Here is a 56,301-nt window from a genome sequence, read left to right as displayed (position 1 = left end):
GCGCGCGTCTTGCCGCGGGCGTTCTTCCCCGGCCCCGACCTGACATGGCGCGCGCTCAAACGCGGCGTCGCCAATGGCTCGCTGCTGTCCGATACGCTGACCACGCTGCGCCGCATGGCGCTGGGGTGGGCGCTGGCCTCGCTGATCGGCGTGGCGCTGGGGGCCTTCGTCGGCACCTCGGCCTGGGCGCGGGTCTGGATCGCGCCGATGTTCGAGGCGCTGCGCCCGCTTCCAGCCTCGGCCATCGCGCCAGTGGCGATGCTGTTTCTGGGTCTGACCGACACGATGATCCTGACGCTGATCGCCTTTGGCGCGCTATGGCCGATGCTGCTGACCACGGTGCACGGATTCTCCAACATCCACATCCGTCGCCGCGAGGTCGCCACATCGCTGGGCCTGAGCCGCAGCGCCTTCATCACCAAGATCGCGCTGCCGGGCGCGCTGCCCGACATCATGGGCGGGCTGCGACTGGGTCTGACGATTGCGCTGATTCTGGTGGTGGTGGGCGAGATGGTCACGGTGCAGGGCGGACTGGGCGCGCGCATCCTGTTGGCCGCGCGGGCCTTCAACGCGCCCGAAATCTTTGCCGGGATCGCCGTCTTGGGCGTGATCGGCCTGCTGACCAACGCTGTTCTGTCGCTGGTCGAAACCTATGCGCTGCGCTGGCAGCGTCGCTGAACGCAACCCAATGTCGGGAGGACATGGAATGAAACGCAGAACCCTTATGCTGGCCAGCGCGGCCGTCGCGCTCATGGCGCTACCGCTGCAGGCGCAAGAGCGCACGCATGTCACGCTGCTCTACACCGCAACCACGGGCTTCATGACCGCCTGGGTTGCCACCGATCAGGGCTTTTTCGCCAACCACGGCGTCGATGTCGATCTGCAGATGGCGCAGAACGGCTCGGTGATCGTGGCGGGTGTGGTGTCGGGTTCGGCCGAAGTCGGTCTGCCTACGCCGACGGTGGCCTTTCAGGCCATCGAGAACGGGCTTGATCTGCGCGCCTTCGCTTCGACCAACATCTTCCCCGAAACCGCGAACGCGGGCGTCGTCGTCGGTGCGGACAGCGGCATCGAAACCGCGGCGGATCTGGTCGGCAAGACGGTCGGCGTGCCGGGTGTCGGTGGATTGCTGGACGTCACGATGCGCCAGTGGCTCAGCACGAATGGCGTCGACCTGTCGCAGGTGAATATCGTCGAAATCGCCCTGCCGCAAACCGGCGACGCGATCCGTGCCGGGCAGGTTGACGCCGTGGCCAGCGTCGATCCCTTCTCCAGCCGGGCGGTGGATTCGGGTGTCGGGCGTCTGATCGGCAACTATTTCGACGTGATCCCCGACGGCTCTGCCGCCGGTATCTTTGTCACTACCGCCGACTGGGCTGCCGAAAACGCCGAGGCCATCGAAGGCATGCAACGGGCGCTGATCGAGGCTGCCGACTTCATCCGCGAGCACGAGGCCGAAGCCCGCGAAAGCATCGCCCGCTACACCACCCTGCCGCCGCCCGTCGTGGCGAATGTGCCGCTGCCCAACCTTGGCGGCGCGCTGGACCCGCAGGTCAGCCTTGGTTTCTGGAACGACCTCGCGGTGCGTCAGGGCCTGATCTACGAGCCCATCGATCTTGAGACCTTCGTTATCCCCTTCCCGGCTGAGTAAACCGGCGACATAACCACCTCACGATATCGGCGGGGCCTTGCCCCGCCGATTTGCGACACCGGGAGAGAACCATGAAATTCGCCACCCTTGCCAATGGCACGCCCGACGGGCGCCTTCATCTTGTCAGCCGCGACCTGACGCGCGCCGTCCCCGCCGAGGCAGCGGCGACGCTTCAGGCGCTGATCGAAGACTGGGACAATCTGGCCCCTTCGCTTCAAGCCCAATACGACGCGCTGAACACTGGCGGCGGCATGGCGTTTGATCCGGCAAGCGCGCTGGCGCCGCTGCCGCGCGCGTGGCAATGGCTGGATGGGTCGGCCTATGCAAGCCACGGCGAGTTGATGGCCAAGGTGTTTGGCATCGACAACCACGCCGACAAGACCCGGCCGCTGATGTATCAGGGCCTGTCGGACCAGTTTCTGGCCCCGACGGCGGATGTCGCGCTGCCCACGGAAGATGACGGCATTGATTTCGAAGGTGAATTCGGTGTGATCTGTGATGCGGTGCCGATGGGCACTGATACGGCTCAGGCCGCTGGCCATATCCGACTGGTCGTGCAGATCAACGACTGGTCGCTGCGCACCGTCGCGCCGATCGAGATGCGCACCGGCTTTGGCTGGGTTCAGGCCAAGCCTGCGTGCTCGATGGCCCCCGTTGCCGTGACCCCGGATGAGCTGGGCGCAAGCTGGCGCGATGCGCGTGTGGATCTGCCGCTGATCGTCGACTGGAACGGTGAGCGTTTTGGCGCGGCGGGCGGGTACGACATGGCCTTCGGCTTTGACCAACTGGTCGCCCATGCCGCGCGGACCCGCCGTCTGGTGGCAGGGACCGTGATCGGCTCGGGCACCGTGTCGAACGACAATTACCGCGAGGTCGGCTCGTCGTGCATCGCCGAACGCCGGGGAATCGAGATGCTGGACCACGGCGCCGCCAAGACCGCGTTCATGGCCTTTGGCGAGACGGTGCGCATGGAATGCCGCGCCGCCGATGGCACGCCGATGTTCGGCGCCATCGACCAGCGCGTGGTCAAAGGTTGAACAGGGCGGCCGCGGTGCCGCCCATCACCGCCGCGCGCGCCGAAAGCGGCAGCGCGGCGGCCACCTGATCGGGGCGGCAATCGGCCATGTCGAACGGATAGTCGGTGCCGAACATGACCCGGTCCGCCCCCATCCGCTGCACAAGATCGGACAGCTGCGTCCGGTCGAACACCACCGTATCCACCCAGATCCGCGACAGGTATTCCGACGGCAACGCAGCACACCCCCGCGCCTCGGGCCGTACGCACCATGTGTGATCCGCGCGCCCGATATAGGCGGGCAGATAACCGCCGCCATGCGCACCCACCAGTTTCAGGCGGGGATGACGGTCCAGCACGCCGGACAGGATGAGGCCGGTCAGGGCGATGGTCGTCTCGACCGGTTGACCGATGGTGTTGGACAGATAGAACCGGTCCAGTCGCGCACCCAGTGAGGTGCCCAGCGGGTGGATGAACACCGGCAGGCCCGTCTCTTCTGCAGCGGCCCAGACCGGGGTGAACACCGGGTCCGACAGCTCGCGCTCACCGACCGAGGCCGAGATCTCGATCCCCTTCAGCCCCGCCGCCTTGGCCGCATGGATCTGCTGCGCGGCCAGATCAGGGTACTGCATCGACACCATGCCCATCCCGGCCAGCCGCTCGGGCGCGCGCGCCACCAGCGCCACCGCTGCGGCATTCACCACGGCGACAAGCTCACCCGCCAGCCCCTCATCAGCCCAGTAGGCATAGAGATGCGGCGAGGGCGCGACGAGCTGAACGTCGACGCCCATCAGGTCCAGATCGGCCAGCCGCTTCTCCAGCGACGCCATGCGCGCCCCGGCGGCGGGCAGCATGACCGTGCGGTTGTGCTGGCTGGACGCCGCGCCGGTGCTGCGGGCCTGCGCGCCCATTTCGGCGGCGCGTTCGGGGCGCGAGGCCAGCAAGGCCTCGGCCTCGGGCGCACCGCAATGGCCGTGCATGTCGATGACGCAAGGCACGTCCGGGCGGGTCAATTGGCCGGTCGGCAAGGGATTGTCAAAACCGCTCATCAGATCAGCTGTCAAAAATGGCGACGGCGCGCACCCAGCCCGCCGAGCCGCCGGCGACCTTTACCGGAAAGGCGCAGACGGTGTAGCCGGTCGCGGGCAGGGATTCGAGGTTCGACAGCTTTTCCATATGGCAATAGGCCGACTCGGCCCCGGCCTTGTGGCCTTCCCAGCACAGCGCCGCGTTGCCGGTGCGGGCAATCTCGGCCTTCTGGTGGATCAGCGGCGTGTCCCAGCTCCAGGCGTCGATGCCGCAGACCTTCATGCCGCGTTCGGTCAGATACAGCGTCGCCTCGCGCCCCATGCCGCAGCCTTTGGCGAGGTAGTCGTCCTCACCATAGCGCAGCCCGGCGGCCGTATTCACCAGCACGATATCGCCCGGTGACAGCGTATGACCGATGCGCGCCAGTTCGGCCTCAACCTCGGCGGCGGTGACGACATGGCCGTCGGGCAAGTGGCGGAAGTCCAGTTTGACGCCGGGCCCCATGCACCAGTCCAGCGGCACCTCGTCAATGGTAATGGCGCGCTCGCCCCGGTTCATGGTCGGGTGGTAATGCCAGGGCGCATCCATATGCGTGCCGACATGGGTGGTGATTTCCATTTCTTCCGAGGCCGGGCCCTTGCCCTCGAGCATCTGCTCGGGGCGCAGCCCCAGCATCGGCGCGAAATCCTTGGCACCATGGTCGTGGTCGAAATAGCGGATCTTGGGCAGCAGCGGTGGCGGGTCCGAAGCGATCCCGGCCTTAAGACTTACCGAAAGATCGACGATGCGACGTGCCATATTCCCCCCGAGAGTGCCTTGAATTGCGAATACCGTACGGGTGGGTTAAGCATATGTCGAATGAATAGGAAGTATGACTTCCATAAGGAACAGGCATCATGCGGTTGAACCGGCTGGACATGAATCTGATCATCGCGCTGGAAGCCATTCTGCGCCTGCGTTCAGTCTCGGCGGCGGCGTTTGAACTGCATTTGACGCAACCGGCGCTCAGTCAGGCGCTGCGTCGGTTGCGCGATCATTTCGAGGATCCCATCGTCGCGCAGGTTGGCCGCCAGATGCAGCCGACCGAATTTGGCCTGCAATTGCTCGAAGCGGCGACGCAGTTGATGAACGACACCCGGCACTTCAGCCAGATGCGCCCGGGCTTCGATCCGGCCACCGCGACACGGCGGTTCTCTATCATCGCCTCGGATTTCGTCCTCAAGGTCTTGTTCGCGCAGCTCTTGCCGCGCCTCGCCCAAGAAGCGCCCGGCGTGTCGCTGCAAATGGTGCCCATCGACGCGCCCTCGGACGCGCGGTTTCACCGGGGCGAGGTGGATTTCGCCGTGATCCCCGACCGGTTTCTGTACAAGGATCACCCGCACCGACACTTGTTTACCGATGACTTCATCTGCGTGATCTCAGCCGATCACCCGCAGATCGGCGAGTCCATGGACGCCGCGACCTACCTGTCGCAGCGCCATGTCGTCACCGAATTCGGCGGGACGTGGCGCGGCAGTCATTTTGAACAATGGATCGAAGATACCCGCGTTGAACTGGACGTCGCCTGTAGCGTGCCCAGTTTCTCATTGCTGGCAGATTGCCTGCGCGGCACCCCTTGGGTGGCCACGATGCACCGCAGCTTGTGGGCCAGCCTGCCCGCCGAGATGGGGTTGCGCGCCGTGCCGATGCCGCTGCCGGTGCCGCCGATTTCCGAGAACCTGCAGTGGCACGCGACGCGCGAGTTCGACACCTCGGTGCAGTGGTTCCGCGATCTGGTGATCGACTGTGCCCGCGACAATGCGCGGCGCTGGACGCGCTGACCCGCAGGCCAAGTCCAGCGCCACCATCGGGTGCGCTCAGATCGGCTGCGCCAGGGCACCAAGGGTCTGGCCCATCAGGCGCTGATGCTCTTCATGCGTGCCGTGTCCCTGCTCGATCTCGGCCAGACGGCCCGAGTTTTCCACAACCATGCGGCAGCGTTCAAAACGGCGGTCCTGAAAGGCGGGTAGTGCGGCGTCAATATCGGCACGGTTCAATTCCTCGGCCAGCACCAGCGCATCCTCCATGCCGATCATCGCTCCGGCCGCCATATGCGGCGTCGTCGCATGCACCGCATCGCCGATCAGCACCACGCGGTTTTCGAACCACGGACGCGGCATCAGCATCTGATCGAGCGGGCGGTAAACCACCTGACTCTCCGCGCTCAGCTCTTCGCCGATCTGGCGCAGCGTCGGCGAGGCAAAGCGCGACAGAAGATCCTTGAGCGTCGCCACATGGGTTTCGGGCGGGACACGGTCGTTGGTGGGCCGGTCTTCGGTCAGGAAGAGATAGGCTTGGGTGTCCGACACAGGCGTGATCCCGGCCTTCAGCGAAGGGCCCATCCACATCGCAACCGTCGGCAGATGCGCCAGGCGCGGCAGCACCGCGCGCCAGACGGCCTGACCGACATAACGCGGCTTGGGTGCATCGGGGAACAGGGCGCGGCGGGTGGCCGAGGACAGGCCGTCCGCACCGATCACCAGATCATAATCGCCCTCGGTCCCGTCGGTGAAGGCGACATGCGCGCCGGTCGGGCCGTTGTCGATGGTGGTAAAGGTGACGCCAAGCCGCACGTTGGTGCTGCCCGCCCGCACCCGGTCGGCCAGAAGCCGGGCCAGAACCGGCCGCATGATGCCACCGTTGCCCTGCGCCTTGGGATGCAGCGAGGGCGTCGGCAAATGCGCCAGAACCTGATCGGCCGGGCCGCGGATTTCCAGCCCGCCCACCGTCGCGCCAACCTTGAGAAATGCATCAAGGATGCCAAGCGTGTCGAACACGCGGAACATGCCGCCGTTCAGGCTGATGCCCGCGCCATAGCTGCGCCAGTCTTTGTCGATTTCGACAAGATCGACGGTATGCCCGGCGTCCGCCAACAGAATGGCGGCGCTCATTCCCGAGAAACCGCCGCCGATGATCAGAATATTTTTCGTGTCCGTCATGCCTTATCCTCCCTTGGCGCCCGGTCCAGGTGAACGCCGCCCTCCTCGTCGATCCGCAGCGGTACGCGGGTCAGACGCTTGCCCAGACACGCGCCCTGCACGCAGACCCCTGTTTCAATGTCGAACCACGCCCCATGCGCGTGGCACGCCAGATGGGTGCGCGCGCCGTTCAGATAGGCATCGCGCCGCCACGCCATGGATGTCCCGCCCGCGTAATGCGGACACAGGTCACGCCAGCCGAACACGCGCGCACCCTTGCGCACGATGATCACCTTGGCGCGCCAGCCCTCGACCTCGAACCCGCGCGAGTCGCCGTCGGGCAAGTCGGCCAACGTTGTGAGGGGAACGCCCGTCACCATCGCGCAGGCGTCAGCCCTTGGGCCCCGGCCCGCCGCCCGGCGCCCATTTCTTGCGCCACTGCATCAAGAAGGCCTGACTCGCCTCGGGGCCCATGGGTGCTTCGCGCGGGGCCCAGTCGTCGTCATGGGTGTCCATGTCGGCGTCGAACTCGACGTTGCAGCCCAGCGGGCTTTTGAAATACCAGAACCAGTTGGAGCCGAACTTGTGCCGCCCCGGTCCCCAGAAGCTTTCAAAGCCGTTTTCCATCATCCGGCTGCCCGCCAGCATCAGCTCGGTCGGGCCACCCATGTGGCAGGCCAGATGCTCGATCCCCTGCATGTATTCCGGCGTGCGGATAAAGAAATGCGTGTGGTGATCGGCATTCGCCTGCGGGCGCAGGAACGGCCCGGCACCGGTCAGCGTGTCGGTGATACGGAAACCCAGCCGGTCGCGGTAGAACCCGACCGCCACGTCGATGTCGGGCGTGAACAGCACGATATGCGACAGGGTGCGCGGCTTGGCGGGCATATCCTGCGTGACGCCGACCACGTTGACCGGACGACCCGGGTGATAGGGCGCATTGATCTTCTCGGCTTCCAGCTCAAGCGGGGTGCGCGTGGTGACGCGGAAAGCCAGTTCGAACCCCTGATCGTCCTGCGTGCGCAGGCTGCCATCGGCCAGATGCAACACCAGACGGTCGCGGCCCAGCTCGGCGGCGACGGCTTCCAGTGCAGCCTGATCGACCACACCCAGAACCTGAAGCCGCAGCATGCTGCCGGTCTTCAGCGCCGGCGGCAGCGAGGGATCGTCGCGGCGGCGGATTTCCAGACCGGTACCGTCAAGCGCCAGATACAGCCCACCCTTTTCTGGCGAGTATCCCTGCGGCTCAAGGCCATAGGCGGTCAGGAAGTCATGACAGGCGGGCACGTCGTCCACGCCAAAGACCAGAAGGTCGGGGCCGATGATCTGCATGGGATCTCCTGTCGTCACGCGGTACGGCCGCCGAGGCACTCGGCAGCGAAGTCGGAAATGGTGTCGAGCGGGCCGCCCGAGTTATCGACGCTGGAATGCATCACGCCGCCGGTACGCTCGTCAAAGATCACCAGCTCTTTGCGTGGGCTGTTGACCAGTTGCTCAAACGTGCGATGGGCCCATTTCAGCGGGATCTGGGTGTCATGTTTGCCATGCGTCACCAGATAGGGCACGCGGATGCGGTCCAGCACGCCGTCCAGATGCATGTTTTCGGCCTTGGCCATGAAGTCATCGATATCGGTCGCGCCAAAGACCCAGCAGGCGTGCGACCAGTAATGCGGCACCGGGAAGTCGCCCTCACGCTCAAGCCGACGCTTTTGCACGTCGCGCCAGTCGTGGTTGGCTCCCCATGAGATCCCGCAGGCAAAGCGCGGCTCGAAAGCAACGGCGCGCGGAGCGTAGTAGCCGCCAAGGCTGACACCCTCGATCCCGATGCGCGCAGCATCAACATCGGCGCGGGCGGCCAGCCATTCATAGACCGGCGTTGCCCAATGCTCGGAATCGTGGCGCGCGGTCAGCCCTTGCAGACGCAGCGCTTCCCCGGTGCCGGGCTGGTCCAGCACCAGCGAGGCGATGCCCTTGCGGGCCAGAACGCCGGGCAGCTGCGCCATGTAGCGCATCTCTTTGGTGCTGTCGAAGCCGTTGACCTGCACCAGCACGGGCTGCGGGCCCTCGACACCTTCGGCAGGCACAAAGATGCCCGACAGGTGCTTGCCTTCATACGGGATTTCGACCCGGAAAGCGCCGCTGCGGCCCATCGACAGGGCTTGGTAGAACGTCGTCAGATGGCGCGCGTACAGGGCCACCCGACCGTCCGAGCCATGCGCTTGCAGGCGCTCGGCGGTGATCTGGTAGTTGGCGGCGCGCATCATCTTGTTGGACGCCGACAATGAGCGCCCGCGCATCAGGTCTTCCTGCGCCAGTTCGATCAGCTTGTCGGCCATCGGAGTCCAGACCGCGCGGAACGCAGCGCTGCCTTCGGCGTCCCCGGTTTTGGCGGCCTCTTTGAGCGGTTCGCACATCTCGGCGATCTCACCCATGCGTGCGCCCATTTCGATCGAAAGATTGACCGAAAGATCCCACACATAATTCGTCGGAAAATACCGAAACACGCCCGCCTCCTCCATCATCGCGATTGAGGGAACCATATCGGCGCGGTTGCCATTTATGAAATTGTAAGTTTAAATCACAGGTATTCATGGAAATGTTGGATCATCATGCGCTTTCGCAACCTCGACCTGAACCTGCTCGCCGCGCTGGACAAGCTGATCCGCCTGCGCAGCGTCAGCCGCGCGGCGGAAGAGCTGTCGATCACGCAATCGGCTATGTCCAACGCCCTGAACCGCCTGCGCCAGTATTTTGATGACCCCTTGTTGGTGCAGGTCGGGCGGCAGATGGAGCTGACACCACGGGCCGAGGCCTTGGCCGGTCCGGTGCGCGACATCCTTGTGCGGATCGAGGCGGCGGTGACTGCACCGCCCGATTTCGATCCTGCGACCTCGGCCCGTCAGGTCGGGCTGATGGTGTCGGATTTTACCCTGCACACACTGATGCCCCCCTTCGTGCGCCGGGTTGCACGGGCCGCGCCTAATGTGCTGCTGGATATCAAGCCGCAGCAAAGCTATCCGGGCCAACAACTGGAGCGTGGCGAGGCCGACCTGCTGGTTGCGCCCGCAGTGTTCTGCTCACCGGATCATCCGTCCGAACTGCTGTTCACCGACCCCTTCGTCTGCGTCGTGGATGCACACAGCGATGCCGCCGGGCGGGGCATGCTGAGCGAAGCGGAGTTTCTGGCGGCCGATTTCGTCGCGATGAAGCCTCCGCAAGCGGGTGAAAATCAGGCTGGCGAGAACTATGCCAAACGCGCGTTGCGGACGCTGGGGATCGAGGTGCGCACGCCGGTTACGTGCTTCTCCTTCGCCGCCCTGCCCGATCTGGTGCAGGGCACCGACCGGATCGCGCTGGTTCAGGCGCGGCTGGCGCGGCGCTGGCTGAAGATGGGCGGCATCGCCATACTGGACGCGCCGGTGCCGATCGCGCCGATGGAGCAATGCGTGCAATGGCACCGGATGCGCAGTCATGACGCCGCTCTGGACTGGCTGCGCGCGCAACTGATCGCCGCTGTCGACGATATCTAGAACGTCCGGAGCATGGGCACAGGGGTCAACCGCCGCTGAGCAGCCGCCAGAAGAAAATCGCGCTCATGCCGAAACCCACGCTGGCAATCAGCGCGCGCACAACCGATTTGGGCAGCGACCGGGCAAGCGGCGCACCGGCATACCCGCCCACCGTGGCCGCAACCATCATCACCACCGCCTGTGGCCAGGCCACCAGCCCTGCCACGGCAAAGACCGCAACCGAGATTGCCGACAGCAGAAAGCTCAACCCCGATTTCAGCGCATTCATCCGGTTGAGATCCGTCATGCCCCACAGCGCGAACAGTGCCAGCAGCACGATGCCCAGCCCGCCGTTGAAATACCCGCCATACACGGACACCGCGAACAGCCCCAACGCCCCTTCCGGCGTCACCGAGCGGGCACTCGCCGCAGCCCACCGGCGCACGGCATCGCCGAACACAAACGCCAGCGTCGCCGCCAGCAGCAGGAACGGGACGACGACCGAAAAGGCGTCATTCGACGAGACCAGCAACAAGCCCGAGCCGACGAGCCCGCCTGCGAGCGTGATCGCGCTCAGCCGAACAAGGCGCTTGCGGTCGAACGCGCCCAACTCGGCGCGAAATCCCGCGACACCGCCCAGATAGCCAGGGAACACCGCAACCGTGCTGGTCGCATTGGCCATCACCGGCGGCAAACCGACGAACACCAGCGCCGGAAAGGTCAGAAACGTTCCGCCCCCCGCCACGGTGTTCAGCACCCCTGCGCCAAATGCCGCCGCGATCAAGATCAGGATATCCATGACGTGCTTCTTTCTTCAGGTCGGTCGGCGCGGCAAGTGCCGGCGCGCGGGCGGGTCGAGCCGCTTTCGGGGATTGGAAAACGTAGATGCGCGGCGGTATCGCTGGCACGATCAGGGCACAGGTGTAGGGCGGTTTGCCCGTCAGCCGGCGCGGTGTGCGCGCGCGGCTCCCGGGTGGTCAACCAGACGCGCAAACGCCTGAACCGCCCGGGGGTGCGGGCGGTTGAGCAGTACGAACCTGTGTCGATTGTTGCGCATGCACCAAAGGTAGAAAGACTGCCTTCGCCTGTCAATTGGCCGCGAATGCGGCGCTGCGAAGTGCCGCGGTGTGCAGGCATTGACTCTCTGCGTGCGAATGGACATTTTCGCCTGATGATCGTCGTGGCCATCCTGTTTCGGATCTTCCTTCAGAACCGCCCCCTGCCCGGGGCGGTCTGAACGCGTATCTGACGCGCTGCTGCTCCGGGTTCCTCCACCACCCATCCCAAGCGACGATAACGGCACTCTGGCCGTTCAAGGAGGACGTATGGCCACTTTCCGACGCCAGACGCTGGCACCCGAGACCGCAGTCTTCAGCAAGACCGATTACCCCTCCCTGCAAGACCACGCGATGGGCTGTCTTCTGAGCCGCTCGGACCGCCGCGCTCTGGCCGGTCATATCCAGCGTGCCGACAGGATCGGAACCGGCGTGGACATTCTGGTGGCGCGACTGCTCAGCCAGAAATTGCTCTACGCATCCTTTGTCGATGATGCCCGGATCGCCGCCGATGTCGCGATCAGCGGATCGCGGCTGCGCTATGCAATTGCGGATCAGGCGGCGCAAACCGCACAGTTGTGCCACGACGAGGCCATGGGGCCGGAAGACCTGTGCGTCGCATCGCCGCTTGGCGCAACGCTGATCGGAATGAAGGCGGGCAACACTGCACCGCTTTTCGCCCCGGACGGCACATTCTGCCGCCTGCGGCTGATCAGCCTCGAAGGTCGCGCCGCTTAGGGCCTGTCGGCAGCGCACCCGCGCACGGCGGCTTTTCCACCTCTCACACGGACGGCTCGGCCGCACCTCCGAAACCGGGGGTGCGCCGGGTCGCCCTGATTTATCCCACAGAAAGCACCCCCCAATGACCCTTTCCGCTCCCCTACCCAACGGCCTGCCCTCAGGCCGATCCTCGGCGCGATTGCCCAAGATCCATCTGGACAAAAGCCATGTCGGCCGGCTCGAAGCGCTCGCCTCGGCCATGATGCGCCGCGCGCCTGAGATCGGCGAACGGCTGATGGACGAAATCGCCCGCGCAAAACTTGTCGCGCCAGAGAAGTTGCGCGCCGATATCGTGACCATCGGCAGCGAGGTCACCTACCGCGATCTCGGCACCGACCGGCTGGTAACCGTCGTTGTGGTCTACCCCGAGGATGCCGATATCGACCGGCAGCGCATTTCCGTGGTCACCCCGATCGGCGTTGCGCTGGTCGGGCTGAGCGTGGGTGCCAAGATTTCGTGGATCGCCCGCGATGCCGAAACCCGCCAGCTTGAGGTGGTCAGCGTCGCACCCCCCGTCACCGACTGACCGACTCTCACCATCTGTCAGGACCGGGTCTGACACCCTTAACGCCACGCGCCGTTCGCGCTGTGGCCAAAGGGGCCGAGCCGGTTCTGACGTTGATGTTACCTGCGGACGCAAACACCCGCATTGCGCCAATCGCCTGTTTCCTTTGCCTAATATCTTCGCTAAGTGAGCAAAAAACAGGCGATCCCTGCACATTTTTGAACGGCCTTACCATGAATTCCATCGACGAAAAGCTGCAACCCATCCTGACCGACGTCATTCGGCGCAACGCCGGAGAGCCTGAATTTCATCAGGCGGTCCACGAGGTTCTTGAAAGCCTGGGGCGCGTCGTCGCCAAACATCCGCATTATCTGGAACAGGCGCTGATCGAACGGATCTGCGAACCCGAACGCCAGATCATTTTCCGCATTCCGTGGACGGATGATGCCGGACAGGTGCAGATCAACCGCGGCTTTCGCGTGCAGTTCAACTCGGCCCTGGGTCCGTACAAGGGCGGGATGCGGTTTCACCCGTCGGTGAATGTCGGGATCATCAAGTTTCTGGGCTTTGAGCAGACCTTCAAGAATGCCCTGACCGGCATGCCCATCGGCGGCGGCAAGGGCGGGTCGGATTTCGACCCCAAGGGCCGCTCTGACGCGGAAATCATGCGCTTTTGCCAGTCGCTGATGACCGAGCTGCACCGCCATCTGGGCGAGCAGACCGACGTTCCGGCGGGCGATATCGGCGTCGGCGGGCGCGAGATCGGATATATGTTCGGCCAGTACAAACGCCTCAACAACCGGTTCGAGGCCGGTGTGTTTACCGGCAAGGCGTTGGTTTACGGCGGCTCGCGGGCCCGGACCGAAGCCACGGGCTACGGCAACACCTATTTCGTCGAATCGATGCTGAAGACCTGCGGCACCGATTTCGACGGCAAGACCGTGGTTGTCTCGGGCTCGGGCAATGTGGCGATCTATTCGATCGAAAAGGTACAGTCCTTCGGCGGCAAGGTCATCGCCTGCTCGGATTCCAGCGGCTATGTGCTGGACGAGAACGGCATTGATCTGGCCTTGCTGAAGGACGTGAAGATCCAGCGCCGTGAGCGGATCTCGGAATACGCCCGCCGCCGAGGGCAGGGCGCGCATTTCATCGCCCGCGACAAAGGCACGATCTGGGATGTGCCCTGCGATGTCGCGATGCCATCGGCGACACAGAACGAATTGTCCGGCAAAGATGCGCGCATGCTGGTGAAAAACGGTGTCATCGCCGTGGGAGAAGGGGCCAACATGCCCTCAACCCCTGAAGCCGTGAAGGTGTTTCGTACCGCAGGCGTCCTGTTTGCGCCGGGCAAGGCGGCGAATGCAGGCGGGGTGGCGACCTCGGCACTGGAAATGCAGCAAAACGCCAGCCGCGACAGCTGGAGCTTCGAGCAGACCGAAACCCGGCTGGCCAGCATCATGCGCGGCATTCACGATACCTGCTACCAGACCGCCGATGATTACGGCGCGCCGGGCGACTATGTGCTGGGTGCCAATATCGCCGGGTTCGTCCGGGTGGCCGAGTCGATGCGCATGCTCGGGGTGATCTGAGCGATGCGCGGGGCACCGGATCGCGCAGGCCTGCCGCGCCTGCACTGGCGCGTTCTGGACAGCCTTCGCCCGCTTGGTCCCGCCATCGGCCCGGCGCGCCGCCGCGACATCGTTTCCGGCGCGGCAGGGTCCGGTCTTGCGTTGATGCTGGGTGCCGCGATGCTGGCGGGGTTCGCGCTGCCAGCGGCGAGCGGTGCCTTCCTCATCGCGCCGATGGGCGCGACGGCGGTGCTGGTGTTTGCGCTGCCCAACAGCCCGCTTGCGCAGCCGTGGTCAGCCATCGTCGGCAACACGGTGTCGGCACTGGCCGCGTTGGGCGTGCATCAGCTGACGCAGGCTCCGGCGCTTGCTATCGGGGCGGCGGCGCTGCTGGCGCTTGCGGCGATGCTGCTGACACGGTCCCTGCATCCGCCGGGCGGGGCCGTCGCGCTGACCGCCGCGCTCAACCCGGCGATGCTGGACGAGCTGGGGCTGGGTTTCGCGCTGATCCCGGTGCTGGGCGGCACCACGGCACTGGTTTGCGCAGCATGGCTCTGGCACCGGCTGAGCGGCCGCGTTTATCCCTTTCGCCAGCCCCATGACAAAGGCGCGCAGGCGGATTCCGACGCCCCGGCCGCCCTGCGGTTGGGGCTGGAGCCGGACGCGCTTGCGCAGATTCTCGTGCAGTACCGGCAATCGGCGAACCTCGGTGTCGAAGACCTTGCCCGCCTGATCGCCGCCGCCGAACAGCGCGCAGCAGGGCAGGCACTGGGCACCGCACGCTGCGAACAGATCATGTCGCGCAGCTTGGTAACCGTGCCGCCGACAGCAACGGCCACGGCACTTGCGGACCTCTTTATCCAGCACGGGTTCAGCACCGTGCCGGTGGTTGATGACACGCAGGCATTGCTGGGCGTGGTGTTTCAACTTGACCTCATCCGTCGCTTTGCCACCCGCGCCGACCTGGCGGATCACCTGATGACCACCGGCCTTGCGACCGTCGAGCCGCAAACGCTGGTCGCCGATCTTTTCCCCCTGCTGGCACAAGGCGGGGCCGAGGCCGTGCCGGTCATGGACGGTAAGCGCCTTGTGGGCATCATCACCCGCACCGATCTGCTCTCTGCACAGGCGCGGGCGATTGCGCGGCACACAAGCTGACGGGGTGATCGGGCGTGGCGCACAGCCGGGCACGCGACTGTGCCCGAAGTGCGACACTCGAACAGGATTTTCGCTGCAGCGCGGCACGGCTTGTCTTCGTTCAGGGGCTGGCCTACCGTGTTGCCATGCTGACGTTTCTTCCTCTGGTCAGGTTCCGGATCTATTCCGGTTCGCTGCTGACGCGCACTCTGCCCCGGGCAGAGGCGGTCGCCTGCTGACGCCTTTCCCCGGGGCTTTCTTCTTTTCAGACCAGGAACAGTCAGGCGGACATCGTCCGTTGAGGAACCATCATGTGTTGTTGTCTCACTGCCCCGTGGCCCGCAGCCGACGGGGACATCCCCCACGACCCCTTGTGCCCTCAGGCACCCTGCCCGCCCGGCACCGGCGCGCAGAATAACCCGGCCAACGCGATGGTGAGCCGCTACGACTACTGGCAGCTCAACGAGCACCGGCGCCGGAGCGAAGAGTTGGGCGGCACCCTGCTGGCCCGGCTGATCCGCGCCAAGATGCTGGCAGCAGCGGTGGTCGACAGCGATCAGTTGTCCACCGATGTGGTCACTGGCTCGGCGCGCATCACCTTTGCGCTGGATCGGCAACCCGCCGAAACGCGCGTGCTCTATCACTGGTCCTACCCCGATGACGCGCACCGGCGTCTGCGCGTGGGCTCCCCGCTGGGGGTCACGCTGATCGGCATGTCCGCGGGCCAAAGCAGCGGCTGGCTGGACGGGTCAGGCACGCCACGCAGTGTGCACGTGCTGAGCGTCGCGCCGAGCGCCCCCTGACCCCGCGATCGCGCGGCGGCAATCACTGCCACCCCAACCGTTTCACCACTCCACAGCACAGGGCCTGCCCTGTGCCCCAAGGCTCCTTGATCAGAAAGACAGACGACATGCCGCGTCAATCCATTCCTCCCTATTGCAACGCCTGCGGGGCTCCGCTTCCGCGCGCCGCCGCCGGGCGTTGCCCGTTCTGCCGCGTCGCCTTTGCGCAGGCTCTGGCCTTTGTGCAGGCTGCCCCGCGCGCACTGCGCCTTGACGGCTTTGTCGCGCGCGCGGGTCTGGCTTTGGCACGATCCTCAGGGCATGGTCCGAACGCGCGCACCTGACGCTGACCATCCGGCCGCCTGCCCCGCTCGCGCGGATCAGGCTGCAGCCCGCTTCCCGAGAACGGCTGCGTCGGGGCTACAGCTGTAAATGTAGTGCATGGCATCGACGCGGCCGGGGATCAGCGCGATATCCTCGCGCATCCAGGCCCAGGGCTGACGGGCAAGCCGGTCTTCAAACGCCGCCGAGGCCGTCGCCGACCAGAACGCCACCAACCCGCTGGGGCTGAGCGCCTTGGCCACCGCAACCAAGCCGCTGTCGGCGTAGAGATCGGTGTTCTGCGTGCGGACCAGAAAGTCAGGTCCGTTGTCGGTATCCAGCAAGATCAGATCATAGACGCCATCCGCCTGCGCCAGATGCGCCTGCACGTCTTCGATCAGCAGGGTGGTGCGCGGATCGTCCAGCGGATGCCCGGCCAGCGGGGCCAACGGGCCGCGGTTCCATGCGGCAACATCGGCGATCAGTTCACAGACCGTCACCTCGGCCTGCGGCAGCGCAAGGTCGAGCACGGCGCGGAGCGTATAGCCCAGCCCAAGGCCGCCGATCAGGATCTTGCGCGGTCGAAAGCCGGTGCGCCGCATGGCGCGCAGCGCCAGTTGATCCTCGGACTGGTGGTTGAGGTTCGACATCAGCTCGATCCCGTTATAGCGGATTTCGAACAGATCGCCGCGTTGGCGCAAAAGGATATCATCCCCCGCCGCCGTTCTGGCGTGGGCAAGTGTGGTCCACAAAGTCATGTCTGGTCCTGCAAACAAGCGAACCCCTCGCGCAGGCGCGGGGGCGGAAAAGGTTCATGTCAGCTTGGGGTTGCCCTGCGCCTCAGGCGAACGGGCAACCCTCAGACATTGTTTGCACTGAACCCGCTCAGCAGGGGAAACACGGCGCACAGATTGGGGGAAAAGCGCATCGACCAACCCTTATGTGATGGACCGCGTGTCAGGGCACCGTCGCCCGCAAGACCGCACCGGTATAGCGCCCCCTGCGGGGTTAGGCAATGAAGCCGCAGGCATCGGCGGTCCCCTAGCGGTCACAGCGCCACTGGCCTAAGAAACGTCAACCCGCCCGCCAGCCAAGGACAGCCCGATGCCAGACCCCGGATCGCCCGCGCCCCTGCCCTTCGGCGATACCGATGCCCGCATCGCCTATAACCGGGCGTTCTTTGCCCTGCTGCGCGTTGAGCGGTCCTTGATGCCCGAGATCGCCGCAGAGCTGCGCGCGCTGGGGATCAGCGATCCGCTCTGGTACGAGATTCTCTATGCGACGGAAGAGGCAGGCGACGGAGGCATTGCCATGCAGGATCTGCAAAACCGCCTCTTCGTGCCGCAGTACGCCCTGTCGCGGCATGTCGCGCGTATCGAGCAGGCCGGGTTCATCCGCCGCGAGGCAATTCCCGGTGCGGGGCGCGGGCAGCGCCTGTTCCTTACCCCCGCCGCCGAAGGGCTGCAGGATCGCGTCTGGGCGGTCTATATGGCGCGGATCCAGCAGGCGATGGCCCCGCGCCTGTCGACGGACGAGGCCTATGACCTCGTCCGCCTGCTCAACCGGCTTTACGGCTGACGCCTCAGAAGCGCATCGCCGCTGACAGCTGCACGCTGCGGCCCGGCTCATAGATCGGCGTGACCGACGCAAAATCCGCGCCATAGGTCGCCCGGTCGGCATACTGGCGGTCAAAGAGGTTGTTGACCTCGGCGCGCAGAGTCAGGCCGCGCATGCTGGGCGGGTGGTATTCCACAAAGACATTGACCACGCCATAGCCCGGCAAGCCCTGATCCGAGCCCGAAGCCACGTCATCATAGGCCAGTGCCGCCTGAAAACTGCCGCCAAAGGTGAAATTACTGCCTTCAGGCGAATGCTGAACCTCCAGCGCGACCACGCCGCCCAGCGGTGCCCCCAGATCAAGCGCTCTATAGCTGTCGCTGAGCGCGCCGTTCACCCGCACCTGACTCCACGCGTAAGAGGCACGCAAATAGCCGTTGGTCCACCCGTACCCCAGCCCCAGATTGAAGCCCCGGCTTTCGGCATCGCCCATGGCGTTGGCGGCATAACTGCTCAGGCGCACATCGTTCAGCCGCGTGACGAACACCTCCCCGTCCAGCCGCAGATTGCCCTGTTCCCAGTCAAAGCCCAGCGTCAGGTTCTCGGCCCGTGCCGCGCGCAGGCCGGTGTAGTCCCAGCCCGGATTGAAGATGAAATTGTCCTCAATCGTCATGCCGCCGAACACCGACGAAATCCCGCCGCGCAGCCGCAGCGCGTCAGTGACCCGATACGAGATCGAAGCATTGCCGCTGAACCCGGCGTAGGTCTCGCGCCAGCCGGTGGTGCCGGTGAATGCCTGCCGATCATAGCGGCCCCCGAAGGACAGCGAGAGCGCATCCGTCGGTTCGATCCGCGCTTGGGTGAACAGACCCCAATTGCGCGCGGATTCGGTGATCGCGGTGGTGGTCAGGTCGCTGTAGGCGCTCCGGCGGTCATAGAAATCCACCCCTGCCGTGATCGTCGCATCGGGCGACAGGTGGAAGCGGTTTTCCACCGTCGCAGACGCCGTGCTGGTCACGCCCCGGCTGACACCCAGCGCCGGGTCGAGCGGCTGATCAACGCCCACCTCGACCTCGGACCGGCCCAGCACGATATGCGGATCCCACAGGCCGGTGGCATCGCGCTGCTCATACGATAGCGCATAGCTGGTGCGGTGCGTGTCGTGGCGGCGCAACGGGAAGGGACGCCCGACGCTGGTGATATTGGCGCGGTAGGGACGCAGCGCATCATCGGTCATGTCCTGCATCGAAAATTCCAGCCGGTGGCCTTCGTCGCCCTCATAGGCCAGCTTGAGCAGCCGCGTCGTCAGGTCCGCCGCGCTGCCCTCGACGACCCCGCCGCCGCCGGCCTCGTAATCCTCACCGGTAACGCGGCGCGCATAGGCCAGCCACTCAAACCCGCCGACGCGCCCTGCCGCCGTTGCCGAGCGGCCAAAGGTCTGCCCGTTGCTGCCGAACGACAACCGGACGTTGCCGCCATAAGCCTGCCCCGGATCGAGCAGATCCTCGACATCCACGGTTTCCATCACCACCGCCCCGGCCATCGCATGCGGTCCGGCATCTGCCGGGGCCGCACCGGCATCAACGCGGACCGAGCGCAGCAGGCCGGGATCAAACGCATTGGCGGAAATATGGTGGAACAGCCGGTTGTTCTGCGAAACGCCATCCAGCGTGACGGCAAGGTTCAGCATGTCGATGCCGTTAACGAAGATCTTTTGTGCCAGCGGAATCGCCCCGCCGACCGAGACCGAGGCAATCCCGGCAAAGACGTCGCGCAGATCGCCCATCCGCGCTTGTTCCAGCTCGGCATCGGCGACGTAATGGCTGTTGCCCCGATCGGCAGCAGTGCCTTCAGGATCGCGCGCGCGGGTGTAGGCAGGATCAAGCAGGATCGTGCCCAGAAACTGCACCGTTTCGTCGGGCATTTGCGCCAGCGCGGGGGCCGCGCCAAAGGCCGAGGCCGCAACGCCGCACAACAGCGCCTGCCGGGCGCGGCGGGGAGAGAAAGTGGGAAGGAGCGTCGCTGCCATCGGGGCCTCCGTTAACGGGGTTGATGGCTCAGACAGGGTCTTGGCTGAGGGTGCGGTTAGCATGCAGCGGCATTACATGCAATTGCATGTCATCTGAAAAATGAGGAGTTCTCGCGGTTTCCCCCTCTGTCAGCCCGCCAGAATAATCCGCTGCCCCTCAACATCCGCCAGCCGTAGCGGCGTGTCGTAAAGCGTGCTCAGCAGATCGCTTGTAACGGTCTGCTCCCAAGGCCCGGCGGCCAGAATCCGGCCGTTCTTCATGCAGATGCACGATTGCGCATAGCGCGCAGCGATGGCCAGATCATGTACGACCAGCAGCACGGAACGCCCGCTCGCGGCGACCTCGTGCAAGCGTTCCATGATGTCGCGGGCGTGGCGCGGATCCAGCGCCGCCAGCGGCTCGTCCAGCAGCATCCACGGCGTCGCCTGCGCAAAGGCCATCGCCACCAGCACCCGCTGGCGCTGGCCGCCTGACAGTTCCTCAACCAGCCGCTCGGCCAGCGGAATCAGCGCGAAACGCGCCAACGCCGCCTCGACCAGCGCGCGGTCCTCAGGCCCCGGGCGCCCGCGATGATGCGGCCAGCGGCCAAAGCTGACCAGCTCGCGCACCGACAGGCGCGGCACGACGGTCTGGCCCTGCGGCAGCAGCGACAGGCGCAAGGCGCGCTCAGGCTCGCGCAGGCGGTGGATATCCGCGTCGTCGATGCGCACCGTCCCGGCGTCGGGGGTGATCAGCCCGGCAAGGCAGTTGAGCAGCGTGGATTTCCCCGCCCCGTTGGGTCCGATGATCGCCGTGACCCCGCCCGCCGGCAGGGTCAGCGTCACATCGTCCAGAACCCGCAGCGTGCCGCGTGTCAGGGTCAGGCCCTCGATCTCGATCATGCCGTGCGTCTCCTCAAGACAAGGGCCAGAAACACCAGCCCACCCACGAATTCGATGACGACGGACAGTGCCGCCTGCTGGCCCAGAAGCCGCTCGAACACGAACTGGCCCAGCACCAGAATGGCCGCGCCCATCAGCGCGCTGGCCGGGATCAGCACCGAATGGCGCGCGCTGGGGATCAGCGCCCGCGCCAGACTGGCCGCCAGCAGCCCCAGAAACGTCACCGGCCCGACAAGCGCCGTCGAGACCGAGACCAGCACCGCGACCAGCGCCAGTCCTTGCATCACCAGCCGGTCATGGCGCAGTCCCAGACTGCGCGCGGCGGTCCGACCCAGCGCGGCAAGATCCAGCGCCGGTGCCAGCCACAGCGAAGCGGCAAGCGCGAGCGACAACGCCAGACCGGCGGGCAGCAGTTGTACCGCCTCGACCGCGCCAAAACTGGCAACCCCAGCCTGCTGCACCACGGCGAATTCTGACGGATCGAGCAGCCGCAGCACCAGCGATTCCAGCCCGCGCAGCAACACACCCAAAATGACCGCCGTCAGCACCAGCTTGATCAGATCATCGCTACCCTTGCGCAGGAACAGGCCAAAGAGCAGCATCGCGGCCCCCATCATCACCGCCGTCTCGGCCAGAAAGCTCAGCCCGGCGGGGATGCTGGCCAGTACGCTGGCCCCCAGCGTGAAAACCAGCAGCGCTTGCAGGAACAGATAGAGCGCGTCGAAGCCGACGATACCGGGGGTCAGCAGTCGGTTGCCCACCAGCGTCTGAAACACGATCGTCGCCGCCCCGGTGGCCGCGCCGACCATCACCAGCGCTGCCAGCTTCACGCCGCGCAGTTCCAGAATGAACCCGTAAGGCGCGCGCAACTGCCACAGCAGCAGCAGCGCACAAAGTGCCAACAGGCCTAACGCCAGCGCGATCAGGCGGTTACCGGCCATGGCGGCCTCGCGGCGCATGGATCAGCCACAGGAACAGGCCCGCGCCCAGAACGGCAAAGACCGTGGCTGCCGGGATCTCATACGGCCAGCGCAGCACGCGGCCCAGAATATCCGCACCCAGCACAAACCCCGCGCCCATCGCGGCGATCAGGGGCAGGTTGCGACGCAGATTGTCGCCCCACAGCCGCGACACGATGTTGGGCACGACCAGCCCGACAAAGGGCATCGCGCCCACGGTGACCACGATCACTGCCGTCGCCAGCGCGACGATGCCCAGCCCCAGCAACACCGTCTGCCGCCAGTTCAGCCCCAGCGCGCGGGCCTGTGCCTCGCCCAGCCCCAGCAGGGTGATGCGGTCAGCCAGCACATAGAGCAGCACGGCCAATCCTGCGATGATCCACAACAGTTCGTACCGCCCGCGCAGCACACCGGAAAAATCGCCCGAGCGCCAGATCGACACGTATTGCAAAAGGTCCGTCGCCCAGGCCAGCCCCAGCGCCGCTGCGCCCAGAATGCCCGCATAGATCAGCCCGACTAGCGGCAACAGCATCGGATCGCGTCGCGGCACATGCCGTGACAGCGCGAAGAATCCCGCCGTGCCGACCAGCGCGGCCAGCGCGGCGATGCCCATCTTGACCCCGACCGGCGCGCCGGGTGCCCACAGCGTCACCGCCAGCAGCCCCAGCATCGCCGCTTCGGGGGTGCCGGTCAGGCCCGGCTCGACCAGCCGGTTCTGCACCGTCTGCTGGATCACCACCCCGGCCAGCGCCAAGCCTGCTCCGGCCAGCATCGCCGCCAGCGTGCGCGGCAGGCGGCTGACCGCCAGCACCATCCCGCTGTCGAGCGGGCCGGAAAACAGGTTGGTCGCGCCAAGGCCCAGGCTGACAAGCGCCAGCAGCCCCAGCCCAAGGCAGATCAGGGCCAGACGGGGCACGGCGTCAGTCGCCTGCGGCGGTGAAGGCGTCGGCCAGCTGGTTCAGGATCAGCCGTGTCGCCTGCACCCCGCCCGCCGCCAGATACAGCGCCGCGCTGTCGAGATAGACGATCTGCCCGCGTTGCCCCGCCGTGGTGCCCATCACCAGCGGGTTGTCCAGCGTGGCGGCGGCGGCTTCGCCCGCCTGCCCGATGGCCGCGCCCCGGTCGATGACCAGCAGCCAATCAGGATTGACCTCGGCGATGAACTCGAACGAGACCGCCTCGCCGTGGTTTTCGGCGGTGATGGCGGGATAGGCTTCGGGCAGCCCGGTGGCGCTGTGGAGCCAGCCAAAGCGGCTGTCATCGCCGTAAGCCGACACGGTGCCGCCGTTGGTCATCAGGATCAGCGCCGCGCCTTTTCCCGCAACGGCAGCGCGGGCGGTGGCTAGGTCGGCGCTCAGTGCCTCGGCCAGCAATGCGGCCTGCGCTCCATGCGAAAAGAGCGCGCCGTAGGCGGCAAGCCGGTCCTGTGCCTGCGTCAGCACATCGGCCCCGGTGATCGTCATGTCCAACGTGGGCGCGATGCGCGACAGCGGCGCGACCCGCGCCTGCGAGCGACCACCGGCGATGATCAGATCAGGGGCCATGGAGGCCAGCGCCTCGAAGTCCGGCTCGAACAGGGTGCCGACGGTGGGCACCCCCGCCATCGCCGCGCGCAGATAAGCGGGCGGGGTGAAATCGGGCACGCCGTCCAGCGACACGCCCAAGGCGTGCAGGGTGTCGATGGCGGCAAGGTCCAGCGCGACCACGCGTTCCGGGTTCGTGGCAACCGCGACTGTTCCGGCAGCGGTCTGCACAGTCACCGTCTGAGCGAGGGCGGCGGAGCTGGTCAGCGTAACGGTTGCAAGGGTGAGAATACGCAACATAAGGGGTCTCCAACAAAGGATGGCAAGGCGGGGAAAGGCGGCAAGCCCTTCCCCGCGCGGCATCAGAATTCCAGTGCGGCAGTGATGCGGAAGGTGCGCCCCGGCTCGGTCAGCGGCACCACGTTCGGCAGGCCGATCCCGTCCGAGCTGCGGCTGGCATAGGTGCGGTCGAACAGGTTCTCGACGTCGAAACGCACCTGCAAACCGCTGTATTGCGCCGGACGCCATGTCGCGAAAAGGTTCACCACCTCATAGCTGGGCAGGGTCACGGTCTCGAGCGCGTTCTCGAACGCCACCTGAGCCGAGCCGCCGACCGTCCACTGGTCGTTCAGCGTATAGCCCAGTTCCAGCCCGGCAAGGCTGCCCACCGGGCGGCCCAGATAATAGGCGGTCGTGGCGATGTCGCTGCCATTGGCCTGCACATCGGCATAGGTCAGGTTCACCCGCGCATAGAGGCGATCGCCCTCATAGCCGAACGAGGTGTCGACCCCCCGGCTTACCACATCCGTCAACTGACCCCGCGCACCCGATTCCGGCAGCACCGCGGCGATGTTGTTGATTTCCGTGTAAAACAGCGCGCCCGATGCGGTCCAGCGCCCTTCCTGATAGCGCAGACCCACCCGTGCGGCGCGCGATTGCGAAGCGCGAAAGCCGGTGTAGTCCCACGCCCCGCCGAAATTGATCAGCGCTGCCTCACCCAGCTCGAACCCGCCAAAGGTCGAGGCGGCACCCGCGTTGAAGGTCAGCGTGTCGCTGAGGATATAGTCGAGCGAAGCGTTGACGCTGGCACCGCTGTCGCGGAACTCGGTGCCATCGGCCCCGGTGAACCGCTGCCAGTCATAACGCGCGCCATAGGAAACCGAGACGCGATCGGTCAGATCCTGACGCGACTGGGCATAAAGCCCGATGCTCGACAAACGCTCGTTCCCGCTGTCGCCATAGGCACCCGTGCCCCGGCCAAAGCCATTCGCCCGCTCGCGGAAGAAATCGACGCCCGCCGTCACGGTGCCGTTGGGCAGGTGAAAGACGTTTTCGCCATAGCCGCTGAAGCTGGTGTTCTCGCCCCAGATGCCGATCCCGTCGAGCTGCTGCTGGTTGTAGCTTAGCTGCACCTCGGGGTCATAGGCGCCATCCTCAGCCCCTTCCCACGTCAGCGTGTACGAGCTGCGCCCCGAATAGGGCGTCACCAGCACGCTGGGGCGACCGACAACGCCGGCAAAATCGGGCCGGATGAACAGCAGCCCGCCCGGTCCGGCCTGCGCCAGCCGCTCGCCGGTATCCTCGGTCTGCGAGGCCGAGAAACGCAGGCGACTGCCGGTGTCGGTGGTGTAGCCAAAGCGCGCCATATAGTTGCGCAGTTCGGGCTCGGTGCCCAGAACCGGGGTGCCCGATCCGTCGTCGTAGTGATCACCCGATTGCCGCGTCGCGCTGAGCAGGTATTCCAGCCGCCCCGCCAGCCCGTAGACCGTCAGTCCCGCGCGAATGCCCGCGCCGTTCGACCCTGCACCCAGCGTGAAACGACCACCGAAGGTCTGGCCGGGGGCCAGAAGGTCGCTGGCATCGGCAAACTCATAGGCGATCAACCCGCCCGTGGCATTGGCCCCGGCATCGGCGGGGGCAAGCCCCGCGCTGATCTCGACCCGGCGCAGCAGCGCGGGGTCGATCAGCACGTTGCCCGAATGGTGGAACGGCGATTTGTTCTGGCGCGCCCCGTCGATGGTGACGGCGAGCAGACTTTCCTCCAACCCGTTGACGAAGACATTCGTGGCAATCGACGCGCCGCCACTGGCCTGAATCGCCGACTGCCCGGCAAAGACATCGCGGATCGAGTCGGCGTTGAGCGCCTCGATCTCGTCTTGCGTGATCTCGGAATTGCCCAGCACCGCCTGCGCCTCGCGGCTGTCGATGCGGATCGTACCCAGAAAGGTAGTTCCCGGCTGCACCGGACCTGCGGTCTGCGCAGCAAGCGGTGTGCCAAGACCGGCGAACAGCGCCAAAACGGAAAGGGTGGAATAGTTCATGCGTGCCCCGAAACTGAATTGAGTTCTGGCGGGGTTTCGCACGAAGCCTAGCTGCCGCGCGCATAGGACCGGCGGGACGGGGGGTCAAGCCTTGGCGTGCGGTGCGCCGGACGCGGTGTTGCGCGGAAACCCCATTCGACCGCGCGGATTGCCACTTCCGAAAGAAGGCACCCCGTGCCTGTCGGTATCGGTGCCGGGCGTCTCTCGCGCTCATGACGCCGACGGTTACAACCCGCCCCAACGCCTGTCAGACGGGGCTCCAGCACCTGGGCAACCGTAAGGCAGGCTCTCGCCGGTGGTATACAGGCATGCCTGTCTCTGGCCCGCATCGGTTGCGCGCATGATGCACCTGTCCGCCGTCGCCGCGCTGGAATGCAAAAAGGCGAGCCCGCTCTGGGCTCGCCTTTCACATCACCTGCGGCTGAGGTCAGTTCTCGCCCCAGATCGCCTGCGCGGTCTGCACGACCAGTTCCAGCTTGCGCTTTTCGTCGTCCTCGGTGATCGCATTGCCATGCTCGGTCGACGCAAAGCCGCATTGCGGTGCGATGCCCAGCTGATCCAGATCGACGTATTTCGATGCCTCGTCGAACTTGGATTTCAGCCAGTCCGCGCTTTCCAGCTCGCCTGTCTTGGTGGTGATGAACCCGGCCATCACCCGTTTGTGCCCTTTGGGCAGCAGCTTGAGCGGCTCCAACCCGCCAGCGCGGTCGGTGTCGTATTCCATGAAATAGACATCCACCGACGTGCGGTTGAAGATCGCATCGGCGGCCAGATCATAGCCACCCTCGGCCACATGCGACGAGCGGAAGTTGCCCCGGCACATGTGCATCCCGATCACCATATCGGCTGGCCGGTCCTTGATCGCTTCCTCGAGCATCCAGGCGTAGGTCTCGATCAGCTTGTCAGGGTCTTGCCCCTTGGCCAGCCGCATTTGGCGCTGTTTAGGGTCGGCGAGGTACGCGAAGAAGATGTCATCCAGCTGCAGATAGCGGCAACCCGCGTTATAAAACGCCTGCACGGCTTTCTTGTAGGTTTTGGCGATGTCCTGAACCATCAGCGCCTCATCGCGGTAGGGCGCGTAGTCGATGTTCTCGGGCTCCATACGGAAATGGCAGGCCGAGGGGCCGGGGATCGAGATTTTCGCGATACCGTCAGCGGGCTTCAGCAACCCGTTGAGAAAGGTGAAATGCTCCAGCATCGGGTGATCCGCCGGGAAATCCAGCGGGCCGGTCAGATGGGCTTCGATCGGCGGGGTCTTGTGCTCGGTCTTGAAGTCGAGCGAGCGGGTCGAGGTCTTCATGTCCAGTCCGGTCAGCAGGCCCATGAAATCATAGTGCCAGAAGGCGCGGCGCGCCTCGCCATCGGTGAAAACCTTGAGGCCGGTGGCCTTTTGCAGAGCGACCAGCTCGCGGATGCCCTGATCCTCGATCGCGCGGAGTTCGGCGGGCGGCAGATGGGCGGACCGGGCCTGCTGCACGGCGGCGGGGCGCAAAAGCGAGCCGACATGGTCAGCGCGATACGGGGCGCGGCGGGGATTGGTGAGGGAAGACTGGGTCATGGCGATGCCTTGTGCAAACATGCGCCCCGCCGTCAGAGCGTCAGGGCGAAAATCAGGGTGCTGCGGGAATGCAGGTCAGGCGCGCACGGGTGCGGCCCTGTGTCTGCGCGCGAAGATGGGCGACGCAGGGGATGCGGTCAATATGAGCGAAGCGCATAAATTCTCATGAAAATTATGAGCCACGAGACATATCAACCGGCTTTTTCCCCCGGATCGCACCGCCGGTTCAGCACCGCCGCCGCGCCCCTCAGCGCGGCAGGTTGAACATGTTTACCAAAAACAGCGACAGGGCCGGGAAGGCGACAAGAATCGCCAGCCGCAGGATGTCGGCCACGATGAAGGGTGCCACCCCGGCATAGATCGTCGACAGCTTGGTCTTGGGCAACATCGCCTTCATGACGAAGACGTTCATGCCGATCGGCGGGGTAATCATACCGATCTCGATCACCATCACTGTCAGCACGCCCCACCAGATCGGGTCATAGCCATAGCTCAGGATCAGCGGAAAGACGAAGGGGATGGTGATCACCATCGACGAGATCGTCTCGAAGATCGAGCCGAGGATCAGGTACATGATCATCAACAGCACCACGACCCAGATCCCCGGCAGACCCGTATCGCGGATGCCGTCGACCAGCATCTCCGGCAGGCCCGAGATGGTGACCGCGTAGGTGAAGATCGAGGCACCGATGGTCATCAGGTAGATCATCGACGTCGTCGCGGCGGTTTCCTGCAGGGCGCTCCAGAAGCCCTTGAGCGTCAGGCGACCCCGGAAAAGCGCGATCAGGAAAGCCAGAAATGCCCCCACCGCAGCGGATTCGTTGACCGAGAAGATCCCGGCATAGATCCCGCCCGTCACCACGATCATCAGCGCCACCGCCGTCCAGCCGCTGCGCAGCGCGCGGCCCAGTTCGGACCACGGCTGTCGCTCACCCGTCGAGGCCAGATCGGGATTGCGACGCACCAGGATCAGGATGGTGATCACATGCAGCGCCACGGCCAGAACGGCAGGGATCAGGGCGGCGACGAACAGCGTCTTGACGAACTGTTCGGTCAGCACGCCGTAAAGCACCAGAATGATCGACGGCGGGATCAGCATCCCCAGCGTGCCGCCCGCCGCGATAGAGCCGGTGGCGAGACGCTCGGAATAATTGCGCTTCATCATCTCGGGCAGGGCGATGCGGGTCATCGTGCTGGCCGTCGCCACGGACGAGCCGCAGATCGCGCCAAACCCGGCGCATCCGCCAATCGTCGCCACAGCCAGACCGCCCCGGATATGGCCGATCAGCGCATAGGCGATGCGGTACAGGTCCGCCGACAAGCCGCCGACGGTGGCAAAACTCCCCATCAGCAGGAAGAGCGGGATTACCGCCAGTTCCGAGCTGCCGACCTTGCTGACGGTCTCAACCCCGAACAGCGTCAGCGCGGGGGTCAGGTTACCCCGGATCATGCCGAAGGTGGCAACGCCGGCGATGCCCATGGCGACGCCGATGGGGACGTGCAGCAGGATCAGGAGCAGCATCAGCCCCATGCCGATCAGGCCAACGATATACGGTTCCATATCAGGCCTCATGTTCCTGCGTGGGGTGGCCGAGGATCTCGGCAACCGTGACGAAAAACTGCGCCGGAACGCAGAGCCAGAAGCACCCGGTGGCAACCCACCACCACGGCGCGATGGGCATGTTCAGCACCATCGAATATTCGGCGCTGGCGGTGACCCGCTGCGCGTGGAGCGTGACGTAATAGGCGATGGCCAGAAACATCAGCGCGGTCATCAGCGCGCCGAAAACCTCAAGCGCGCGGTTGACCATGCCGGGCATCATCGCGCCCAGAAAGGTCACCTTGATCTGGCGGCGCTCGAGCAACCCGGCCGGAAAGCACGAGGCAATGATGATGATGGTGAGCAGGCTGGCGATGTCCGCCGCGCCCCGGATCGGGCGGCCGGTAGCTTCGCGCACAAGGATGTCCACGACGGACAGACCCGCGACCAGCAACAGGAAGAACACGCCGAGAATGGCGGCGGCCCGGGTCAGGAAAAGGAAATGCCGTTCGATGCGTTGCAAGGCGCGCCTCCGCTTTGGCAAAAGGGTGGGGCCGGGGTTTGTCCCGGCCCCGTGTCGGGATTAGCGGCTGCGGATGTCTTCCAGCTTGGCCTCATACGCCTCGATCAGACCGGGGGTCGCAGCGGCGGCAACCTGATCGATGACCGGCTGCACGCGGGTAGCAATCTCTGCCCGCTCGGCGTCGGTGGGGATGACCAGCGTATGCGCCGCGTCGGCTTCCCACGCCTGCATGTTGGTCTCAATTGCCGGACCGTAGCTATCGATCTGGCGGTCCGCGATGAACTGGCCGCTCTGCGCCAGCAGATCCTTGACGTGATCGGGCAGCGAGTCATACACGCCCCGGTTCATCACGATGGTGAAGACCAGCACACCCAGATTGGCGTCATAGTGGTTGGGCGCCACATCGGCGACGCGGAAGGTGCGGGCGACCGAGGCATCGGTCATCGCGCCATCAATCAGGCCGCGGTCGATGTTCTCGGCCATCTCGCCCGCGCTCATGCTTTGCGGCACGCCACCCAGAGCCTCGACCACCGCCGTCTGGATCTGCCCGGCGACGCGCAGGCGCGTGCCGTTCAGGTTGCTGACGCTTTCGATCGGCTCGCGGGTGTGGATCATATACGCGCCCGAGGTGTACATCGCGACGACGTAGTAATTCTCGTACCCGTGCAGCAGCCCCTCTTGGTGCAGCTCCAGCGCGGCCAGCGAGCCTTCGCGGGTGTTGTTGGCAAAGCCCGGCAGCTCGAACATGTCGAAATCGGGGAACACGCCCGGCGTGTAGGACGGCACCGTCAGCGCCAGATCGGCGACGCCATCGGCGACCATCTGCGCCTGTGCCAGCGGGTTGCGGCCCAGCGTGCCGCCCGCGTAAAGGGTGATTTGAACGTCATCGGCTGCGGCCTCGGCGTTGAACCAGTCCACCCACGGCTGGTAGATGCTCTGCACGCTGGGCGAGGCGGCGGGAACGAACACGGCAAAGGCCAGATCGCGGGCCCCGGCAGCCGAGCCCATCAGGCCAAGCGCTACTCCGGCGGCAGCGCCGGTCAGGTTTTTCTTCAACATTGGTTTCCTCCCTGGTGTCAAAGTAATGGATCGTGCGCGGGGTTATGCTCCCCGTCTCACGACGAACGACGCGATCGTGGTGGTCGATCCGCCGATATTCAGCAAGCCGACGCGCTGCGCCCCCTCGACCTGGCACTCCCCTGCCTGGCCGGTGACCTGCTTGTAGCCGTCGAGCATCATCCGCACGCCGGTGGCACCCACCGGGTGCCCCAGCCCGATCAATCCGCCCGAGGGGTTGATCGGCAGCCGTCCACCGGGGGCGATGACGCCCTCTTCGACGGCCTTCCAGCTTTCGCCGGGGGCGGTGATTTCATAGCTGTCGATGGCCGCATATTCGGTCATCGCAAAGCAATCATGGGTCTCAATCGCGTCCAGCTGGAACGGGCTGTCAATGCCCGCCCGCGTGAAGCTCTCGCGGATCGCCTTATTCACATGCGGCAGCACGAAACGGTCATTGCGGCTTTCCGCCAGCTTTTCCGACAGCATCATCGGCGCGGTGCGGTGGCCCCAGCCGTCGATTTTCGCAAGGTCGGACAGCCTTAGCCCGCGCTCTTTCGCGTATGCCGCCGCGCGGGTGGCCGAGGCGAGAAACACCACCGCCGCGCCGTCCGTCACCTGCCCGCAATCGTTGCGGCGCACGCGGCCTTCGATCACCGGGTTGGCGGTGTCGTCTTCCTTGAAACTGGCCTCGGTGAATTCCCATTTGCGGGTCTGGGCATAGGGATTGCGCTTGCCGTTGGCGTAGTTGATGCGCGCGATCTCGCCGAGGTGGTCATAGCTCAGCCGGCCGTATTTCTCGGAGTAGGCGTCGATCAGATCGGCAAAGGCGGCGGGCCAGACATAGGTGGCGTCGGTCCATTCCTTGCCGGCCCAGGCCGCAGCGCCCAGATGCTCGGCGGCGCGCTGGCCGGGCACGTTGCGCATGTACTCGACGCCCAGCACCGCGACCAGATCATAGCGCCCGGCCTCGATTTCTGCTGCCGCCGCCAGCATCGCCATCGAGCCCGATGCGCAAGCGGCCTCATGCCGTTGAGTGGGGATGCCCGACAGATCGGGATGCAGCGAGGCGATCATGCCGCCCAGTTGGCCCTGCCCGCAGAACAGCTCGGCCACGAAATTGCCGACATGCACCGATTGCAGATCGCGCGGTTCCAGACGGGCGTTTTGAAGCCCCTCGAATAGCGTCTCGCGCATCATCGCGTCGATGCCCAGCCCTTCGCGGGCCCAGTTGCGGGCAAAGTCGGTTTGCGCGCCCCCAAGGATGTAAACGGGCTCAGGCATGGATGTCTCCTTGTTGCGCCAGCCATTTGGCCAGCACCTTGCGGTCGAGTTTCGCCAGCGGCGTGCGCGGCAGGGCGTCGCGCAGTTCCAGCCGCTCGGGCCATTTGAACTTGGCCAACCCGGCCCGGTCACAAAACGCGGTCACGGCGGGCAGGTCGAGCGTGTGGCCGGGGCTCATCACCGCGAACAGGCAGACCTTTTCGCCCATCTGCGGATCGGCATAGGCGGCAACCGCCACCTCGCGCACGCCGGGCAATGCGGACAGCACATTGTCCAGCTCGACCGGCGAAATCTTCATCCCGCCGCGCACGATCAACTCGCGCGACCGGGCGTGAAAGCGGATCAGCGAACCGCATTCGGAAATCTGGAACAGATCGCCGGTCGGCAGGTAGCCATCGGCGGTGAACTTGCTGCGGTCGATGCCCTTGCGCGAATAATAGCCGGGGAGCAGGGTCGGCCCCTGAATATACATCTCACCCAAGGCGCCCGGTTCGCTGACCGTCGCGCCTGTCGCCGGATCGACCAGCTTGAAGGTGCCGCCATTGGCGGTGCGCAGCGCGGGCTTCCATGTCTCATCCCCGTCGCGCGGAAAGAAGCTGGCGCGCTGGCGGGGATCAGGGATGCGCTCTTGCGAGGAACACATCTGCGCGCCCTCATTCGAGCCAAAGAAATTGACGATGGGGATGGCGAAACGGTCCTGAAAGAACACGAAAACCTCAGGATCGGGCGGGGCCGAGCCGGTGCCGATGGCCTGCAACCGGTTCAGTGCCGGGTGCAGATCGGGGTCTTGCGCCTGCTCGCGCAGATAGACCAGCACGGTGGGCGCGACCATCGTATAGGTGATGTCTTCGGTCTTCAGCTGGGTCAGGAAGACGTTCACATCGAACGGATGATGCAGGATCATGGCACCCGCCGTGCGCATCCAGCACATCATCAGGCCACCAACGGCCGCAGCATTCACAAAGGGGAACGGGGCCAGCACATTTGCGCCGTCGGGCAGACCCAGCAGCCGCCACGCGCCCAGAGAGCTGGACATCAGGTTGTTGTGGGTCTTGGGCACGGCCTTGGGGACACCCTCGGTGCCCGAGGTCCAGAAGACGGCGTAAAGATCATCCGCGTCCAGCGGCACCGGCGCGGGATCGCCCGCCTGCGCCGTGTCCAGCCGGAACACACCCTCGGGCAGACCCTGCCCCAGCCCGAGCCGCTGCACATGCGCGGGCAGCGCCTCCAGACGCTCGGCGTAGAACGCCTGACCGCGCAGCTGGCCGACCGAGATATAGGCGTCGAACTCTGCCACCTGCGACAGGTCGCGCAATTCAGCCGAGCGGTAGGCCATCGAGATCGGGCTGAGCACCGCGCCGACCTGCGAGATCGCCAGATAGAGCAGCACCAGCTCGGCGATATTGGGCAATTGCGTCGCCACCAGCGAGCCGGGGCCGATGCCGCGCGCTTGCAGGATGGCGGCGTAGCGGTCGACCTCAACCTGCATCTGCGCGTAGGTCAGGCGCTGCGGTGCGCCCTCGAAAATCTCGGCGCGGTTGGGGGCATCGACCAGCCCCAGCCGGTCAGGCACCCGCGCGCAGGTGGCCGCGAACATCGCGGGCAGGGTCACGTCGCCCCAATGCCCTTCGGCCCGGAAACGGGCGCGGTCAGAGGCGGAAAACACGCTCATGCGCACAGCTCCCGCGTCCGGGTGCGCGCCGCGTCATATTCCGCGACCAGCCGGTCGATGATGACAGCGGCTGGTTCGACCCGTTCAATCCGGCCAACCCCCTGCCCCGCGCCCCAAATGCCGGACCACGGCTTGACCGCCTCGTCCTTGCGGCCGGTGAAGTTAAGCTTCGCGACCTTGAATTCCAGCTCTGCCGGGTCCAACCCCTTGGCTACCATCGACGGCTTGAGCATCGACGCGCGCGCGCCGGTGAAGGCGCGCGAGACCAGCAGATCCGTGGCCGAGCAGACGATGCACATCTGCCTGTATTCCGGCGAGGCGGTGTTTTCCTCAGCCGCCAGAAACGTCGTGCCAAGATAGCCGAAATCCGCGCCCAGAACCTGCGCGGCCAACAGCGCCTCGCCGGTGTTAATGGCCCCTGCCAGCGCGATATAGCCGTCGAAGAACTGGCGCACCCGCTCGACAAACACCATCGGGCTGAGATCGCCGGTATGGCCCCCTGCCCCGGAGCAGACCAGCACCAGCCCGTCCGCCCCCGCATCGGCCGCCTTGCGCGCCAGCTCGACTGAGATGACATCGGCGAACACCAGCCCGCCATAGGCGTGAACGGTCTGGATCACCGGCTTGGGGCTGCCCAGTGCAGTGATGACGATGGGCGGCTGGTGGCCGGCGACCTGCTCCAGATCGCCCGGCAGGCGCGGGCTGGTGGAATGGGTGACAAGGTTCAGCGCCCAAGGCGCGTCAGCGTCGGTCACGCGGCTGCGGATCTCGCCCAACCAGACGCCCAGTTCTTCGCTGGTACGCAGGTTGGGGGCCGGAAAGCTGCCGACGATGCCCGCCTTGCAGCAGGCGACCACCAGATCGGGGTTGGAAACCAGAAACATCGGGGCCGCAAAGGCGGGAACACGCAGCGCGGCGAGCCGGTCTTTCAAAGTCATTGCGCGCGTTCCTCCTGCGGCAGTCGGGTCGTGACGAAGGCGCGGATATGTTGCGCCACAAGGTCGGGGCGCTCGAGCACCGGCATATGGCCGATCCCGTCGAGCAGAATGAACTGGCCCTGCGGCACACCCTCAGCCACCGCGCGCCCGGCGTCGGGCGGGGTGACGGTATCCTCGGCCCCGGTCAGGACCAGAACGGGGCAGGTGATGTCGGCCAGCGCGGCGGTTTGGTCGGGACGCGCGGCGAGGGCGGTCTGGTGCCGGGTGAAGGTGTCCAGCCCCTGCCCTGTCGCCATCCGCAGGATCGCCCCCCGCAAGTCCGCGTCGTCACGGCGCGTGGTTGAGAGCATGCCATCGGCGATGGAGGCCGCCAGCGCGTCGATCCCTTCGCGCGCGGCCCAGGCGGCGACCTTGCCGCGCAGGGCAGCCCCGCGCGGGGTGTCGGCGGCAGCGTTGGTGCCGATCAGCACCAGCCCCTTGACCCGCTCTGGGGCACGCCGCGCCACGGCCAGCGCCAGATAGCTTCCCATCGACATGCCGACCAGCACGGCCTGCTCGGGCAGCTGCGCGGTGATCTGCTCGACCAGCGCCTCAAACGAATCAAGCGCGGGCAGGTCCAGCGACTGCGCAGGCATGGCCAGATCCGCCAGAACCGGCGCATAAATTCCTGCGTCGCACAGCAGTCCCGGCAAGCAGACCAGTTGCAGCATTGTTGACATCCTCCCGTTGACTGAATTGCTAGACCACCAATTGTGGATCGGTCAAGCAAGAATCCATAATTTCAAAATGATGTTTTGCTTTGCGGAACAAAAGCACCGGGAATCGGCTGGCTTCCCAGTCCTACACAACGCATTCCACCGTAGAACGCGGCCCAATTGCCAGATTCCGGTCTAGATGAGCGACGAATTCCTTGACTCACCGCGCCATTGCCGCAATATCGGTCTAGTTAAGTAAACATTGGAGCGCCCCATGTCCCACGAGCCCGATCTCGCCGTCACCACCGCGAATGTGCGCATGTACGCTCCTGATGGCACCCCGCCGCCCGACGCGCCCGACTGGATCTGGAAATACGACCACCCCTATCTGCACGGCGCTTTCGCACCGACCGATATCGAGTACGAGGCCGAGGATCTTGAGGTCGAGGGCGAAATCCCCGCCGATCTGAACGGCGCGTACGTGATGAACGGCCCCTCGCAGCGGTTCGAGCCGGTCAACAGCAAGTACCATTACTACGATGGTGACGCGCAGTTGCGGGCCATCTATTTCCGCGACGGCAAGGCGACGTTCAAACAGAAATACCTGCGCAACGGCGCGTTTATCGTCGAGGACAAGGCGGGCAAGGCGATCTGGCCGGGGCTGGCCGGGCCTTATGATTTCCGCCTGCCCGGCTCGCCGATCAAGGACGTGTCGAACACCGATGTGATCTTTTTCAACGGCAACATCCTGTCGCTTTGGTACATGTCCGGCGATCCCTACAAGGTCGATCCGCTGACGCTGGAAACCGTTGGCCGCGAGACGCTGGGCGGCAAGCTGCACCATTCGGTGTCGGCGCATTCAAAGACCGACCCGTTCACCAAGCAGATGTTTTTCTTCAACTATCAGGACGAGCCGCCCTATATGTCTTACGGCATGGCCAATGCCGATGGCTCGCTGAATTTCGACATCGACATCGACCTCGCCGGGCCGCGCTCGCCCCATGACATGGGCCTGACCGAGAATTACGCGATCCTGCATGACCTGCCCTTTTACCACGACGTCGACCTGCTCAAGAAACACGGCCGCCGCGTGATGGGCTTTCACCGCGACCAGCCCGCGCGCTTCGGGCTGATCGACCGCTTTGGCCGCTCGACAAAAGTGCAGTGGTTCGAGGCCGAGCCCTGCTACATCCTGCACATCGCCAACAGCTGGGAAGAAGGCGACTGGGTCCACATGATCGGGTGCCGGCAGGAAGATCCGATGCCGGTGAAAGACCCCGCCGATCATCACCTTGCGTCGATGATGTCCTACCGCCGCCGCACGCATATCCTGTACCGCTGGAGCTTCAACACCAAGACCGGCGTGGTGAGCGAAGGCGCGATGGATGATCGCAACACCGAATTCCCGACCGTCAACGCCCATGCTGTCGGCCACAAGACGCGGTATTCGTTCAACCAGCTGATCCCGATCCCGCAGGAAGGCTCGCTTGAGGGGCGCTGCCAGACCTTCAACGGCATGGTGCGCTATGACCTCGAAACCGGGGCCACGCAGGAATACAGCTATGGCGCGGGGGTCTATGGGTCCGAAGCCCCGGTTGCCCCGGCGCGCGGTGCGGGCAAGGACGGCAAAGCCTATCCGGTGACCTTCATCACCGATTCAAACGACTGGTCCTCGGCCTGTCTGATCTTCGATGCCGATGACATCACCAAGCCGATCGCCAAGGTAAAGATCCCCCGTCGGATCACCATCGGGTTCCACACGACATGGATCGACGGGGCTGACATCTGGCGTGACTGAGCGCGGATCAGGGGGGCTGGTTGCCATCGCCGGCGCGCCGTGCTTGGGTCGCGCGAAAAGGATGCGGCCCGTGGATACTGCCCCCCCTGCCCCCGAAACCAGCGGCCCCCCCGCGACGGCTCTGCTCAGGGCCTTGAGGGTGCTGGGCGATCCTTGGACCATGCTGATCCTGAAAGAGGCGTTCAACGGCACCCGCCGCTTCAGCGCCTTTCAGCGCGCTCTGAACATTCCCCGGCAAACCCTGTCCCTGCGACTGGCGCATCTGTGCCGCGAGCAGATGATGTACCGCCGGTTCATCGGCCCCGGTCAGGCCACACTGGACTACGCCCCCACTGCCAAGGCGCTGGACCTGCAGGACGCGATGTATGCGATCTGGCTCTGGCATCAGGCCAATCCCGGCGGCGCCGACATCCTGCCCTTCGACATCGTGCACAAGGACTGCGGCCACGTCATCGGCGCGACCTGGCGCTGCTCTGAGTGCCGCGAGCCCGTAACGAGCGGCACTGTCGCAATTCACCGGACCCAGCCCGAACAGATCGAGGCCGAGCCGCGCCCGCGCCTTGCCCGGCGCAATGACGCCAGCTTCACCGCTGCGACCTCGCAAGAGGCGGGAACGGTCGCGGCCTCGCTGGTCGGCGATCTGCCCTGCAACGAGATCCTCTATCTGCTGTTTCAGGGCCCGCGCCACATGCTCGCCATCGTGCAGGAACTGGCGCTGGGAACCAGTGTGGTGCGCGACCGGCTGGACAAGCTCAAGGAGCTGGGTCTGGTGGCCGAAGAGGCGCAGGGCCGCAAGCTGCTCTACTCGGTCCTGCCACGGGCCGAGGGTTTCTACCCGCTGCTGCTGGCTATCGCCGACTGGGGGGATCGCTGGTGCAACGACGGCCACCCTCCCCCCGATCTGCGGGTCCACGCCTGCGGCTCCATCCTGCGCGCGCGCTATGCCTGCGACCACTGCGGCGCATGGGTCGGACGGGATAACCTGACGATACGGATGCGAGACGACGACACACACGGCGTCGACATTGCGTCCCGCTGATCGGAACGTTATTCTGATATGCGAAACAACACCGGAGGCCGCGTGACCGATCCTGAAGACGATCCGATGGACGACGCCAGCGACCCCAAGTTCGTCGTCGCGCTGTCGCGCGGGCTGGCCCTGCTGCGAGCCTTTCGCCCGAATGAGATCACCCTGTCCAATCAGAGCTTCGCCAGCCGCACCGGCCTGCCCAAAGCGACGGTGACGCGGCTGACCTACACGCTGTGCAAGCTGGGCTATCTGGTGCAAGCCGAACCGGGCGGCGCTTATCGGCTTGGCCCCGGCGTGCTGACACTGGGTCACGGCGTGCTTGCCGGGATGGAGCTGAAAGACCGCGCGCAGTTGGAACTTGCCGACATCTGCCGGGGAGACAACCCCAACGTAGCCGCCGCCCTGGGGGAACGCTTCGGGCAGTCGGTGGTCTATCTTGCCACCCACCGTTCACCGAATTCGGTATCGATGATCTTTCATCTGGGCGCGCAGGTGCCGCTGTTTCACAGCTCGATCGGACGTGCCAGCCTGATGGGATTGTCCGTGGACAAACAGGAGTCGCTGCTCGAGGACGCGCTGCGCCGCGCCGATGTCGCAGATCACGCGCGGCTGAAAAACGGGCTGGCCCGTGCGCGCGAGGATTTCGCGCGCTATGGGTTCTGTACCTCGTTCGGGGAATGGCGCAAAGAGATCAACGGCATCGCTGCGCCCGTTCGCCCTGAGCAGGGGCAATCGCAGTATGCGCTCAATGTTGGCGGTTTCGGGTTCCTCAACCCTGCCGACACCCTGATCGATCAATACGCGCCGCGTCTGTTGCGCGCGGCCCAGACCCTTAGCCTGAGACCCACGCCCCATGCCTGACGACATCTCCCCCTACCCCAGCAGCGCCCGCGGTTTCATGGGCCTGATCGGCGCACGCAAGACCGGCTATTCCGACGGCTATGCACGCTTCGAGCTGGACATCGGCCCGCATCTGCTGAACCCGATGGGTATTCCCCACGGCGGCGTCTATGCCTCGATCCTTGACACCACACTGGGATCCTCCGGCTGCTGGGAGGGAAACCCCGACACGTTCCGACCCTCGGTTACACTGAACCTGAATGTCAGCTATCTGGCACAACCGCGCGGCACGCGGTTGATTTGTGAGGCCCGGCGCGTCGGTGGTGGCAAGTCGATCTATTTCTCCGAGGGCGAGATCCACGACGAAACGGGTGTTCTCATCGCCCGCGCCAGTGGCACCTTCAAAGTCATCACCCGACGCTAAGGCGAGAAGCCTTCGACCAGCGCCGGTTTGCGGATCTTTCCGGCCGAGGTCATCGGCATCGCGGCTACGATGGTGATGTGCTGGGGTTGTTTGTAGGGCGCAAGGTGCTGGCGCAGATGCGCCGCAATCGTGGCAGTGTCGGTCGAGCCATTGGTCGTGACAAAGGCCAACACCTCTTCATTGCCCGCATGGGTGCGCCCCACCACGGCGGCTTGCAGCACACCCGGACAGGACATCAGCGCCGCCTCGACCTCGGGCGGGTAGATGTTGAAGCCTGAGCGGACGATCAGCTCCTTCTTCCGCCCAACCAGATGCAGCGCGCCGTCCGGGTCGATCCGCGCCAGATCGCCGGTGCGCAGGTATCCGGTTTCGGTCATCACTTCAGCCGTGGCCTGCGGGTTGCGGTAGTACCCCAGCATCACACCCGGCCCGCGAAAGAGCAGCTCCCCTGCCCCATCCCCGTCGGGCGCATCAATCTGCACCGCGCACTCGGGGTAAACGTAACCGATGGAGCCATCGCTGCGTGGCGGTCCGTAGATTGTCGAGGAAACGCCCGGCCCGGCCTCGGTCAGCCCATAGCCGTTTTGAAGCGTCAGGCCAAAGCGCGCTTCCACCCGGGCTTTCAACGCCGGGTCCAGAGGCGCGCCACCGCAGCCGATCATTCGCAAGCGGGGCGCGGTGAGGGCGGCGTTGTCCGCATCCAGCTTGCGCAACAGCTGGTCAAAGATCTGTGGCACGACCGACATGACCGTCCCGCCCTCTGCCAACTCGCGCAGTTGCGCGTCGACGGTAAAGCGGGCCAGAAAGCGGATCGTCGCACCACCGCTCAGCCCCGCAAGCAGCGACGTCGACAGCGCCATGATGTGGGTACAGGGCAGCGTCAGGATCAGCGTGTCGCCGGGGGCAAAATGCCGGGTGCGGGCAGAGACGGTAGCGTTGAAGACAAGACTTTGGTGCGACAGCATCACACCCTTGGGTGCGCCGGTTGTCCCCGAGGTATAGACCATCGCCGCAACCTGCCGGGCAGGCGTGTCGAAAACAGGCTCGGGGACGACAGTCGAGTCGGTAAGCGCTGTCCAGTCCGGCGCCTGCTGCGTGGCGCCCAGACGGTCGGCATGGGTTTGTGCGTCAGGTGATACTGCGGTGGTAAAAAGCGTGACCCGGGGCGTCGCATGGCTGCGAATGGCATCAAGTTCGTTGGCCGTGACACGTGCATTCACCGGAATGCACCAGGCCCGCAGGCGCGTAGTAGCAAGAAAACCGATAGCCAGCTGCGCACAGTTCTCCGCTACGATCAACACGCGGTCGCCGGGTTCGACACCCTGTGCAATCAACCTTTGTGTAGCGCGTGTGATCTCAGCACGGAGGGCCTCATAGCTCAAGATCGAGCCGTCATGATCGATGATCGCAGTATCGCTGTCCGGCTTGCCGTCGATCAGTTCATCCACCCAGCGCATACGGTTCCTCCCTGTTCGCGGACAACAGGTAGCGTGGCGCAATTCGGGTGGTCAACCGAATTGGAATTATGTTCCGGCTGCCGGAACTATCGCAGTGAACAGAAGGGAAGGGGGCGTTCCGGGCGCCCTCTTGCTGGCGTCTCAGGCACCGTCTGGTGATAGCACCACAGGGCCCTGAGGCACAGTCCGTATCTCGCTGCGTCACAAGGATTTCGCAGAAGACCCGATGAATTGGCATCGCTGTTTCCATTGTCCGCGGACAATTTCACGTAGCACAGCCAGCTCCCGCTGCGTTGCTCAGCATCCGACGCACAAGCGAGAAGGGGTCGAAGCCGTCGCTTTTCGCCCCGCTGGTGATTGCACGGAAATAGGCTCCGACGCGTCTGATTGTGTCATGCCGCTGCACCAACGCCCAAACGGTAACGGCTGCACCCAGGGGGCCAATGCGGTCCTGCGCGGCGTGGTAACTTGCGGCGTCAATACCCAGCATGGGGGCAAGAACTCTGGCATGGGTGACCACATCATGCGTGGTTCGGACCGGGGCCTGTGCGAATTGCGCCGCTTCAGGGCAGGCTTGCACCAGATCGTTTACGCTCAGGTCTTGAGGGTCAGCGCTGTGTTCGGATTTTGCGCCGTTCTCAGCGCTCTTTCTTTCAGTAATTTCTTTATTTGACTTCTGATAGTGGCGGACAAATTGACCGTCGCTGGCGGACAAAGGGGGCTGTTGCGCGGGATCTTCACGGCCTTCCGCAGGCACGGGATTCAGCGCACTCAGCAATGCTTCGCAGTCTTCGGCGGTCAGTTTGCGGCGCAGCGCTTTAAGGCTGTCCAAAGCAACAGCGTCTTCGGCATTACGGAGCAAGGCATCCTGCGCCGCGCTGCGCAGCTTGCAGCGAAGATAGGCAAGTCGTTCGCGCTGTTGTTCGGCTTGGGCTGCCAAATGGGCAATGTGCTGCAGCCGGTCGAACAGCGGCGTCAGGTCAAAGCCGAAGCGCAGCGTGGCACCGTCGGCGCTTGAGTGGCGCGAATAGCGTTTCTTGTTAGGGCTGTCGTTGCGCAGCAAAAGCCCATACTCTTGCAAGAGTGCGGCGTGACGACGGATCGTGCGGTCTGACAATCCGTTGCGCCGGAAGGCGAGGGTGGCGTTCGAGGCGAACACAGTGTGATGCGTGCGCTTGGGTGCAAGGCACGACAACATCGCTTCCAGTGTTGCCAGGACGGCTGGTTTCAATCCCAGTAGCGGCGCCGCGCTTCTGAGCAGTTCGACAACGATGTGACGCTCGGGGAGAGCGTTGTCCGCGGACAAACCCATCCCGGGCCGCTGGCCGAGGGCCGCAGCAGTTTGAATGAAAGCCATGATTTCTTCACGGCAACCTGATCAGGAAATAGCGGGTCGCCCGCCGTCCTTGAAAAAAAGACGCAGTTTACCGATCAACCGAATCGGTTGGTGTTGACTGGCGGGGAGAAGCTGGTAAATCTGAAGGTGCAAAGTACAGATTGGGCTCTCCGGGGGTGACCTTGGGGGGCTCTTTCTTTTTCTGGCTGCGGTTCGTGCTCCTGTGTTGCGGGGGTTGAGGGGTTTTCAGTCAGACGCGCGCGATGCGCGCCAGGCCTCATGCAACCGCATGAGTTCTTCCTCGGCATTGTCGCGCAACCATTGCGCAAATGCCGGCGAAGTTGATTTCGAGAGCTTGACGGTCAAGGACCGCGCGGATTCCGTCACCTCGGCCAGAACCGTGCCGTCGTCCAGACTGATCGACAGGGCAGGGGAGGCCGCAGGGCGCGGCGGGGTCTGTGCGCGACTTTGGGCAAGGGCAGCATCGCTGAGGCGCGCGAAGCGCTCATCGGAAGCCTGAATGCCATCCAGATCAACGGCAGCCGCCACAGCCAGCATGTCCAGATCCTGAACGCGGACAACGTCGGCCAGTTCTTCCCAGCGGCGACGACCGACACCATGCGCCGGGCCAATGCGTTCGATCACCTCGGCCGGCAGACTGCGCGCAACCTTGTTCATGCGCGACAGCATCGGCTTGTCGACGGCCAGCGCGTCCATGATGACGGCTTGCTCATAGCCCGCTGAGGACAGTTCGGCGGCGAAAAGCGCCTTCTCGATAAAGCTGGGGTCCAGCCGCTGCGAGTTTTCCTGTCCTTGCGCCAGCACCGCCTGCTCGTCCGATAGCGAGCGCACCAGTGCCTTGGCAGGCAAGCCGAGAAGCCGTAGCGCGTGCAGACGCCGCCGGCCATAGACAACGCGGTAATGCCCGGGCCGTTCGGGGACCGGGCGAACCATGATGGGCACTTGCTGGCCGTGCTGGCGGATACTGTCTGCCAGCAGCGCCACGTCGGCATCGTTGAACGTCAGCCGGTCCTTGGGGCCGCCGTCGTCGATCATCTCGGGCGCGATGTCGCGCACGGCGTTGCTGGACAGATCCTTGAGCGTGGATTTCACGCCACTCATCGCGCCGGTATTGGGAAAGCGCGACTTGGCGTCGGCCTTTTCGGTCTCATCGGTGGGCGGCGGGGGAGGGGGTTGAAACAGGTTACGGCGTGCCATCAGTCACTCTCTCTTCCCCAGGCCAGCTGGATCGTCTTCTCGAACTCGTCCGCCACGCCGTTCACGCTTTCCATGATCCGGTCGAGGGTTTTCTTGATCACCTGCGACGGCTCCAGTTCGTAAATCGTCTGCTGGGTCATCCCGGCATCCGAGATCGCGGTCGATTTCAGCATCGGCGTATTGAGTACCTGATCGAGCAGAATCGAGCGCAGGAAACCGGCCATTTGCGATTGCGGCACATCGGTCGGCTCGTAGCGCGCGATCAGAAACTTCAGGAAAGCCCAGTCGATCGGCCCGGTCGCTTCTTCCAGCGTTCGGACAGTTTCCCCTGCCATTTCAAGGAATTGGGCCATTGATGCAACGTCAAGCATGCTGGGCACAACGGTGATCAGCAGCCCGGTGGACGCCAGCAAGGCGGTCATCGTGGTGAAACCCAGCTGTGGCGGGCAGTCGATGATCACAAGGTCGTAGTTTGCTTCAACTTCATCGAGAGCAATCGCCAGCCGTTGGGTGAAGGGCGGGTCCAGCTTGTGCTGAAGGGCATAGGCCGTTTCGGTCTCATACTCTGACAACATCAACCCGGCGGGTGCCAGATCGAGGTTATGGAAATACGTCTTGCGAGCGACCTGGCTGAGCGGGACCGGATCTTCATAGCGCAGCGCATCGTAAATCGTGCCGCTTTGGGCAAATTCGATCTCGGGGCGATAGCCGAACATGGTGGTCAGGCTGGCCTGTGGGTCCATGTCGATGGCGAGCACGCGGTAGCCACGCAACGCATAACGCTGCGCCAGATGGATGGCGCTGGTCGTCTTGCTGGAGCCGCCTTTGAAGTTCACCACCGACAGGATCTGCAACGCGTCGCCGTCGCGGCGGCCCGGCAGATAGGTCTCACCGTTGCGGCCCGTGCGCGCCATGACGTGGCGGATCTGGTCTATCTCTTCGGCAGAATACATCCGCCGACCACGAGAATCGGTTTCGACCTCGGGAAAGTCACCATCCTGATGGCGCGTTCTGAGATTCGACATGCTGATCCCGGTCAGCTCGGAAACCTCAGAAGACTGAAACTTGCGCAGTGTTTTCCGGCTTTCAGGCCGAAAGCTGTTGCGCATATGGTTGTTCAGCGCTTCGGACAGCCGTGCGGCATTCGCGGCGATCGAGGCTGCGATGGACTCAGTCGTCTGTGTGTCGCTGGATGCGATCATGCTGCCCTCATGCCTTCAGGGCCTCTTGGTGGGCCCTTCTTGTTTCGTCGCTAAAACGCGGGAATTTCGCAGTCTTGCGACAAGAGAACTTGTCGCACGCAACTTATCATCAGACAACAGTTTTTTGACTCTTTTCGTCCGCTGTGACGCGCGTCGCTGTCAACAGTCGGCCAGAAGCTGTTGAAATGCGGTATAATCCGCCGTTCGCGGTGTTAGCGTGTCGATATGTAGGGGGAGGCTGCGGGTCAAGGCCTAGGTCTAGCAGGTTCCGAATCGACGCGGTCAGGAACCCAACAAATCTGTGGCCGGATTGTCGGTGATTTCGACATCCGCATAGTATTTTTGCGCCTGAATGGCGGATTTGTGCAAGCTTAGCTTCATCGCGGCGGCCAACGGCGCGCCGTCCAGTGCGGCTTGTGTCAGGAAACCGGCGCGCAATCCGTGTGGGGTGGCGTAGTCGTGCGGCAAACCCGCCAGTGCCAGGCGGTGGCGCAAGATCACTCGCAGCGCGTCAGGGGCAAGCCGACGCGGGAGGGGGCGGTCGGATTTGGAGACCGGTCGAAAAAGCGGCCCTTTCTTCAGTTCGGCAGTCTCAAGCCAGTGCACGAGCGCCCGCGCGGCGGGGCCTTTGAGCGGCAGGCGCGGCGCGTCGCCGGGGCGGGTGGTTTTGGTTTCCAGCAAGCGCAGCCAGACCAATCCCTTTTCCGCGAAGTCGCTCAAGGTGACGTCTTCGACATTCAGCGCCGTCACCTCGGACCGGCGCCGCCCGCCGCTGGCAAAGGCCAGCGTCAGCATCGCCCGATCGCGGATACCGCGATGGCTGTCGTCGCAGGTGGCCAGCAGCGTGGTGAGCACATCGCGGGTGATCGGTCGCGCGGATTTCGGCACCCGCGGACGGGCATTGGCGCGACGGGACTTCTGGCGCGCCTGGCTGACCAGCGGCGCGCTGAACGGCGAAGGCAGGTTGCGCATGCGGTGGAATGCCTGCCAGCTGGCAATCCGTCGGTCGAGGGTCGCCGGGGCCGGGGCGGTCAATTCGCGGCGCAAGCCGATGGTGATCAGCTCCAGCGCCGCATCCTGCGCGGGACCAGGCGTTTCGGTCAGATCCTGCGCATGGTGCAGGATAAAGCGCAGGGCGACGGCTTCTTCTTCCGGCCAGGTCAGCGGACGGCCGAAGACCGCCATTTTCCACGCGGCGATATAGGCCAGATCCCGTTCCCAGGCACGCAGCGTGTTGGCCGGTGTGCCTTTGCGAAAGAGAGCGCTCAGCGCGGCTTCATCGGCATCGGACAGCTGCGCGTAAGAGGGCAGGGGGAGCGATACGGCTTTGCTTTTTGCTGCGTGCGGGCGGCTGGAGGAGCGCGGCGGGGTCATAAACGAGCGTTTCCACAAGGATGCATCACGGCATTCTGCGTGCGATTGGCAGGAGTTTCAAGAGACACGATAAGGCGAACTTATCGGGAGTGATGGGGATTCAAGAGCAACACAGAGGTAATGCGCAGAAATGGCAAATAATGCGTAGTATAGTGGCAGGGCTATTTGCTTCCTTACCTATGCTACCGCTGACCATACCGTGGCCGCGCAAGTCCCATCGGCGGCATTCAAGCCATGCGGTCTGAACGACCCTCATCCGGGAAGCTCATCGCCGCAGGAAATCGGGATGGCGTCTGTCGACGGCTTAAAATCCGGCGCCACGGCCCCCAAGGTGAACAGCACAGCCAGAGTCAACGCTTTGTCCAACGCTGGAACCGCCCGGTACCTGCTGGTTCCCACCCAGGGTATTCGCCGGGTGTGTTACGCTTCGTGGCCAGTTGCCCGCTCTCCCGGCCGGGTTAGCGGCTTGCCGGTTGCGGCCCGCGTTTGCGCATGTTCGTAGTCTTCAAAACGGGTGCCGAACCAGCGATCCAGAAACTGGGTGAAAAGGCCATAGTGACCGCGATACCGGGCATGGTGCATCGAATGATATGTCGGCGTGATCAACGCTCGGCCAAGCCAACGGCGGTCCCAGTTGGGCGGGAAGAATTCGACGTTGGAGTGGCCGGCGACATTGAGAATATAGTTGATGCTGAAGTAGCCGATCAGTCCGACCTGACTGACCGGCACCACATTCGACAGCGGAAGGAACACGCCGAGGACCCCGAACAAGAGCACGGCGCGCTCGCCCAGCGAAAAAGAAAGCGACGTCAGTGGATTGGTAATGACGGCGGTATGGTGCTGCCGATGCAACCAATAGAGCGGCTTGGTATGCATCAAGCGATGCGTCACGTAGAACCAGATCTCGATCCAGCAGAACACCGCAACAAAGGTGACCAAGGCATTCAGCCAGTGGAAGGGCGCTGGGTTAAGCCAACCAAGCTGTGAACTGGCGCCAATTACCGTCGCATCAAACAGCAACACGAGCAGCCCGGCCTTTGCTTCCTGCATCAGTTGCTTGTCCCGATAGGCGACATGATAGATGCGCCGCTCTTTTCCGAAACGGGTACCCAAAGACACCCAGAAGGCGAAGCCGATCACCAGAATGCTGCGGATCAGCGCGATGGTCAGGACGACCCCGGCGGCAAAGGCGAATCCGGACAGCGTGGTTATTAACATCGTAGGTCTCCGTCGGAGGTGCCGAGCAGTATTCTGAACAAGGTCGCGTCATTGCCTCGGTTCGCGCAAGGCTTCCTTTTGCCGGATGATCCGCCACTGGTGGCCCGATCGAACCAGCCGAGGCGCGCGTTCGGGGCAAGCTGAGCCGGACCCGGTCGTCCGCATGCAACTGTAGCGAGCGCGGATGTGAACGCAACGGCTGCCATGCACCGGCCAGAGCGTTCGCCACGCAGACGCGACCAGACCGGGCGATCCAGGAATGCCTGACGTCAGCAGGCTGTTACGGGGGCACAAGACTCTGAAGGGCAGCATCCTCTAGCGCAGTCTTTTCGCCTTTTCGGCTGGGTGGCGGCGAACCGATTTGGCGCGACAACGCACACCGGTTTCCTGCGCTGTCGGGGCCTGCCGCAGCCATGCGGTGCAAATTTAGTTTGACAAGATAGTTAGGTTGCCTAATCATTAGTGAAATATCACAGCAACAGCAGAGCGATTCGATGGATGCCTCTCCCCGCACCGACCTGACTGTCAGCCGCGAAGAACTGCTCGTCGGCAACTCGGATTCGAACTTCCGCAACATGCTGCATGACATGCTGTCGCTGCTCGCCAGCCTTGAGCATGTGCGGGCACGGTTCGGCGGGTTCATCGGCTTGACGGGTGTGCAATACACGCTGCTGGTGACCATCCGGCAGCTGCAGGGAGACTATGGTGTCGGCGTCAAGGAACTTGCCGATCAACTGGGCCTGTCCGCGCCGTTCGTGACGGTTGAAACCAAGAAGCTGGTCAAGATCGGCGTGCTCGACAAGGCACCCAACCCCGACGACCTGCGACGTGTGCGGCTTAGCGTCAGCGACAGCGGCCACGCGTTGCTGCGCCAGCTCGCACCGCTGCAATGCGAGATCAACGACGCGATCTTCGAGCCACTGTCGCGCGACGATTTCGAGCGCCAGTGCCGCACCATCCACGCCTTGCGTCGCAGTGCCGAGCGGGCGGTGACGCTGGCGGACTACCTGCTCGATGATAGTGGAGAGACCCTATGACCGACGCGCCGGACCCAATGGCTTTGCGCCGCGCGCTGGGGCAGTTCCCGACTGGCGTCTGTGTGATGACGACGCGGGTGGACGGTGAACTGCTCGGTATGACGATGAGCTCATTCAACGCCCTCTCGCTGGACCCGGCGCTGGTCCTGTTTTCGATCGACAAGCGCGCACGAGGGTTGCCGCAATGGGAGCGGGCGCAGGCCTATGCGATCCACGCTTTGGCGGAAAACCAGCAAGATCTGTCCAACCGCTTCGCCCGCCCCGGTGCCAAGTGGGAGGGGATCGCGCATACCCCCGGCCACGGTGACGCGCCGCTGTTGCCGGGCGCGGCGGCCCGGTTTGAATGCGCCGCCCATACCCGCCACGACGGCGGCGACCATGTGTTGTTCATCGCCCGGATCGTCCGTTTCACCGCCCATGCCGACCGACACCCGCTGGTCTTTGCCCAAGGCCGCTACGCCAGCCTCGACCGGGGCCAGGCCGCGCCGCCGCTCTGGCCGCTCGACATTCATTACTGACTGCCCCAACAGGAGACACCCCATGCTGAAGACCGGAAAAGACCACGTAGCCTCGTTGCAGGATGGCCGTCAGGTAACGATTGACGGCACACCCGCTGGCGACGTCACGACCCACCCCGCCTTTCGCCAGACCGTGCAGTCGGTCGCCAAGCTGTATGACTTCCAGTCTGCGCCCGAGAACGTCGAGCTGATGACGTTTGACACCGGTGACGGCTCGCGCGCCAACCGCATCTGGCAACTGCCGCGCAGCTTTGACGAGCTGGTCGAGCGTCGCAAGGCGCTGGTCGCCTGGACCGAACTGCATGGCGGTTTTCTGGGCCGCGCACCGGATCACGTCGCCTCGTGCATTTCGGGCATGGTGATGGGACTGCCCGCCTTCGAGGCTTACGACAAGGAACGGGCAGGGGCGCTGGAAAGCTATTACCGCTACGCCCGTGATAACGAACTGTATCTGACCTATGTGATCATCAACCCGCAGGCCGACCGCTCAAAGGCTGCGCATGAGCAGGCCGATCCGTTCCTGTCGGCCGGTGTGGTCGATCAGGACGCCGAAGGCCTGACCATTCGCGGCGCCAAGATGCTGGCGACGGGTGGCATTGTCGCCAACGAGGTCTTCGTCACCTGCATCCAGCCGCTGCGCGAAGGCGAGGAACGCTATGCGGTGTCCTTTGCGATCCCGATGAACACCAAGGGTCTGAAAGTCCTGTCGCGCAAAAGCTATGAGGCGGCGGCGTCCAGCGTGTTCGACTATCCGCTGGCCTCGCGGTTCGACGAGAATGACGCGGTTCTCTATTTCGATGACGTCAAGGTGCCGTGGGACCGGGTCTTCATCAACCAGGACATCAAGATGACCGCCGCGCAGTTCCACGCGACCCCGGCGCATGTGTATCAGAACTATCAGGCGCAGATCCGTCTGATGGTGAAAATGCGCTTTCTGGCCGGGATCGCGCGCAAGATCGCCGAGACCAACGGCATCATCGCTTTCCCGGCGGTGCGCGAGGCCTTGGGGCAGGTGTCGGCGCAATGCACGTTGGTCGATGCGCTGGTGCATTCGATGGAGGTCAAGGGCACCCATCACAACGGCTATTTCGTACCCGACGCCGCCACGCTTTACGCGGCGCAAGTTCTGACCCAGCAAAGCTATAACGCCTTCATCGGCTCGCTGCGCGAGCTGGCCGGGGGCGGGCTGATCATGCTGCCCTCGTCGCTGGCTGACTTTGCCGATCCTCAAACCCGCGCGCTGATCGGCAAGACCCAGCAATCGCCGACCACCGATTCCGAAGGCCGGGTGAAGTTCTTCAAACTTGCCTGGGATGCCATTGGTTCGGAATTCGCCTCTCGCCATACGCAGTATGAGATGTTCTACGCAGGGGCGACCTTTGTGACCAAGAACCACGCCTTTCGGACCTTCGATTGGGACAGCTCGACCGGGCTGGTCAACCGGATGCTCGACACCTACGCGCTCGACGACGAGCTGGCGCACCTGAAAACCGCAGCGGAGTGACCCCATGACCATCGACAAGGAACACAAGGAATTCCACGCCATCGACATGGGGACGGACGGCTGGCACACCCCGCCGGGCTACCCTGAGGGCATCAAGCAGAAATATCTGGCCGGATACCTCGACGAAGAGCGCAAGTTCGGCAACCGCACGCGGCTGTTGCGCTTCGATGCCGGTGTCTTCACCACTGCGCCCTTCGTGCATGAGTATTGGGAAGAGGTTTACCTCGTCTCAGGCGATCTGACGGTTGGCAATGATGCGAACGGGGAAGGGGGCGAAGCCTTTGCGCCCAACACCTATGCCTGCCGTCCGCCCGGTGCCTATCATGGACCGTTCAAGTCCGAGGGCGGCTGCGTGCTGCTGGAGATCCACTATTACGATCAGGACCAGTGATGGAACCGATCCGCGATCTGGCCCGCCGTCTGGCGGCGGGCGAAACCACCGCGCTGGCGCTGGCGCAAGGATGCCTTGAGCGCATCCTTGACCCGGCGGGCGAGGGCGCACGCGCCTTCACCATGATCGACCCCGACCGCAGTTTCGCGCAGGCCCGTCTGACCGACGAGGCCCGCGCGCGCGGCGAGGCGCTGCCGATGCTGGCGGGCATCCCGGTGTCGATCAAGGCGCTGTTTGATATCGACGGCAAAGTGACCCACGCGGGTTCCCGTGTTCTGGCGCAGGCCACCCCGGCCCGCTCTGATGCCGCCCCGGTGGCGCGGTTGCGCGCGGCGGGGATGGTGGTCATGGGCCACACCAACATGACCGAATTCGCCTATTCCGGCCTCGGCATGAACCCGCATTACGGCACGCCAGGCAACCCGGCGGACCGCAGCCGCATTCCCGGCGGCTCGTCCTCGGGCGCGGCGGTGTCGGTGGCGGACGGCATGGCGGCGGCGGGTTTGGGCACGGATACCGGCGGCTCGTGCCGCATCCCGGCGGCGTTCTGCGGGCTGACCGGGTTCAAGCCGACCGCCCGGCGCGTGGAAGCGGGAGGCACCTATCCGCTGTCGCAAACGCTTGATTCCATTGGGCCGATTGCGAAAACCGCCGATTGCTGCGCCTTGATCGACGCAGCGCTGACCGGCGATGACACGTACAGCACCGAGCAGCCTGACCTGTCGGGCCTGCGCTTTGGTGTGCTGGAAAATTACGTCACCGACGACATGACCCCCGAGGTAGCCGGCGCCTATGCCGCCGCCCTCAAACGGCTGGAGGCCGCAGGGGTGACGCTGGTGTCGCTGACGCTGCCGGACCTCGACCGTCTGCCCACGCTCAACGCGCGCGGCGGCATCGTCGCGGCCGAGGCGCTGGCGGTGCACAAGGCGCTGCTTGCCACACAGCGCGACGCCTATGATCCACGCGTGTCGGTGCGCATCCTGCGCGGCGAAACGCAGGAGCCGGGCGAACTGCAGGCCTTGTTGACCGAGCGCAGCGCCATGATCGCGCGGGCCGACGCGGCGACCCAACCCTTTGCCGCCGTCCTAATGCCCACCGTGCCGATCACCGCGCCGCGCATCGCCGATCTGGACGCAGACGAGGCGCTTTATGGCCAGACCAACCTGCTGTGCCTGCGCAATCCGACTGTCGCCAATCTGCTCGACCGCTGCGCGATCTCGTTGCCACTGCCGGTCGATGGCTTGCCCATCGGGCTCAGCCTGATGGGTGAAACGATGCAGGACCGTCGCCTGCTGGCCTTGGCACGCGCGGTTGAGGCGGTTCTGGCGCGCTAACTCAGCTCAGCCCGATCTGATCCGTCAGGTTGCGGCTGAAAGCGGTGATATGATCGCGCATTGCCTGTTCGGCGGCATCGGCGTTGCGGGCGCGGATGCTCTCGACAATCGCTGAGTGCTGCTCGCAGACCCGCATGTTGTGGTCCGGTGCGCGCAGCGACAGGAACCAGAAACGCAGCGAGCGGTCGTGCAGGTTGCTGAGAAACTCGGTCAGGATCGCGTTGCGCGCCGCGCCGCTGAGCATGCGGTGAAACTCGCGGTCGCAATCGATCATGTCCTCCAGCGCGCCCCGTTTCGCGGCGGTCCATGTTGCCTCGACATTCGCGGCCATCCGCTCAACCGCGACGGGCGAAGCGCGTTCGGCTGCCCAGCGGGCAGCCTGCCCCTCATTGAGCGCGCGCATCTCGACGATCTCGACGAAATCATTCATGCTGACAGGCGAAACGACGACGCCTTTGCGGGGCATCACCTCAACCAGACCATCGACGGCAAGCCGGTCGATGGCCTGTATCACCGGTGTGCGTCCAAGGTTAAGTGCGTTGGCGACGTCGGTCACGGTGATCGCTTCGCCCGGGCGCAGCTCGCACCGCACGATCTGCTGTTTAATCGTTTCATACGCCTGATCACGCAACGATATGCGGCGGGCGGGAGGGGACGCGGTGTCTGCCGCGCCGCCCAAAACTGCTTTTTCTTCCGCCACTCGTGTCACCCTGCAATCGGCAATTCCAGAATGTCATACGCCAATTTGATTTCCCGCGAAAGAACAGGGTCGATCAACGCACAGTCGAACCGCTGGCCCGCGCGTACGCCACCGATTGCAGGCATCGTGCCGCCCATCATCGCCGTCCCATTGGGCAAGGTGCCGCCATCCGTATAGCGCGCGATCAGATCCTGCGGGCTCAGCAAGCTGCCGACCGTGCCTTCCTGGTAAAGCACGCGGCCTTCCGCCGTGGTCAGCCAGCTGCGCAGAATCAGCTGGTCCCAGTGGTCCGCAACCTCGTCCAGCGGCCACAGCGTTTCGGCGATCGGCTTGTCACAGATCTGCTTGGACACAGCCACGCCGAAAGTCTCGACATGGCGGTCGGTGTGGTCTGATCCCAGACCGACATAAAGCCGGTCCTGTTGCGCAACGATCAGCGTTTCGGCCTCTCCGCTTGAATGCGGCCCACTGCATTCGATCTGTGCAGACGTGGTCAGGCGATTCGTTGCCACACGGTAAAACGTGGGCGTCGCGGTGGGGCGTTTGACGCCCAAAGCTTCGAGTTCGCGGATGTGGTGTTCCATGGCGGCCGCGTCGCGGCCAGCCCACCCGGCGATCACCATGGTATCGATCTCAACCGCAAGCGGAGCTGCTTTGGCGGTGTCGATCAGGGTCATCTCAAGCTGCATCTTCTTTGATCCTTAAGCAAAAAAACTGCGTGTCGAACGGCCAACCTGACGCCGGAAGACGGGGGGAGGCGGTTGGGCAGGGAGGCGTTCTTGACAGCTGAGACAATAATGTGCTTGTGATATTTCACAAGACGATTATCGTCGAGTCACGGCAAAAGACCAAAACACCATGCAGCCAAGCACCACTCAGGGAGTGCCCGACATGAGACATCCGAAAATCCTTTCCATCGCGCTGGCGGCTGCCTTGTCCGTCACCGGAGCGGCACAAGCGCAGGACCGCCCGGCTGAACTGGGCGTCGGCGTCTTCACCTTCACCTCGGGGCCGGCAGCGGCTTACGGGATGCCCGGTCGTCAGGGGGCCGAGCTGATCATCGAGCAGATCAACGCCGAGGGTGGCATCGGTGGCGTGCCGATCGTGCCGACCTATGTCGATGAGGGGCAGGGCGCGCAGGGCGTGATTTCCGAATACCGCCGTCTGGCCGAAAGTGGCACGGTCGAGGCGATGATCGCCGCGCTGTCCTCGGGCAATTGTCTGGCGCTTGCCCCGGTGACCGAACAGCTGCAAATGCCGACGCTGGCGTGGAACTGCGACACCCACCAGCTGCTGCTGGACGGCGCATCGTCGTACTACTATCGCCCGAACGGCAACACGATCCCCGAGTTCATGGCCTATGCGCTGTACTTCCTGGCGCAGAATCCTGATGTGCGCCGCGTGGCTTTCATCAACCCCGACTATTCGTTCGGCCATGATGCCGCCGCCATCGTTCAGGCGACGCTGCAAGCCATCAACCCCGAGATCGAGATCGTGGCCGAGCTGTTCCCGCGTCTGGGGGCCTCGACCTATCAGACCGAGATTTCGCGCCTGTCGGCAGCGCGCCCCGACGTGATCTTCTCGAACCTCTGGGGCGCTGATCTGGAAAACTTCGTGCGTCAGGCGATGCCGCGCGGTCTGTTCCGGCAAAGCACCGTCGTGCTGGCGCTGGGTGAGACGATCCTGCAAACCGTCGATGTGCCCGAAGGCACCATCGTTGGCGTGCTGGGCGACGGTTACTGGCGCTCGCCCGAGGCCACCGAGATCGGCCGCGCCGGTGCGTTCGCTGAAGCCTACCGCGCGCGGTTCGGCGAGGATCCGGTGTTTCCGACGATGAAGATGGTGAACGCGTTCCTGGTGCTGCAAGCGGCTTATGAAAAGGCGCTTGCTGACAATGACGGTGCCTGGCCGGATTCGGCTGCGCTGATTGCAGCACTTGAGGGGCTGACGGTTGAGACGATGACCGGCACGATCACCTTCCGGGGTGATAACGATGCACCCGTCGATCAGATTGTCGGCACCGTGGGTGCTGTCGAGGGTGTCGACCATCCGGCGATGACCCAGCTGACGCGCTTTGACGGATCGGCACTGATGCCGCCGATGGGCACAGATCCGATCGCGTGGATTGCCTCGCTCAGCCCAGAGTTCTTTGCACCCTTCCTCGTTCCGGCTACCGCCGAATGATGACCCGGCGGCCCGGTCCTGCACGGGATCCGGGCCGCCCCCGATCTGCACGAGGAAACCCATGGTCTCGACCCTGATACCCCTGTTTGTCGATGCGCTGGCCAATGCCGCGATCATCTTTTTCGTCGCCTTCGGCCTGACGCTGGCCTTCAGCGTGCTGCGAGTGCTCAACGTGGCGCATGGCAGCCTTTATTCCATCGGTGCCTATGTCGCGGCCAGTTTTGGCCTGTGGATCATCAGCGCCGGGCTGAACCCATGGCTGACCTTTCCTGCGCTGTTGCTCTCGGCGGCCTTTGTCGCTGCCCTGTTTGGCCCGCTGATCGAAATGACGCTGGTGCGCTGGACCTATGGGCGCGGCGAGGCCGTGCAGATTCTGGTGACTTTCGCGCTGTTCCTGATCCTTGAAGACCTGCAGCGGCTCGTCTTTGGTGTCTCGTCGCTGTACGCCGACACACCCATGGCGCTGCTGGGTATCAGTGAGATCGGCGGCATCATCTATCTGAATTATCAGCTGCTGCTGATCGCTATCGCTGCCGTGGCCCTGTTTGGCACCCGACTGTTCATCCGCCACACGCGCACTGGCAGGCTGCTGGCCGTGGTCGTCGCCGACCGCGAAGTGTCCGAAGCCATGGGCATCAACACGCGCCGCATTTTCACGCTTGCCTTCACGCTGGGCGTGTTTCTGGCGGCTCTGGGTGGGGCGATGGCCACGCCGACGATGGGTGTGGCCCCCGGTCTGGGCGCGGACACCATGGTGCTGGCCTTTGCCGTCGCCGCCATCGGCGGGCTGGGTCAGATCGAAGGCGCGGCTCTCGCCGCGATCATCGTTGCTCTCGTGCGGGTGCTGGCGATCTATTACGTGCCCGAGCTGGACGCGGTCGCCCCGTATATTGTGATGCTGCTGGTTTTGCTGGTGCGCCCGTATGGGCTGTTCGGCAAGCCGCCGGTTCGGAGAATTTGAGATGTCAAAGCGAATGCTGGCGCTGATTGCCGCCGTGCTTGTGCTGGCGGCCCTGCCGGTCGTCTTTCCCTTCACCCGCTTCATGCTGACGCTGGCCATTGCCAAGGGCTTCGCGGCGCTCGGCGTTGCGCTCTTGCTGCGCGCGGGGCTGATCTCGCTGGGGCACGCGATGTATTTTGGCCTTGGGGCTTATGCGGTGGCGTTTCTCAGCGCCAAAGCGGGGATCAGTGATTTCTTTGTCGGGCTGATTGCCGCTGCCGTCGTCTCAGGCGTTGCCGGGCTGATCTTTGGCGCGTTTCTCGTGCGCTACCGGGCGATCTTTTTCGCCATGCTCAATCTGGCAGTGTCGATGGTGCTCTATTCCCTGTTCTCCAAGCTCTATGGCCTGACCGGCGGCACTGACGGTTTGCGGGTCGGCGTGCCCAGTTTTCTGGGCTGGGAGCCGGCACGGCAAACGTTCGAGGGCGTGTTGTTCTTCGCCTGCCTGATCCTGATGCTGGGCGCGGGCTGGCTGGGTCACCGCTATCTGCAAAGCCCGATGGGACAGGCGCTGAGCGCGATCCACACCAACGAGTTGCGGCTGGAATATCTGGGCGTCTCGGCCTGGGCGACGCTGCTTTCGGCTTATAGTGTCTCGGCAATGCTGGCGGGAATCGGCGGTGCGCTTACTGCGATGGCAGTAGGGCATGTGCTGCCCGAATACCTCTACTGGACGCAATCGGGCCATCTGGTGCTGACGGCGGTTCTGGGCGGGTTCAGCGCGGTTGCCGGGCCGTTCATCGGGTCAATCACGCTGGAAGGCATCCATACACTCGCCGTTGGCTATGCGGCCGAGGCATGGAACCTGATCGTTGGCGCTGCCTTGCTGGGGGTCATCTTTTTCCTGCCCAACGGCATTGTCGGTCTGCTGCGCGGTCGCCGCGCGGCCA

The 56,301-nt window shown here is 64.5% G+C and carries 54 protein-coding genes (2 of these 54 running past the window's edge); 24 read left to right on the top strand and 30 right to left on the bottom strand.

Going from position 1 to position 56,301, the window contains the following annotated elements; genetic code table 11:
- From EAE28_RS17175 to EAE28_RS17165, 3 genes are all read left to right on the top strand, one after another.
- On the top strand, nt 1-678 hold the 3' portion of the coding sequence (locus EAE28_RS17175) for an ABC transporter permease (protein WP_127108513.1). The gene continues 87 nt to the left of window position 1, outside the view; 678 of the gene's 765 nt are visible here — the last part of the coding sequence; its start codon lies off the left edge, out of view; its stop codon occupies nt 676-678.
- 28 nt (nt 679-706) lie between these two features.
- Entirely contained in the window at nt 707-1,651 is a 945-nt protein-coding gene (locus EAE28_RS17170) for an ABC transporter substrate-binding protein (protein ID WP_164736687.1), read from the top strand.
- A 71-nt stretch (nt 1,652-1,722) separates the two neighbouring features.
- Nucleotides 1,723-2,688, top strand: coding sequence for a fumarylacetoacetate hydrolase family protein (locus tag EAE28_RS17165; protein WP_127108509.1), 966 nt, complete (start codon nt 1,723-1,725; stop codon nt 2,686-2,688).
- Here the strand turns inward: EAE28_RS17165 and EAE28_RS17160 are convergent.
- Together EAE28_RS17160 and EAE28_RS17155 are read right to left on the bottom strand one after the other, a co-directional pair.
- The gene (locus tag EAE28_RS17160; RefSeq protein WP_127108507.1) at nt 2,678-3,715 is read right to left on the bottom strand and encodes an amidohydrolase family protein; all 1,038 of its coding nucleotides are present in this window, start codon (nt 3,713-3,715) and stop codon (nt 2,678-2,680) included. The genes EAE28_RS17165 and EAE28_RS17160 overlap by 11 nt on opposite strands.
- 4 nt (nt 3,716-3,719) lie before the next feature.
- Nucleotides 3,720-4,493, bottom strand: a complete 774-nt coding sequence (locus tag EAE28_RS17155; protein ID WP_127108505.1) for a cyclase family protein — start codon at nt 4,491-4,493, stop codon at nt 3,720-3,722.
- Nucleotides 4,494-4,591: 98 nt separating this feature from the next.
- Between EAE28_RS17155 and EAE28_RS17150 the strand changes: the two genes are divergently transcribed.
- Complete coding sequence (locus EAE28_RS17150; protein WP_127108503.1) at nt 4,592-5,515, top strand: LysR family transcriptional regulator; 924 nt, start codon at nt 4,592-4,594, stop codon at nt 5,513-5,515.
- A gap of 36 nt (nt 5,516-5,551) precedes the next feature.
- Here the strand turns inward: EAE28_RS17150 and EAE28_RS17145 are convergent, their stop codons facing one another.
- From EAE28_RS17145 to EAE28_RS17130, 4 genes are read right to left on the bottom strand one after another with little or no spacing between them, the layout of a single operon-like run.
- Complete coding sequence (locus tag EAE28_RS17145; RefSeq protein ID WP_127108501.1) at nt 5,552-6,673, bottom strand: FAD-dependent oxidoreductase; 1,122 nt, start codon at nt 6,671-6,673, stop codon at nt 5,552-5,554.
- Entirely contained in the window at nt 6,670-7,032 is a 363-nt protein-coding gene (locus tag EAE28_RS17140; protein ID WP_127108499.1) for a Rieske 2Fe-2S domain-containing protein, read from the bottom strand. The genes EAE28_RS17145 and EAE28_RS17140 overlap by 4 nt, the downstream gene beginning before the upstream one ends.
- Nucleotides 7,033-7,042: 10 nt before the next feature.
- Nucleotides 7,043-7,984 (bottom strand): VOC family protein, encoded by a 942-nt coding sequence (locus EAE28_RS17135; protein ID WP_127108497.1) that lies wholly within the window; start codon nt 7,982-7,984, stop codon nt 7,043-7,045.
- Between the two features lie 14 nt (nt 7,985-7,998).
- A complete protein-coding gene (locus EAE28_RS17130; RefSeq protein WP_127108543.1) occupies nt 7,999-9,156 on the bottom strand; it encodes an alpha/beta hydrolase family protein in 1,158 nt (385 codons plus the stop codon).
- Between the two features lie 105 nt (nt 9,157-9,261).
- Between EAE28_RS17130 and EAE28_RS17125 the strand changes: the two genes are divergently transcribed.
- Nucleotides 9,262-10,182 (top strand): LysR family transcriptional regulator, encoded by a 921-nt coding sequence (locus tag EAE28_RS17125; protein ID WP_127108495.1) that lies wholly within the window; start codon nt 9,262-9,264, stop codon nt 10,180-10,182.
- A 25-nt stretch (nt 10,183-10,207) separates the two neighbouring features.
- On the opposite strand, the gene EAE28_RS17120 is transcribed toward EAE28_RS17125, so the two are convergent.
- A complete protein-coding gene (locus tag EAE28_RS17120; protein ID WP_127108493.1) occupies nt 10,208-10,960 on the bottom strand; it encodes a sulfite exporter TauE/SafE family protein in 753 nt (250 codons plus the stop codon).
- Nucleotides 10,961-11,486: 526 nt separating this feature from the next.
- On the opposite strand from EAE28_RS17120, the gene EAE28_RS17115 reads away from it, so the two are divergent.
- From EAE28_RS17115 to EAE28_RS17090, 6 genes are all read left to right on the top strand, one after another.
- Nucleotides 11,487-11,954, top strand: coding sequence for a GreA/GreB family elongation factor (locus tag EAE28_RS17115; protein WP_127108491.1), 468 nt, complete (start codon nt 11,487-11,489; stop codon nt 11,952-11,954).
- Between the two features lie 124 nt (nt 11,955-12,078).
- A complete protein-coding gene (gene rnk, locus EAE28_RS17110) occupies nt 12,079-12,522 on the top strand; it encodes a nucleoside diphosphate kinase regulator (protein WP_127108489.1) in 444 nt (147 codons plus the stop codon).
- Between the two features lie 212 nt (nt 12,523-12,734).
- Nucleotides 12,735-14,090, top strand: a complete 1,356-nt coding sequence (gdhA, locus tag EAE28_RS17105; RefSeq protein ID WP_127108487.1) for an NADP-specific glutamate dehydrogenase — start codon at nt 12,735-12,737, stop codon at nt 14,088-14,090.
- A 3-nt stretch (nt 14,091-14,093) separates the two neighbouring features.
- A complete protein-coding gene (locus tag EAE28_RS17100) occupies nt 14,094-15,227 on the top strand; it encodes an HPP family protein (protein WP_127108485.1) in 1,134 nt (377 codons plus the stop codon).
- A 410-nt stretch (nt 15,228-15,637) separates the two neighbouring features.
- Nucleotides 15,638-16,009 carry a GreA/GreB family elongation factor gene (locus EAE28_RS17095; RefSeq protein ID WP_127108483.1) on the top strand — a complete coding sequence of 124 codons (372 nt, stop codon included), beginning with the start codon at nt 15,638-15,640 and terminating at the stop codon, nt 16,007-16,009.
- 107 nt (nt 16,010-16,116) lie between these two features.
- Entirely contained in the window at nt 16,117-16,332 is a 216-nt protein-coding gene (locus EAE28_RS17090) for a hypothetical protein (RefSeq protein ID WP_127108481.1), read from the top strand.
- A 36-nt stretch (nt 16,333-16,368) separates the two neighbouring features.
- On the opposite strand, the gene EAE28_RS17085 is transcribed toward EAE28_RS17090, so the two are convergent.
- A complete protein-coding gene (locus tag EAE28_RS17085; protein WP_127108479.1) occupies nt 16,369-17,067 on the bottom strand; it encodes a spermidine synthase in 699 nt (232 codons plus the stop codon).
- Nucleotides 17,068-17,413: 346 nt separating this feature from the next.
- Here EAE28_RS17085 and EAE28_RS17080 point away from each other — a divergent pair, with 346 nt between their 5' ends.
- On the top strand, nt 17,414-17,887 hold the full coding sequence (locus EAE28_RS17080) for a MarR family winged helix-turn-helix transcriptional regulator (RefSeq protein ID WP_127108477.1): 474 nt from the start codon (nt 17,414-17,416) through the stop codon (nt 17,885-17,887).
- Between the two features lie 4 nt (nt 17,888-17,891).
- Here EAE28_RS17080 and EAE28_RS17075 read toward each other — a convergent pair whose 3' ends face one another.
- The 14 genes from EAE28_RS17075 to EAE28_RS17010 form a co-directional block, all read right to left on the bottom strand.
- Nucleotides 17,892-19,895 carry a TonB-dependent receptor domain-containing protein gene (locus EAE28_RS17075; RefSeq protein WP_127108475.1) on the bottom strand — a complete coding sequence of 668 codons (2,004 nt, stop codon included), beginning with the start codon at nt 19,893-19,895 and terminating at the stop codon, nt 17,892-17,894.
- 129 nt (nt 19,896-20,024) lie between these two features.
- Nucleotides 20,025-20,777, bottom strand: coding sequence for an ATP-binding cassette domain-containing protein (locus tag EAE28_RS17070; RefSeq protein WP_127108473.1), 753 nt, complete (start codon nt 20,775-20,777; stop codon nt 20,025-20,027).
- Nucleotides 20,774-21,718, bottom strand: a complete 945-nt coding sequence (locus EAE28_RS17065) for an iron chelate uptake ABC transporter family permease subunit (RefSeq protein WP_127108541.1) — start codon at nt 21,716-21,718, stop codon at nt 20,774-20,776. Before EAE28_RS17065 ends, EAE28_RS17070 begins: the two co-directional genes overlap by 4 nt.
- Nucleotides 21,708-22,652: an iron chelate uptake ABC transporter family permease subunit gene (locus EAE28_RS17060; RefSeq protein ID WP_127108471.1), complete on the bottom strand. Its 945-nt coding sequence runs from the start codon at nt 22,650-22,652 to the stop codon at nt 21,708-21,710. Before EAE28_RS17060 ends, EAE28_RS17065 begins: the two co-directional genes overlap by 11 nt.
- A gap of 4 nt (nt 22,653-22,656) precedes the next feature.
- Nucleotides 22,657-23,559 (bottom strand): siderophore ABC transporter substrate-binding protein, encoded by a 903-nt coding sequence (locus tag EAE28_RS17055; RefSeq protein WP_127108469.1) that lies wholly within the window; start codon nt 23,557-23,559, stop codon nt 22,657-22,659.
- Between the two features lie 62 nt (nt 23,560-23,621).
- Nucleotides 23,622-25,580 carry a TonB-dependent receptor domain-containing protein gene (locus EAE28_RS17050; protein WP_127108467.1) on the bottom strand — a complete coding sequence of 653 codons (1,959 nt, stop codon included), beginning with the start codon at nt 25,578-25,580 and terminating at the stop codon, nt 23,622-23,624.
- A 427-nt stretch (nt 25,581-26,007) separates the two neighbouring features.
- Nucleotides 26,008-27,138, bottom strand: a complete 1,131-nt coding sequence (locus tag EAE28_RS17045) for a 5-methyltetrahydropteroyltriglutamate--homocysteine S-methyltransferase (protein ID WP_127108465.1) — start codon at nt 27,136-27,138, stop codon at nt 26,008-26,010.
- Between the two features lie 247 nt (nt 27,139-27,385).
- Nucleotides 27,386-28,699, bottom strand: a complete 1,314-nt coding sequence (locus tag EAE28_RS17040; protein ID WP_127108463.1) for a TRAP transporter large permease — start codon at nt 28,697-28,699, stop codon at nt 27,386-27,388.
- A gap of 1 nt (nt 28,700) precedes the next feature.
- Nucleotides 28,701-29,201, bottom strand: coding sequence for a TRAP transporter small permease (locus EAE28_RS17035; protein WP_164736686.1), 501 nt, complete (start codon nt 29,199-29,201; stop codon nt 28,701-28,703).
- A 60-nt stretch (nt 29,202-29,261) separates the two neighbouring features.
- On the bottom strand, nt 29,262-30,260 hold the full coding sequence (locus tag EAE28_RS17030; RefSeq protein ID WP_127108459.1) for a TRAP transporter substrate-binding protein: 999 nt from the start codon (nt 30,258-30,260) through the stop codon (nt 29,262-29,264).
- A 42-nt stretch (nt 30,261-30,302) separates the two neighbouring features.
- Entirely contained in the window at nt 30,303-31,541 is a 1,239-nt protein-coding gene (locus EAE28_RS17025) for an acetyl-CoA acetyltransferase (protein ID WP_127108457.1), read from the bottom strand.
- The gene (locus EAE28_RS17020) at nt 31,534-33,213 is read right to left on the bottom strand and encodes a class I adenylate-forming enzyme family protein (protein ID WP_127108455.1); all 1,680 of its coding nucleotides are present in this window, start codon (nt 33,211-33,213) and stop codon (nt 31,534-31,536) included. Before EAE28_RS17020 ends, EAE28_RS17025 begins: the two co-directional genes overlap by 8 nt.
- Nucleotides 33,210-34,151, bottom strand: coding sequence for an NAD(P)H-dependent flavin oxidoreductase (locus EAE28_RS17015; protein WP_127108453.1), 942 nt, complete (start codon nt 34,149-34,151; stop codon nt 33,210-33,212). Before EAE28_RS17015 ends, EAE28_RS17020 begins: the two co-directional genes overlap by 4 nt.
- On the bottom strand, nt 34,148-34,861 hold the full coding sequence (locus EAE28_RS17010; RefSeq protein WP_164736685.1) for an alpha/beta fold hydrolase: 714 nt from the start codon (nt 34,859-34,861) through the stop codon (nt 34,148-34,150). The genes EAE28_RS17015 and EAE28_RS17010 overlap by 4 nt, the downstream gene beginning before the upstream one ends.
- A gap of 259 nt (nt 34,862-35,120) precedes the next feature.
- Between EAE28_RS17010 and EAE28_RS17005 the strand changes: the two genes are divergently transcribed.
- From EAE28_RS17005 to EAE28_RS16990, 4 genes are all read left to right on the top strand, one after another.
- Nucleotides 35,121-36,644 (top strand): carotenoid oxygenase family protein, encoded by a 1,524-nt coding sequence (locus EAE28_RS17005; RefSeq protein WP_127108449.1) that lies wholly within the window; start codon nt 35,121-35,123, stop codon nt 36,642-36,644.
- Between the two features lie 70 nt (nt 36,645-36,714).
- A complete protein-coding gene (locus tag EAE28_RS17000; protein ID WP_164736684.1) occupies nt 36,715-37,683 on the top strand; it encodes a winged helix-turn-helix transcriptional regulator in 969 nt (322 codons plus the stop codon).
- Nucleotides 37,684-37,725: 42 nt separating this feature from the next.
- Entirely contained in the window at nt 37,726-38,535 is an 810-nt protein-coding gene (locus EAE28_RS16995; RefSeq protein WP_246022414.1) for an IclR family transcriptional regulator, read from the top strand.
- On the top strand, nt 38,528-38,938 hold the full coding sequence (locus EAE28_RS16990; protein WP_127108445.1) for a PaaI family thioesterase: 411 nt from the start codon (nt 38,528-38,530) through the stop codon (nt 38,936-38,938). Before EAE28_RS16995 ends, EAE28_RS16990 begins: the two co-directional genes overlap by 8 nt.
- Here EAE28_RS16990 and EAE28_RS16985 read toward each other — a convergent pair.
- The 6 genes from EAE28_RS16985 to EAE28_RS16960 form a co-directional block, all read right to left on the bottom strand.
- A complete protein-coding gene (locus EAE28_RS16985; RefSeq protein ID WP_127108443.1) occupies nt 38,935-40,395 on the bottom strand; it encodes a class I adenylate-forming enzyme family protein in 1,461 nt (486 codons plus the stop codon). The genes EAE28_RS16990 and EAE28_RS16985 overlap by 4 nt on opposite strands.
- 265 nt (nt 40,396-40,660) lie before the next feature.
- Nucleotides 40,661-41,752 carry a plasmid replication protein RepC gene (gene repC / locus EAE28_RS16980; RefSeq protein WP_127108441.1) on the bottom strand — a complete coding sequence of 364 codons (1,092 nt, stop codon included), beginning with the start codon at nt 41,750-41,752 and terminating at the stop codon, nt 40,661-40,663.
- Nucleotides 41,753-41,977: 225 nt separating this feature from the next.
- Nucleotides 41,978-42,949 (bottom strand): plasmid partitioning protein RepB, encoded by a 972-nt coding sequence (repB, locus tag EAE28_RS16975; RefSeq protein ID WP_127108439.1) that lies wholly within the window; start codon nt 42,947-42,949, stop codon nt 41,978-41,980.
- The gene (repA, locus tag EAE28_RS16970) at nt 42,949-44,151 is read right to left on the bottom strand and encodes a plasmid partitioning protein RepA (protein WP_181954503.1); all 1,203 of its coding nucleotides are present in this window, start codon (nt 44,149-44,151) and stop codon (nt 42,949-42,951) included. Before repA ends, repB begins: the two co-directional genes overlap by 1 nt.
- A 282-nt stretch (nt 44,152-44,433) precedes the next feature.
- Nucleotides 44,434-45,525 (bottom strand): tyrosine-type recombinase/integrase, encoded by a 1,092-nt coding sequence (locus tag EAE28_RS16965; protein WP_127108437.1) that lies wholly within the window; start codon nt 45,523-45,525, stop codon nt 44,434-44,436.
- Nucleotides 45,526-45,945: 420 nt separating this feature from the next.
- The gene (locus tag EAE28_RS16960) at nt 45,946-46,743 is read right to left on the bottom strand and encodes a sterol desaturase family protein (protein ID WP_127108435.1); all 798 of its coding nucleotides are present in this window, start codon (nt 46,741-46,743) and stop codon (nt 45,946-45,948) included.
- A 494-nt stretch (nt 46,744-47,237) separates the two neighbouring features.
- Here EAE28_RS16960 and EAE28_RS16955 point away from each other — a divergent pair, with 494 nt between their 5' ends.
- From EAE28_RS16955 to EAE28_RS16935, 5 genes are read left to right on the top strand one after another with little or no spacing between them, the layout of a single operon-like run.
- Nucleotides 47,238-47,780, top strand: a complete 543-nt coding sequence (locus tag EAE28_RS16955) for a MarR family winged helix-turn-helix transcriptional regulator (protein ID WP_127108433.1) — start codon at nt 47,238-47,240, stop codon at nt 47,778-47,780.
- On the top strand, nt 47,777-48,298 hold the full coding sequence (locus tag EAE28_RS16950; protein WP_220443960.1) for a flavin reductase family protein: 522 nt from the start codon (nt 47,777-47,779) through the stop codon (nt 48,296-48,298). The genes EAE28_RS16955 and EAE28_RS16950 overlap by 4 nt, the downstream gene beginning before the upstream one ends.
- A gap of 22 nt (nt 48,299-48,320) precedes the next feature.
- Nucleotides 48,321-49,802, top strand: coding sequence for a 4-hydroxyphenylacetate 3-hydroxylase family protein (locus tag EAE28_RS16945; RefSeq protein ID WP_127108431.1), 1,482 nt, complete (start codon nt 48,321-48,323; stop codon nt 49,800-49,802).
- 4 nt (nt 49,803-49,806) lie between these two features.
- On the top strand, nt 49,807-50,193 hold the full coding sequence (locus tag EAE28_RS16940) for a cupin domain-containing protein (protein ID WP_127108429.1): 387 nt from the start codon (nt 49,807-49,809) through the stop codon (nt 50,191-50,193).
- Entirely contained in the window at nt 50,193-51,527 is a 1,335-nt protein-coding gene (locus tag EAE28_RS16935) for an amidase (RefSeq protein WP_127108427.1), read from the top strand. The genes EAE28_RS16940 and EAE28_RS16935 overlap by 1 nt, the downstream gene beginning before the upstream one ends.
- Before the next feature lies 1 nt (nt 51,528).
- Here the strand turns inward: EAE28_RS16935 and EAE28_RS16930 are convergent, their stop codons facing one another.
- On the bottom strand, nt 51,529-52,227 hold the full coding sequence (locus EAE28_RS16930; RefSeq protein WP_281279607.1) for a GntR family transcriptional regulator: 699 nt from the start codon (nt 52,225-52,227) through the stop codon (nt 51,529-51,531).
- Between the two features lie 5 nt (nt 52,228-52,232).
- A complete protein-coding gene (locus EAE28_RS16925) occupies nt 52,233-52,916 on the bottom strand; it encodes a DUF2848 domain-containing protein (RefSeq protein ID WP_127108423.1) in 684 nt (227 codons plus the stop codon).
- 202 nt (nt 52,917-53,118) lie between these two features.
- Between EAE28_RS16925 and EAE28_RS16920 the strand changes: the two genes are divergently transcribed.
- The 3 genes from EAE28_RS16920 to EAE28_RS16910 form a co-directional block, all read left to right on the top strand.
- Nucleotides 53,119-54,411: an ABC transporter substrate-binding protein gene (locus tag EAE28_RS16920; protein ID WP_127108421.1), complete on the top strand. Its 1,293-nt coding sequence runs from the start codon at nt 53,119-53,121 to the stop codon at nt 54,409-54,411.
- A gap of 61 nt (nt 54,412-54,472) precedes the next feature.
- Entirely contained in the window at nt 54,473-55,372 is a 900-nt protein-coding gene (locus EAE28_RS16915) for a branched-chain amino acid ABC transporter permease (protein WP_127108419.1), read from the top strand.
- 1 nt (nt 55,373) lies between these two features.
- Nucleotides 55,374-56,301, top strand: the 5' portion of a protein-coding gene (locus tag EAE28_RS16910; RefSeq protein WP_220443959.1) for a branched-chain amino acid ABC transporter permease. 20 nt of this gene lie beyond the right edge of the window; only the first 928 of its 948 coding nucleotides appear in the window; its start codon is at nt 55,374-55,376; its stop codon lies off the right edge, out of view.

The sequence above is a fragment of the Pararhodobacter zhoushanensis genome (assembly GCF_003990445.1).
Lineage (GTDB): Bacteria > Pseudomonadota > Alphaproteobacteria > Rhodobacterales > Rhodobacteraceae > Pararhodobacter > Pararhodobacter zhoushanensis.
The sequence above is the reverse complement of the archived record's forward strand: the minus strand, read 5'-3'. Positions and strand labels throughout refer to the sequence as shown.

Coding starts and splice junctions, on each gene's coding strand:
- EAE28_RS17170 (WP_164736687.1), top strand. CDS start 707: ATGAAACGCAGAACCCTTATGCTGGCCAGCGCGGCCGTCGCGCTCATG.
- EAE28_RS17165 (WP_127108509.1), top strand. CDS start 1,723: ATGAAATTCGCCACCCTTGCCAATGGCACGCCCGACGGGCGCCTTCAT.
- EAE28_RS17160 (WP_127108507.1), bottom strand. CDS start 3,715: ATGAGCGGTTTTGACAATCCCTTGCCGACCGGCCAATTGACCCGCCCG.
- EAE28_RS17155 (WP_127108505.1), bottom strand. CDS start 4,493: ATGGCACGTCGCATCGTCGATCTTTCGGTAAGTCTTAAGGCCGGGATC.
- EAE28_RS17150 (WP_127108503.1), top strand. CDS start 4,592: ATGCGGTTGAACCGGCTGGACATGAATCTGATCATCGCGCTGGAAGCC.
- EAE28_RS17145 (WP_127108501.1), bottom strand. CDS start 6,673: ATGACGGACACGAAAAATATTCTGATCATCGGCGGCGGTTTCTCGGGA.
- EAE28_RS17140 (WP_127108499.1), bottom strand. CDS start 7,032: ATGGTGACGGGCGTTCCCCTCACAACGTTGGCCGACTTGCCCGACGGC.
- EAE28_RS17135 (WP_127108497.1), bottom strand. CDS start 7,984: ATGCAGATCATCGGCCCCGACCTTCTGGTCTTTGGCGTGGACGACGTG.
- EAE28_RS17125 (WP_127108495.1), top strand. CDS start 9,262: ATGCGCTTTCGCAACCTCGACCTGAACCTGCTCGCCGCGCTGGACAAG.
- EAE28_RS17120 (WP_127108493.1), bottom strand. CDS start 10,960: ATGGATATCCTGATCTTGATCGCGGCGGCATTTGGCGCAGGGGTGCTG.
- EAE28_RS17115 (WP_127108491.1), top strand. CDS start 11,487: ATGGCCACTTTCCGACGCCAGACGCTGGCACCCGAGACCGCAGTCTTC.
- rnk (WP_127108489.1), top strand. CDS start 12,079: ATGACCCTTTCCGCTCCCCTACCCAACGGCCTGCCCTCAGGCCGATCC.
- gdhA (WP_127108487.1), top strand. CDS start 12,735: ATGAATTCCATCGACGAAAAGCTGCAACCCATCCTGACCGACGTCATT.
- EAE28_RS17100 (WP_127108485.1), top strand. CDS start 14,094: ATGCGCGGGGCACCGGATCGCGCAGGCCTGCCGCGCCTGCACTGGCGC.
- EAE28_RS17095 (WP_127108483.1), top strand. CDS start 15,638: ATGGTGAGCCGCTACGACTACTGGCAGCTCAACGAGCACCGGCGCCGG.
- EAE28_RS17090 (WP_127108481.1), top strand. CDS start 16,117: ATGCCGCGTCAATCCATTCCTCCCTATTGCAACGCCTGCGGGGCTCCG.
- EAE28_RS17085 (WP_127108479.1), bottom strand. CDS start 17,067: ATGACTTTGTGGACCACACTTGCCCACGCCAGAACGGCGGCGGGGGAT.
- EAE28_RS17080 (WP_127108477.1), top strand. CDS start 17,414: ATGCCAGACCCCGGATCGCCCGCGCCCCTGCCCTTCGGCGATACCGAT.
- EAE28_RS17075 (WP_127108475.1), bottom strand. CDS start 19,895: ATGGCAGCGACGCTCCTTCCCACTTTCTCTCCCCGCCGCGCCCGGCAG.
- EAE28_RS17070 (WP_127108473.1), bottom strand. CDS start 20,777: ATGATCGAGATCGAGGGCCTGACCCTGACACGCGGCACGCTGCGGGTT.
- EAE28_RS17065 (WP_127108541.1), bottom strand. CDS start 21,718: ATGGCCGGTAACCGCCTGATCGCGCTGGCGTTAGGCCTGTTGGCACTT.
- EAE28_RS17055 (WP_127108469.1), bottom strand. CDS start 23,559: ATGTTGCGTATTCTCACCCTTGCAACCGTTACGCTGACCAGCTCCGCC.
- EAE28_RS17050 (WP_127108467.1), bottom strand. CDS start 25,580: ATGAACTATTCCACCCTTTCCGTTTTGGCGCTGTTCGCCGGTCTTGGC.
- EAE28_RS17045 (WP_127108465.1), bottom strand. CDS start 27,138: ATGACCCAGTCTTCCCTCACCAATCCCCGCCGCGCCCCGTATCGCGCT.
- EAE28_RS17040 (WP_127108463.1), bottom strand. CDS start 28,699: ATGGAACCGTATATCGTTGGCCTGATCGGCATGGGGCTGATGCTGCTC.
- EAE28_RS17030 (WP_127108459.1), bottom strand. CDS start 30,260: ATGTTGAAGAAAAACCTGACCGGCGCTGCCGCCGGAGTAGCGCTTGGC.
- EAE28_RS17025 (WP_127108457.1), bottom strand. CDS start 31,541: ATGCCTGAGCCCGTTTACATCCTTGGGGGCGCGCAAACCGACTTTGCC.
- EAE28_RS17020 (WP_127108455.1), bottom strand. CDS start 33,213: ATGAGCGTGTTTTCCGCCTCTGACCGCGCCCGTTTCCGGGCCGAAGGG.
- EAE28_RS17015 (WP_127108453.1), bottom strand. CDS start 34,151: ATGACTTTGAAAGACCGGCTCGCCGCGCTGCGTGTTCCCGCCTTTGCG.
- EAE28_RS17010 (WP_164736685.1), bottom strand. CDS start 34,861: ATGCTGCAACTGGTCTGCTTGCCGGGACTGCTGTGCGACGCAGGAATT.
- EAE28_RS17005 (WP_127108449.1), top strand. CDS start 35,121: ATGTCCCACGAGCCCGATCTCGCCGTCACCACCGCGAATGTGCGCATG.
- EAE28_RS16990 (WP_127108445.1), top strand. CDS start 38,528: ATGCCTGACGACATCTCCCCCTACCCCAGCAGCGCCCGCGGTTTCATG.
- EAE28_RS16985 (WP_127108443.1), bottom strand. CDS start 40,395: ATGCGCTGGGTGGATGAACTGATCGACGGCAAGCCGGACAGCGATACT.
- repC (WP_127108441.1), bottom strand. CDS start 41,752: ATGGCTTTCATTCAAACTGCTGCGGCCCTCGGCCAGCGGCCCGGGATG.
- repB (WP_127108439.1), bottom strand. CDS start 42,949: ATGGCACGCCGTAACCTGTTTCAACCCCCTCCCCCGCCGCCCACCGAT.
- repA (WP_181954503.1), bottom strand. CDS start 44,151: ATGATCGCATCCAGCGACACACAGACGACTGAGTCCATCGCAGCCTCG.
- EAE28_RS16965 (WP_127108437.1), bottom strand. CDS start 45,525: ATGACCCCGCCGCGCTCCTCCAGCCGCCCGCACGCAGCAAAAAGCAAA.
- EAE28_RS16960 (WP_127108435.1), bottom strand. CDS start 46,743: ATGTTAATAACCACGCTGTCCGGATTCGCCTTTGCCGCCGGGGTCGTC.
- EAE28_RS16955 (WP_127108433.1), top strand. CDS start 47,238: ATGGATGCCTCTCCCCGCACCGACCTGACTGTCAGCCGCGAAGAACTG.
- EAE28_RS16950 (WP_220443960.1), top strand. CDS start 47,777: ATGACCGACGCGCCGGACCCAATGGCTTTGCGCCGCGCGCTGGGGCAG.
- EAE28_RS16945 (WP_127108431.1), top strand. CDS start 48,321: ATGCTGAAGACCGGAAAAGACCACGTAGCCTCGTTGCAGGATGGCCGT.
- EAE28_RS16940 (WP_127108429.1), top strand. CDS start 49,807: ATGACCATCGACAAGGAACACAAGGAATTCCACGCCATCGACATGGGG.
- EAE28_RS16935 (WP_127108427.1), top strand. CDS start 50,193: ATGGAACCGATCCGCGATCTGGCCCGCCGTCTGGCGGCGGGCGAAACC.
- EAE28_RS16925 (WP_127108423.1), bottom strand. CDS start 52,916: ATGCAGCTTGAGATGACCCTGATCGACACCGCCAAAGCAGCTCCGCTT.
- EAE28_RS16920 (WP_127108421.1), top strand. CDS start 53,119: ATGAGACATCCGAAAATCCTTTCCATCGCGCTGGCGGCTGCCTTGTCC.
- EAE28_RS16915 (WP_127108419.1), top strand. CDS start 54,473: ATGGTCTCGACCCTGATACCCCTGTTTGTCGATGCGCTGGCCAATGCC.